Raw genomic sequence first — 56,700 nt, 5'->3', positions numbered from 1 at the left:
GACATAGGTGACCTCGATCTTCATCCGCTTCAGGATCGTGCCGAACAGGCGGAAGGCATCCGGATAGACGTGACGGACGGCGACGATCCGGTCGCCGGGTTCGACGAAGGCGAGGACCGACGATGAAATCGCCGCCATGCCGCTGGCAAAGCCGAGTGCATCTTCGCCGCCTTCCAGTCTGGCCAGCATTTCCTCGAAGATGCGGACGGTCGGGTTGAGGCCGCGCGAATAGACGGGGCGAACCTTTTCGCCGCGATAGGTCGAAACCATCTCGTCATAGCTTGAGAAGGTGAACAGCGACGTCTGGACGATCGGCGGCACGACCGCCTCGAAGGCATTGGCCTCGTCATGGGCGGTGATCAGCGAAAAGGCTTCAAACGGGTCCAGGCCGTTGTTCATCGGGACATTTCCTTGATGTCTTCCTCGACGACGTCGAGAATCTTGAGTGTTTCGCGCCGCGCCGCTTCCGTGTCCTGGGCGGCGATCGCGTTGAAAAGTGTTCGGTGATAGGGAAAGGACCGCCGGGCAAAGTCCGGCCGGTCGAAGGGCTTGGACCAGAAGCGCTCGAAAGCTTCGCGCATCTGCTCCAGAAGCTGGCGGAAAAGCGGGTTGTGCGTGGCATCGTAGATCGCGAGGTGAAAGGCCAGGTCTTCCGGGCCGGACGTGCCCTTTGACAAGTGCACGTGCTCCATCGCGTCGAGCTTCTCCTCGATGGTCTTCACATCCTCGGCGGTACGGCGGCGCGCGGCGACCGTGGCGGCTTCGACTTCGAGACCGCGCCGGACCTCCAGCGTCTGCATCAGCGCGTCGCGCAGGTCGATAGCGTTGAGCGTCAGCGGCATGTGGATGGTGCCGCTGCTGATCGGCTTCAGGAGGTAGGTGCCGCTGCCCTTGCGGGTTTCCATCACGCCGAGCGCCTGGAAGCGGCCGATGACTTCGCGGATCGTCGAGCGTCCGACGCCCAGCGCATCCATGAGTTCGCGCTCGGCGGGCAGGCGGTCGCCGGCCTTCAGGTTCTCGTCGGAAATGTAGTTGGCGAGCGCGTCGCTGACCTGCTGGCCACGGTCGATCGGGGCCAGCGGCGCCATCCGCGGTCTCTCCACCCTGTCCTCTCCCGACATTCTACCTGCCCCTGTGACCGTCTGAATTGGTCTGACATCTTACCAAAACGTGAAATGGGAAAGATGTCAAGCGTGCTTCGGGAGGATTGCGAAAGGCACTGCCGGACAGGCGTCGAAACACCGCGTCTGAAGTCGAGCGACGAGAACGATGGCGGGCAGGAATGGCAGGTGTGAAGAATTGGGCGGCACGCGGGGAACCGGTGCCAACACCGCGATACGGAGGCGCTTTATGACAGCGGGGAAGCCGCGAAACGCCGTCCCTGTTCGCTGTATCGGGCGTCGCGACTAGGCGAAGACCCGGCCGTCAAAGAGCTTGCGGGCGGTGCGGACATTGCCGGCGCCGCGGATCGCGCCATCTTCGGCAATGTCGAGGAAGACCTCCATGTCGCCGGTCGGATGTTCGACGCGGTAGCGCCCGTCGGCAGGCGGCTGGCATAGTTCGGCCGCCGGGCTTCCGGCGATCCGCGTCGCCGTCGCCACGGTGATGGCGGCGAAGACGCCGACCGAGGCATGGACGCGATGGGGGATGAAGCTACGCGTGGCAATCGCGCCGCCCTGGTACGGCGCAGACACCAGCGTCATCTTCGGGACGGAAGCCTTCTCGACATCGCCAAGGTTCATCATCGGTCCGGCCTTCAGGCGGATGGCCTCGATCCGGTCCTTGATGTCGGTCATGGCTTCAAGATCTTCGCGCGCCTCCTTGCCGGACAGGCCAAAATCGGCGGCACGCATGATCACGCATGGCATGCCATTGTCAATCAGCGTGCAGTCGACGCCGTCAATTACGTCGAAGGCGTTGCCGGTCGGCAGCAGCGAGCCGCACATGGAGCCGGCGATGTTGAGGAAGAGCAGGGGGACTGCCGCATGGGTACCGGGCACGCCGGCAATTTCGGTGCTGCCGGCATAACTGACCTTGCCGCCGGGTGTCTGGATGCGGGCGAGCGCGATCTCGCCGCTGTTGACCATGTGGATGCGCACCTGCGTTTCCTCGCCGGTGGCCGCGACAAGTCCGCGTTCGATGGCCGCCGGGCCGACGCCGGCGAGGATATTGCCGCAGCCCTGGGCATCACTGACCAGCGCCTTGTCGACGAAAACCTGAAGGAAGAGATAGTCGACATCCGCGTCCAGCCGGCTTGGCGGTGACAGGACGGCGACCTTGGAGGTGAGCGGATCGGCGCCGCCGATGCCGTCGATCTGCCGGGGGTCGGGTGAACCCATGATCTTCAGAAGAAGGTTGTTTCGCACCTCTGGATCGGATGGCAGGTCCCGGGCGAGGAAATAGGCGCCCTTGGAGGTGCCGCCCCGCATCCACAAGCAGGGGATGCCGCCGTCAGACATATTTCAGGCCCTTCTCGGCGAGCCGCGGGCGCATGTCGTAGATGTCGAGCCCGAGTTCGCCGGCCGCCAGCCGTTTGCGTTTGGCTTCTTCTGCCGCCAGCCGCTTTTCGGCGGCGGCCAGCACGGCGGCAGCTTCCTCGCGCCGAACGACGCAGACGCCGTCATCGTCGGCAACGATGATGTCGCCGGCTTCAATCTGAGCGCCGGCGCAGACGACCGGGACGTTGACCGAACCCAGCGTTTCCTTGACCGTGCCCTGCGCCGAGATCGCCTTCGACCAGACTGGAAAGCCCATCGCGGTCAGGTCGCGGATGTCGCGAACGCCGGCGTCGATGACGAGGCCACGGCAGCCGCGCGCCATGGCGGATGTTGCCAGCAGGTCGCCGAAATAGCCGTTGTCGCACGGTGAGGTCGGCGCCAGCACGAGAATATCCCCGGGCTTCAACTGTTCGATCGCCACATGCAACATCCAGTTGTCGCCCGGAGGCGCGGATATGGTGACGGCAGAACCGGCGATCTGCGCGCCGGCATAGATCGGCCGCATATAGCTCGACAGCATGCCCTTGCGGCCTTGGGCTTCATGGACGGTGGCGACGCCTGCAGCCGCTAGCCGGTCGATGATCGCCTGATCGGCGCGCGCGATGTTCTGAACGACGACGGCCATGTCAGTGTCCCTTCGTTTCAACGGGCGGCGTGCCGTGCGTATGGAATGTCTCGATGGTCTTCAGGCCCCAGGCCTGGCCCTTCTTGCGGTCCTTCTCGGTCCAGACGACCGGCTGCCAGTCGGGAGCGAGAATGAGGCGCGCGCCGGAATTGGCGAGCTCGACACGATTGCCCGCCGGCTCCCAGACGTAGAGGAAGAACGTGCCCTGAACCGCATGCTTGTGCGGACCCGTTTCGATGTGAACGCCGTTCTGCAGGAAGATGTCGGCGGCGCGCAATATGTCCTCGCGCTGGTCGGTCGCATAGGTGACATGGTGTAGCCGTCCCTGGCCGCCGCCATGCTCTTCGGTGCAGGCGAGATCATAGGTCTTGTTGTTGATCGTGAACCAGCAGCCGCCGAGACGGCCATTGTCGAGCTGGATCATTTCGGTGACACGGCTGCCGAGGCAGGTTTCCATGAAGGCGCGGAATTCGCTCACGTCCTCGCTCAGGAGATTGAGGTGGTCGATCCGGCGTGGCGCAGCCCCGGTGAAGGCGGATGCGGTGTTTTTCAGCGCCGCCTTCTCCGCGTCTTCCTGTGCCTCGTACCAGACGGTGTCCCAGTAGATCTCGAAGACATGGCCGAACGGATCCTCGAAGCGGAAAGCCTTGCCGTGGCCACGGTCGCCCTCGACCCAGCCGATCACCTTGTATCCGCTCTCCTCGATCGCCTTGACGCGGCGCATGAGGGCGGCCTCGGACGAGGCGCGATAGGCGATGTGGCCGACGCCGGTGGTGTGGTGGCGTGTGAGCTTCAGTGAATGGAATTCGTAGTCGTCCCAGGCGCGCAGATAGGCTGAGGTCTCGTCCATTCCGGACAGCTTCAGCCCGTAGATGCGTGTGAAGAAATCGAGACTGTCCTCGAAGCGGTCGGTGTACATCTCGACATGGGCGAGATGGGCAAGATCAAAGCAGGGTTCCGTCATCTCAATCCTCCCGAAGGTTCGCTCAGAGTTCGTCGACCGTACGCGGGAAGATGGACTGGAAGCCCTCGGCATACTTGCAGTCGCGCCCGCCCGACTGGCCGCCCGAATTGCGCTTGAAGTGGTTGGCGCGATTGATGGCAACGCGGGTGTAGTATTCCCACAGATGCTCCTGGCCTTCCATGCATTCGATCGCGGCCCGCTTCTTCTCCCAGACCGGGGTGATGTCGAGGAAGGTGTCCGGCTTCCACCCCATCTGCTCGGTCTGGTGCGGTTCGAACAGGTAGAGCTGTGGCGCGCCGAGTACCTTTTCCCCCGGATTGTGGCCCCAGGCCTGGGCGATCATCCGGCATTCGAGCGCCACCTGCGTGGCGTACATGTGGTCGGTGTTGTAGGGGTCGTATTGCGAATGCGACAGCATGAAGGAAGGCTGCACCTTGCGGATCACGTCGACCAAGCGGTTCTTGTCGTCGCGGGAAAGCTCCAGCGGATAGTCGCCGAGGTCGAGGCAGACGAGATCGTGGACGCCGAGCGCTTCCGCGGCCTTCTCCGCTTCCGCGCGCCGTGCCTGCTTGACGACATCCAGCGTCATGCCCGGCTGCTTCCAGAGTTTGGCGGATTCACCGCGCTCCCCGAACGACAGGCAGGCGACCGTCACCTCATAACCCATGGACGCGTGAAGGGCGATGGCGCCGCCGCAGCGCCAGACGAAATCCGCGGCATGGGCAGAAATCACGAGGGCGGTTTTCTTGGCGGACATGTATTCACTCCTTGGGTTTCGTTGCCTGAGACATTCCATGCCGCCCCCTGTCCAGACAATTCGAAAGCCTGTGCTCCTGCATAAGTTCATGCTATGACGACTGGCAAAGCCGGATACCGTTTGCCACTCTGCGGGCATGGTTGGAGATCGACATGAAAAGCAATTCCGGCAAGATTGAACAGCTCGCATTCATCGGTTTTGGTGAGGCCGCCATGGCGTTCGTCAGCGGCTGGGGAGAGCGGCGTCCCCTGAAGATCAACGCGTTCGATATCGATGCCGGCGCTGCGATGAAGGCGCGCTATCAGTCTCATGAGGTTTGCGGCTTCGACACGCGTCAGCAGGCGCTGGACGGCGTCGACGCGGTCTTCAGCGTGGTGACCGCCGATCAGGCGCTGGCCGCCGCGAGCGCGGCTGCCGCCGGCATTGCTCACGGCAGTTTCTGGTTCGATTGCAATTCCTGCGCGCCGGGCACGAAGCGCCGCGCGGCCGAGATCATCGAGATGGCCGGCGGTCGCTATGTTGACGTGGCGGTCATGGCGCCTGTTCACCCCAAGCGTCATCACGTGCCGATGCTGGTCTCCGGTCCGCATGCGCAGCAGGCGGTCGCCGCGCTGAAATCGCTCGACATGCGCCCGGAGATAGCCGGAAGCGAAGTGGGGCAGGCGTCCTCGATCAAGATGATCCGTTCGGTGATGGTCAAGGGCATTGAAGCGCTGACGGCGGAATGTTTCCTCGCCGCAAGGCGGGCCGGCGTCGAAGACAGCGTCATCGGCTCGCTCGAGGCCTCCGATCCGGCACTCGAATGGCGTCGCCGCGGCGCCTATAACCTCGAACGGATGATGGTGCACGGCCTGCGGCGCGCAGCGGAAATGCGGGAGGTGACACTGACGATCCAGGAACTCGGACTTTCCGGTGGCATGAGTGCGGCGACGGCAAAATGGCAGGATGAGATCGGCGGGCTGCACGCAGATCCGGGACCCGCCGACCTCGGCGCCCGCCTCCAGACAGTGCTGGACCGCATGTGATTTCGCGCAATCTCCGCCATCTTCGTCTCTATCTGTGGGTCGCCAGCACCGGTTCGCTGACCCAGTCCGCGGAGGCCTGCCATGTATCGCAGCCCGCAGTCACGCAGGCGATCGGCAAGCTGGAGAACGAGGCTGGCGGTCCGCTCTTCGACCGCACCCGGCAGGGGTTCTTTGTCACGCCGCGCGGAGAGGTGCTGGCCAACCGGGTGCGGCGCGCCTTCGCGCTCCTCGATCCGGCACTCTCCGATATCTCGCCCCGGCTGCGGCTGACCGCCACCACGGCGCAGCTGCAGGGACTGGTCGCGGTACACGAGACCGAGAATTTCACGCTCGCCGCACGCAGGCTGGGTCTCGCACAACCCACCGTCCATCGGGCGATCTCGCAACTCGAGCAGGAGGCCGGCCGCAACTTGTTCGAGCGGACCGCGTTCGGCCTGATTGCCGGACGCGCGACGCGGACGCTCGTCCAGGCGGTCATGCTCGCCTTCCGCGAACTGGACCAGCTGGAATCGGACCTCGCCGAACTTGACGGCGGGGAGGCGGGCCGCATCGTCATCGGCGCGTTGCCGCTGTCGCGCTCCGTGCTGTTGCCGCGCACGCTGGTCCGCTTCCGCCAGCAGCGTCCGCATCATGCGGTGCTGATCATGGATGGGCTCTACGACGAATTGCTGGGCGGGCTGCGGCGCGGCGAAATCGACATGATCGTCGGGGCGCTGCGGGTGCCGGCGCCGATCGGCGACATCGTCCAGGAGCCGTTGTTTTCCGACAAGCTCACGGTGCTGGCCGGCAATCACCATCCGCTGGCCGGCCGCGACGATGTGAGCCTCGCGGAACTGAAGGAATGCGCCTGGGTGGTTCCCCGTCAGGGCACGCCCGCCCGCGACCAGTTCGACGCCTTCTTCGCCGGGGTCGGTCAGCCGGAAAGCATCATCGAGGCTGGCTCCATCCTGTTCATGCGGGAAGTCCTCGACAACAGCGAACATCTCGGCTGCATCTCCAGCGCGCAGGCGCGTGCGGAAATATCCAAAGGGCTGGTCACGGAAGTCAAGGTCAAGGCCGACTGGCAGGCGCGGCAGATCGGTCTGACCTACCGCGCCAGCTGGGCGCCGACCAAGGCGCAGGAACTGCTCCTATCGTTGCTGCGCGAAAGCGTGGAAGACGAAACGCTATAGCGTCAACTAATCCAGGGTCGCCGCCTTTGAATTGGCTTGCCGGGCCCTTTTTCCAATAGTCTGAAATCAAGAGGACGATTGCGCTCCGTGCGCAATTTGAATGGGAGGTCGAATGACAACGGCGTTTTTGAACCTGCTGACAGAGGCATGGACCTGCCGCCTAGTTGAAGGCTCAAGCGGGCCCTTCGACCGGGGCCTTCGCGAGGCCGTCAGCGTGGGAGCTTCGCAAATCGATGCGTGACACCATTGATATCTGGTCGGCCCGGTTCGAGAGGGCAACCTTCTATCTGGCGCTGGTCGGCGCCATCTGCCTGCTGGCGATCGTCGCCATCGTCACGGTGGGCGTCGTTATGCGCTACGTCCTGGGCATTCCGATCCTCGGCGTCAACGAATTCGTGCAATTGACCGCCGTCGCCCTGATCATGGCATCGCTTCCCTACTGTACCGCAAAGCGCGACCATGTTGCCGTCGATGTCTTCGAACGCATTCTCGGCCGCTGGGGCCGGTTCATCGGCGACATCGTCGCCTACTGCCTCTCGGGCTTCGTGATGGCCATCCTGGCGCAGCGCGCGGTCCTCAAGGCGCTCGACGCCCTGGAGTGGGGCGATGCGACCAACATGCTGCGCATGCCGATCTGGCCGTTCTACGCCATCCTCGCTGCCGGGGCCGCGCTGTGCGTGCTTACCTTTGCCGTGCAGCTGGTTGTCCTTATCGTGAAGGGGGCAAAGTGATGACGCCTTTCGTCGCCGGCTTCGTGGGCATCGCCTGCCTGTTTGCGCTTCTCATCGTGCGTGTCCCGGTTGCCTTCTCCATGCTGATCGTCGGTTTCGGCGGCTACTGGGTTCTGGAAGGGTCGCGCAGCGCCGGCGGCGTCCTGCTGACGGAAAGCTACTCGGCCATATCCAACTACAATCTCATCGTCGTGCCGATGTTCGTGCTCTTGGGCAACGTTTCGTCTGCGGCGGGCTTCAGTCGCGGCCTCTACGATGCGGCCTTTGCCTGGGTCGGCCGCTTCCGGGGCGGGCTGGCGTCCGCGTCGGTGCTGGGCTGCGCCGTCTTCGCCGCCGTTTCCGGCTCTTCCGTCGCCACCGCCGTGACACTCGGCAAGGTGGCGCTGCCGGAAATGCGCCGGCTGGGCTACGCCCCCGGTCTCTCTACCGGCGCGATCGCGGCGGGCGGTACGCTCGGCTTTCTTATACCGCCTTCGACCGGATTCGTTCTCTACGCCATCCTCACCGAGGAATCGATCGGCCGCCTGTTCATGGCCGGCGTCGTGCCCGGGCTGCTGCTGACGGCGCTGTTCATGGCGGTGGTCTGGCTGATCTCGTATTTCGATCCGAAGGCGGGCCCGCGCGGCGAACCCGTGGCGCTGGCCGACCGTTTCCGGATCTTCGGGCAGGCCGCGCCGCTTCTTCTCGTTATCGTGCTCTCCATCGGCGGCATCTATGTGGGCATATTCACACCCGTCGAAGCCTCCGGTGTCGGGGCGGCGCTGGTGATCCTGCTGGCCGTCATCAAGCGGCGCCTGTCGTTCAAGGATTTCCGCGACGCGGTGATGAGTACGCTCAGCACCTCGGCCATGCTCTATGCCATCGTGATCGGCGCCAATGTGCTCAATCCGTTCTTTGCGGTCACCCGCATCCCATCAACGCTTGGCGAGGGTCTCGGTGCGCTGGGCCTCGGCGCATACGGCACGCTCTTCGTCATCATCTTCGCCTACATCGTGCTCGGCATGTTCATGGACGGGCTGTCCATGCTCGTCATCACGATCCCGATCGTCTTTCCGGTCATCACGGCGCTCGGCTTCGATCCGGTCTGGTTCGGCGTCGTCGCGGTGATCGTCATCGAAATGGGCATGATCACGCCGCCCGTCGGGCTCAACGTCTTCGTCGTCCGCGCCGTCGCCGGGGACGTGCCGCTGACAACCATCTTCCGCGGCGTCGCGCCGTTCCTTCTCGCCATGATCGTCGGCCTGCTGCTGATCATCGCGATACCCGGGATTGCGCTGTTCCTGCCCAACACGATGTTCGGGTGAGCGGCATGTCAGGCAGTTCGATCATGTTTTCGCATGCTGACAGGGCGGAAACGCCAGGTCAAAGACCAGACCCCGCAGTGCCGGTCTGGCAGCATTCAATCATCCACAAACGGAGGAATACGGGATGAAACTGAAGACACTCACGGCTGCCCTTGCAGCGACGTTCACGCTGGCTGCATCCTTTGCATCCGCCGAAGATCTCAAGCTGGCCGACTTCCAGCCGCCGACCCATTTCGTGGTCGATTCCACCTACAAGCCCTTTGCGGCCACCATAGCCGACAAGACCGGCGGCGCGGTGACGGTGACGCTCTACATGGGCGGCGAGATCGGTCCCGGTCCGGCCGAGCAGTACAACCGGGCGCTTGAGGGCGTCGCCGACATCGCCTTCGGTCTGCCGGGCTATACGGCTGCCAACTTCCCCAAGACGCTGCTGGCCGAACTGCCGGGCGTCATCACCGCCGAAAACGGGACGGAGCGTATACTTGCCAATCTCGACAAGCTGTCGGCCGAGTACAAGCGCGTGGTCCTGCTGGGCCTCTGGAACAATGCACCGAACCTCTTGTTTACGGCCGAAAAGCCGATCCGCAGCCTGGACGACCTGAAGGGCCTGAAGATTCGCGTGCCGTCGCGCAATGCCGGTCTGGTCGTCGAGGCCTGGGGGGCGACGCCTGTTTCGATGCCGGCGCCGGAAATCTACAATGCGATGCAGACCGGCGTCATCGACGGGGCGATGATCGATGCGACGACGCTGAAGGCGTTCAAGCTGGCCGAAGTCACGAAGTACATCACACAAGGGATGGACACCACGATGTCCGATTTCTTCCTGGTCATGAACCGCGACAGCTTCGGTGAGCTGAGCGACGATCAGCAGAAGATCGTGCTGGATGCCGGCCGCACGGCGGCTGTCAACGGCAACAAGGCATGGCTTGCCGTCGCCGACAAGGCGCTTGCCGATTTCTCCGCCACGGATGGCAAGGAAGTCATCACGCTGGCGCCGGATGAAGCCGCCAAGTTCAATGCCGCGAGCAGTGCCGCCGTCGAAAAGATCATCGCCGACGCCGATGCGCAGGGGCTTGAGGCCAGCGCCTTCGTCAAGGCCCTGAAGGGGAATTGATCGACGGCTTAGCAGCTGACATTTGCCAGACGGCCCGTCCGGTCCCCCCGGGCGGGCCATTGGCGTTTCGTCGATCGTCAGCCTTCGTCCGCCGGTGTGGCCGACCACGCGGCCTTTGCCGCGAGTGCGATGAACTGGCGGTATTCCTCCTCGTTCAGGCCGCCGAGGATTTCCTTCTGAAGGTCGGTGACAATAGGCATCAGCGCCTTAAGCGCCTCGCGCCCTTCGTCGGTCAGTGTCAGCTCGCGGGCGCGCTTGTCCTGATCGCTGACGACGCGCGTCAGGAGCCCTTTCTGCTCCATGCGGTCGACAACGGCGCCGACGGTCGCGCGGTCCTTGGCGATGGAATGCGCAAGGCTCGCCTGATCGACGCCCGGCTGTTGGTGAATGGCATCGAGCGCGGCGAACTGGACGGGCGTCAGGTCCGACCCCGCTTCCCGAATTCTCCTGGCGAACACCTGGGTCGATATCTGGTGCAGGCGGCGGATCAGGTGCCCGGGCATCATGGCGCTCAAGGCGCCTTCGCTCTCTTCGTTCATCGCACTTCCTCGTGGCTTTCCCTCTTCATAGCAAAAAATGATAAGTCGACATACTTTTTTAATTGACCTTTGGCGGGTGTTGATAAATGGTAAGTCAACTTACTAATTGGCGTCATAGGGAGGACTATGGATGCAGTATCACCTCAATGGATTTCGACCCGGCGACCCGGAACTTCAGGCCGCTGCGGCCGGAAGGGATGGTGCGCAGGCAGACCTGCCCGAGACGGTCGATGTTCTCATCGTCGGGACAGGCCCTGCCGGTTTGACGCTTGCAGCCCAGCTGTCCGCCTTTCCCGACATTTCAACGCGCATCGTCGAGCGTCGGGCCGGCCCGATGGAAAAGGGACAGGCAGACGGCATTTCCTGCCGCTCCATGGAAATGTTCAACGCGTTCGGGTTTGCCGAGAAGATCCTCAAGCAGGGGTACTGGGTGAACGAGACCACGTTCTGGAAGCCTGACGCCGCTAATCCTGGGCACATCACCCGCAACGGCCGCATCCAGGATGTCGAGGACGGTCTCTCCGAGATGCCGCACATGATCCTCAATCAGGCACGGGTGCATGACATGTATCTCGAGATCATGCGCAAGTCGCCGTCGCGGCTGGAGCCGGATTATGCCTGGCAGCTCGTCGATCTGACGGTCGATCCGGGGGCCGCCGACTATCCCGTCACCGTGTCGCTCGAGCGGGCGGAGGGTGAGGCCGAGGGGCAGCGCCGCACGGTCAGGGCCCGCTACGTGGTGGGGTGCGACGGGGCGAGAAGCGCAGTGCGCCGCGCCATCGGCCGCGAACTCGTGGGCGATTCCGCAAACCAGGCCTGGGGCGTCATGGACGTTCTCGTCGTCACCGATTTCCCTGATATTCGCTGCAAGACACTGATCCAGTCGGCAAAAGAGGGCAATATCATCATCATTCCGCGCGAGGGCGGCTATCTCGTGCGCCTTTACATCGAGCTCGACAAGCTCAATGCGGGCGAGCGGGTCGCCGGCCGCAACATCACGATCGATCACCTGATCGCGGCGGCGCAGCGCATCTTCAAGCCGTTCTCCTTCGATGTCAGGGACGTGGTCTGGTGGTCGGTCTACGAGATCGGCCAGCGGCTTACCGACAAGTTCGACGACGTCCCGCAAGACGCCGTCGGCACCCGCCTGCCGCATGTCTTCATCTGCGGCGACGCCTGCCATACCCACAGTCCGAAGGCGGGGCAGGGCATGAACGTCTCCATGGGCGACGCCTTCAATCTTGGCTGGAAGCTTGTCTCCGTCCTTGAGGGCCGCTCGCCGCCGGGCATCCTGCACAGCTATTCAGCCGAGCGCCAGGCCGTAGCCCGGGACCTGATCGAGTTCGACCGCGAATGGTCGCGGATCATGAGCGAACGGCCGGAGCCCGGTGCGGGCGGCGACGCGCCGCGGTTCCAGCGCTACTTCATCCAGCACGGGCGCTATACGGCGGGCATGTCGGTCGTCTACACGCCGTCGCTGCTGACCGGGGAGAAGACCTGGCAGGCGCTGGCGCCCGGCTTCGAGATCGGCGCGCGCTTTCATTCCGCGCCGGTCGTCCGGCTCGCCGATGCCAAGCCGATCGAACTCGGCCATGTGGTCAAGGCGGATGCGCGCTGGCGGCTGTTTGCCTTCAGTCCGTCGGGCGATCCCGCCGCAGAGGGCTCGGCTGTTCGCCGGCTGTGCGCATTCCTCGACACTTCCGCCAATTCGCCGATCCGCAAATACACGTCGTCCGGCGCCGACATCGACTCGGCAATCGACCTGCGGGTCGTCTTCCAGCAGCACAGCCGCGACCTGGTGCTGGAAACTCTGCCGACCTTCCTCCTGCCGCGAAAGGGCAGGCTCGGTCTGGTCGACTACGAGAAGATCTTCTGCGCTTGCCCCGGAGACGGACGCGACATCTTCGACCTGCGGTCCATCGATCGCGAACAGGGATGCCTCGTGCTTGTCCGTCCCGATCAGCATGTCGCCCATGTCCTGCCCTTCGATGCGCATGAAGAACTGGCGCGGTTCTTCGACGGCTTCCTTCTGCCGGTTTCGAAGTGAGGTGCGGCGGGGGCGGCATACCGCCCCGTCCGTAACGTCTCAGGCGGCTTCGGCACGCTCGACGGTTGCCCTGATGGATTCCCGCAGCCAGCGATGGGCCGGGTCCTCGTCGAGATAGCGTGGCCACACCATGAACTCGCGAAGAGGTTGCATCTCGAAAGGCGCGGGCAACAGCTTGACGGGATGCATCGCCGCCATTTTCTCCGCAAGACGACGGTGAATGGTGACGACGCGCCGGGTACCTGTAACCAGTAACGGTGCGACATTGAACTGGTCGATCGTGCACTCGACGCGGCGCTGGCGGCCAAAGCGGGGCAGGAACCACTCCTCGAAGGCGAGGCTCGCGTCATCGCCCAGCTTGATGGCCACGTGCCCGCGATCGAGATAGTCGTCCATCGTCAGGACATCGATATCGCGGGCTTCCTCCGCGCACATCATGCAGACATGCTCGTCCTGCAAGAGTTCCGCCTGCGGATGCTTCATATGGGAAGCGTATTGCTCCGGCACGATCAGCAGATCGATTGCACCGCGCTCGAACATGGCCTGTATGTCTTCCGGCACGCTTCCCATGTTGAGGCACATGCCCGGCGTCGTGCGGGCCAGATTGCAGGCGGTTTCGGCCAGCACGAGGTCGATCATGTAGTCCGACGCGGCAATCGTAAAATTGCATTCGATTTCCGCCGGATCGAAGACGGGTCGCATGGAGACTGCAACCCGGGCACGCATCAGAACGTCCCGGATCGGCGCGGCCAGGCTCTGGGCCAGCGGGGTCGGTTCCATTCGGCGACCCACCTGAACGAGAAGCGCATCCCCGAAATAGTCGCGTAGCCGTGAGAGTGCCGCGCTGGTGGCGGACTGGCCGATGCAAAGGCGTTCACTCGCGCGCGTGACATTGCGCTCTTCCAGGAGGACATCGAGAACAACCAGAAGATTTAAATCGAAACGGTCCAGCCGCATGCGTCTCTCAACTCCCAATAGGTATCGATCAAATTGATAGATATCATGAATATTATCTGATTTTCATTTCTTTGACAGACGTTAATTTTTCCCTGTCGCCACCGGCACTGGAGGAACGTGCCGTGACATCGAGAAGACCCGTCAACCGGCTCTTCGGGATCTACCATTGGGAGGGGATATGAGAATTTCGCACTGGGCGGCCGTTGCCGCCGTTTCATTCGTCGCAACCGATGCCTTGGGCGCCGATGCAATCGAAGGGGGCTTCCAGCCGCCCGCATCCGCCATCGCGTTGTCCAATCTGGGGAAGGCAGGTCTTCTTCGCTCGTATTTCGATAGCGACCAGTTCGGTTCCACGCAATGGCGGGTCGGTCAGGCCCGCGTCACGATCGGCGCCGCCGAGTCTTCCGGGCTGCCGAACAGCCATTACAAGGATGGCACCACGGACACGGTCATTCCGCTGAATTTCTTGTTCGGCCTGCCGGACGGCCAGTCAGCGCTCCGCCTCGGCGTGCGCGGCACTTTTTCGAACGGGGCCAATTATCCCGTCGAGCTCGACGGCGGTACCGGCCGTGTCGATCTGCAGTATCTGCGCTTTCCCAACCCCGACACGATGTGGGCGCTGGGAGGCTTCTTTGAGTACACCGACCTCGATATCGAGGGGTCAGGATCGATCAAGCGCCCGGCTGGCGGTGTGCGTGCCGACTTCCTCAACGAGTTCAGCGAGCATTGGGGCGTTGCCGCGCGCGCCGAATATTCCTGGGGCGAGTCCGACCTCAAGATCAATGTCGGGCCCGGCCTGGTCATGGAGCACAAGCAGGGGGACGACCACCTCTACACACAGGCCGAGCTGATCGGTCAATATCGCCACGACGACTTCGTGTTCATCCCCGAAGACTGGGTTTTCCACCCGGTGCTCGGCGTTCAGTTCCAGCGCAGCTTCATCGAGGCGACTGCCAACAGCTTCGGTGCCGTTTCGTCCGGCGTGGTCGGCTCGACCGAGGACTACGGCACGGTCTGGGCGCATATGCGGCTGGAAAAGGAGGTCCCGCCCGGCGGCTGGTCGCCCAATCTCCTTCTCGGCATCGAGCAGGAATTCGTCAACGATCTCGACGGCGTTGTCGACGATCCGACCTATGCGGTTTTCGGCGCCGGCATATCCAGGACCTTCGGCCACGGCAACCGGTTCGAGATTTCCTACACGCGCCATCAGGGGCTGGAGGGACGCCGCTGGAACCAGGCCATCGTCGGCACGCTGACGATGAACTTCTGACGCTGTGACACGGCCGCGGGTCCCGGGAGCCGCGGCCACCATCGCAAGACATCCGCGCCGTGGGAACAGGAGACGGCGCGATGACAACGGGAACGATGAGCGTTCCGGGAGGAAGCAATGACGAAACTGAACAGTTGGGGCGGGCAAGCGACCCTGAGCATCGGCCACATGGCCGGCATGATCGATCTGGCGGCCTTGCCGCTGTGGATCGGCAGCCTGATGAAATTTTACGGCCTTGCCGCCCCTGAAGCCGGGCTGACGGTGACCGCCTTTCTCGCCTCCGTGGTCATTTCGAGCGTTATATTCGCGCCGATGTTCACGCGGCTCAAACACCGCGTCTTCGCCTTCTTGGGCTATTGTGTGGCCGGCTGTGCTTTCCTGACCGCTTCCTGGCTGCCGGTGTCGCCGGACAGTCTCGTGAATTTCATGCTGCTGCATGCCGTGGCCGGTCTCGGCGTTGGCGCGGCGCTTTCGGTAACCCACGGCGCCATGGGACGATCGGCCAACCCGCACCGTCTGTTCGGCATTGCCAATGTGGCGATGGGCGTTCTGGCTGTCATCATGTTTGCCGTCTTGCCGGGCATCATTGCCGCTTACGGCGGACCAAGCATCTTCGTCGCCTTCACCATCACGATGGCCTTTGGTGCGGTCGTCGCCGTTCTCTTCTTCCCGGAGGTTCCGCAGGCAAATGTCGCCGCCGCCGCTCAGCGGGCTGCCGCCGTGAAGAAGCCGCTTCCGAAGGCCGCGTGGCTGACGATCGGCACAATCGTCTGCATCGCCCTCAATCAGGCCATGGTCTTTGCCTTTGTGGAGCGGATCGGTGACATGCGCAATTTCGGCGGGAACGCAATCCAGAGCGTCCTGATCGTCACCGGTTTCGTCAACCTGTTGCCGGGCATTCTCGCCGCCGTGCTGCAGAAGAAGTTTGCGCCGGTCAATGTCGGCATCGCCGGCCCGATCCTCCAGGCGCTATTCGCCCTCTCCGTGACGGGCGCCACGACATTCGCCTTCTTCGCCGTCCCTGCGACGCTCTACGTGCCACTGGTGATCTTCACCCACACCTTCATGTTCGGCCTTCTTAGCCGGGTTGACGAGACGGGACGTGCCGTCGCCGCGACGCCGGCAATGATGATGCTCGGATCGGCGGCAGGCCCTGCACTCGGCGGTTTCGTTGTCGCCACCGTCGGTTATCCGGCTCTCGGCTGGGCGGTCAGCTGTTTTGCCCTCGTGGCGGTGACGTTCATGCTCATGACCCGTCGCGAATTGGCGCGTCAACCCGAACAGGCGGCGGTGGTCGCCGCCTGATTTCAAGTCCTCCCAAGACTGTACGATTTTCAAATATTGGAGTTTCAGATGAACCAGCATACCAACTTGAGGCCCGGCCTGCAGTTTCCTGACGACATCGTCTTCAACGGCTACGCGGCCCCCGTCCGGATCGAAGGCGAAGTGCATGACCTCGAGGTGATCGGCCGTATTCCGGCCGAACTGGAAGGCATCTATATCCGCAACAGCGCCGACCACGCCTATCCGCCGCTGCACGGCAAGGACATCTTCCTCAACGGCGACGGCATGGTCCACATGGTGCGCTTCCAGAACGGGCATGCGGACCTGACGATGAAATATGTCCGCACCCGCAAGTTCGAGCTGGAACGCTCGGCGCGCCGCGCGTTGTTCGGCGCTTACCGCAACCCCTTCACGGACAGCCCGGAAGTCGAGGGCGAGGATGCCAACACCGCGAACACGTCCGTCCTGTGGCACCACGGCAAGCTCTATGCCCTGAAAGAAGCGGGACGTCCCTACGAGCTCGATCCGAATGACCTGACGACCCGCGGCGAAACGGATTTCGGCGGACAGCTGAAAAGCCGCACCTTCACCGCCCATCCGAAGATCGATCCGGTGACCGGCGAATGTGTGGCTTTCGCCTATAACTGCGAAGGCGTCGCCAGCGACGAGATCGAGGTCTACTCCATCGACAAGGAAGGCCAGTTCACCCGCACCGAGCGCTTCAAGGCGCCGTATTGCTCGATGGTCCACGACTTCATGGTCTCGCGAAACTACATCGCCTTCGTCATCTGCCCGATGGTCTGCGAATGGGACCGGGTGGAAAAGGGCGAGGCCTACTGGCACTGGGACAGCCACAAGAGCACATACATCGCGGTTATTCCGCGCGATCAGGGGGTGAAGGCGATCCGCTGGTTCACGGCCCCGAAGATCGCCATGCAGACCCACACCTTCAACGCCTGGGACGACGGAAGCCGTCTGGTTCTCGACCACTTCGTGACGGAATCGGGCTGGCTCAGCCAGTTTCCCGACATTCACAATCCCCATGCCCACGAGATGCCGCCGTTCGGCGAGCGCTGGATCGTCGACCTTTCCAGCGAAGGGAGCGACGTCAAGATCGAGCGCTTCATCAACCACATCGGTGAAATGCCCGTGGTCGACAACCGCTTCTCGATGCGGCGCACGCGCCACTACTGGTTCGGCACCAACCATCCGGCAAAATGGCCGATGCTCGAACCCGGACCGAAAGGCCCTCCCTTCACCTGCCTCGGCCATTTCGACGAGCAGACCGGCAAGATCGAACTCTTCTATGCCGGCCCCGATGCGTCACCGGAAGAGCCGTGCTTCGTGCCGCGCAGCCCGGATGCGGAAGAGGGCGACGGCTTCCTGATGACCATGGTCGGACGACGGAAGGAAAACCGCACCGACCTCGTCATTCTCGATGCACGCAGGCTGTCGCAGGGTCCCCTTGCTGTGGTCAAGTTCCCCTGCCGTGTGCATGAGGGCTTCCACGGCATCTGGGTGCCGGGCAGCGCGCTCGGATCAGACCGCGGCTTCTAGCCCCCGCGGCGGTCTGCGGCTTGCTGCAGACCGCCATCGTCTATCCTCCCGCGGTTCGTGTGCCGGGCAGGGCCGGTCAGACCTCCGGACCCTGGCCGGCACCGACTGCCGCCGTGACATGCTTCGCTGTCCGGTGCCGAAACCCGTTCCAAAGGTACGACCCTGATGATCACGCTTTATGGCGACGTGACGAAAACACGCGCAAATCGCTGCAGCTGGATGCTCAACGAGATCGGCATCGAGCATGCCCGGGAGCCGCTGGCCTTCCGGCCGGGCGATGCCAAGCCCCCGGAATTCCTCGCTCTCAATCCGAACGGCAAATGCCCGACACTCGTCGACGGCGATTTCGTGCTGTTTGAATCGCTGGCCATCAATCTCTACCTGGCACGTCGTTACGGCGATCTGCTCGGACCGCAAACGCCGAAGGAAGACGCTTTGATGACGCAGTGGTCGCTGTGGGTGGCGACCGAGGTCGAAAAGCCGCTTCTGTTGACGTCCGCGGTCCGATATCTTTTCGATCCATGCGCGCCGGACGGAGAGGAAGAGGCGATCACCATGAAGAAGCTGGCCCGGCCATTCTCGGTTCTGGATGGGCATCTCGAAGACCGGGAGTTCATCGTCGGCGACCGCTTGACGGTGGCTGACATCAATGTCGCCGCCGTCATGCACTTCATTCCGATCGCCGGCGTCGACATCTCGCCCTGGCCGGCGATGAAGCGCTGGCTTGAAAGCTGCCTCGCGCGGCCCGGCGCGATCGACCTCGCCAGTGTCCAGTTCCGCGTTCCCAGACCGCCAAGTTCGCGGGATATCTTCGCAATGTTTCTCTGACCGGCTTGCCTGCGCCGGTCGAATGCCCATTTCAGTTCATGGAGTTTGAAAAGATCATGTTGTCCCTGTCCAAAGCCACCACCATCATTGACGCAGCGCTTGAAAAGGCGCGGGCGGAAAATTTCGCGCCATTGGCCGTCGCTGTGCTCGACGCCGGCGGTCATCTGGTTGCCTACAAGCGCGAGGACGGCGCCGGCATCGTCCGTTTCGATATCGCCTTCGGCAAGGCCTGGGGATCGCTCGGCATGGGCTTCGGTTCGCGTGAACTGACGGAGCGGGCGGAAAAGAACCCGACATTCATCAGCGTGCTTTCGACCGTCAGCGGCGGACGGGTGGTACCATCTCCGGGCGGCGTGCTGATCCTGGATGACAGCAGTACCGTCGTCGGCGCTGTCGGCATATCCGGCGACATCGGCGGCAATGACGAAATCTGCGCGATTGCCGGCATCGAGGCCGCGGGCTTTGCGGCAGTGACCGGCGTTCCGAAATAACGATAACAGAATGGAGGATTGTGGCATGAAGATCGAATTGCTGATCGACGGTAAGGGGTCGCCAGCCGAGGGCGGCCGGAGCTATGACCGGCTGGACCCGGTCACCGGTGAAGTCGCGACCACGGCGGCGGCGGCCAGCGTTGCCGACGTTGGGCGCGCCGTCGCTTCGGCCGCCAAGGCCTTCGAGACCTGGTCGAAAACGGGGCCGGGCGAACGACGGACGCTGCTGATGAAGGCCGCCGACGTGATGGATGCGAAGGCCGGCGACTTTATCGCCGCCATGATTGCCGAGACGGGAGCGACCGGGCTCTGGGCCGGCTTCAACGTCAAGCTCGCCGCCGGCATGATCCGGGAAGCGGCGTCACTCGTCACCCAGATCGGCGGCGAGATCATACCGTCCGACAAGCCGAACACGCTGGCCATGGGCGTGCTGAAGCCTAAGGGCGTTTGCCTGGGCATCGCGCCGTGGAACGCGCCTGTCATTCTCGGAACCCGCGCCGTTGCGGTGCCGATCGCCTGCGGCAACACGGTGGTCCTCAAGGCTTCCGAACTGTGCCCGGCGACGCATCGGCTGATCGGCGAGTGCTTCGCCGAGGCCGGCATTCCGGAAGGTGTCCTCAATGTCGTCAGCAACAGGCCGGAAGAGGCGGCGGAGATCGTCGAAGCGCTGATCGCCGATCCGCGCGTGCGCCACGTCAATTTCACCGGCTCCTCGCGCGTCGGGCGGATCATCGGCCGGCTTGCCGGCGAGCACCTCAAGCCGTCGCTGCTCGAACTCGGCGGCAAGGCACCGCTCGTCGTCCTCGATGACGCCGACATCGACGGTGCCGTCAATGCGGCGATCTTCGGCGCCTTCATGAACCAGGGGCAGATCTGCATGTCGACCGAGCGGATCATCGTCGACGAGACGATCGCCGACGAATTCGTCGAAAAGCTGGCCGCGCGCGCTGCGGCACTTCCGGCCGGCAACCCGCGCGAGCATGTGGTGCTCGGCGCGCTGGTGACGCCGGAAGCCGCCGCCAAGATGGAGGCGATCATGGCCGATGCGACGGCCAAGGGTGCGCGGATCGTTGCCGGCGGCAAGCGCGATGGCGCGATCGTCGAGGCGACCGTGATCGATAATGTCGGCCCCGGCATGACCATCTATTCCGACGAATCCTTCGGGCCTGTGAAACCGGTCATCCGGGTCAAGGGCGAGGCGGAGGCGATCCGCGTCGCAAACGACACCGAATACGGCCTGTCGTCGGCGGTCTTCAGCCGCGACATCCAGCGGGCGATGCGTGTGGCCGACCAGATCCAGTCCGGTATCTGCCATATCAACGGGCCGACCGTCTCGGACGAGCCGCAGATGCCGTTCGGCGGCGTCAAGGCGTCCGGCTATGGCCGTTTCGGCGGCAGGGCGGGCATTGCGGAATTCACTGACCTGCGCTGGGTGACGATCGAGGATTCCGGGCAGCACTACCCGTTCTGATCAACAGGGCCGGCGGCGAACCCCGCCGGCCTTATTCGCCGAGGTCGGCGCGAATGATGTCGGCCGTCCGGCGATAGTGGTTCTGCAGGAGGGCGACCGCGTCTTCCGTCCGCCTCTCGATGGCGGCCTTGAAGATCTGGACATGTTCGTCGCTGACCTTGCGGACCCTGAACGCCTTGCGGATCGACAGGGCGCGGTAGCGGTAAAGACGGTCCGCCAGCTGTTCGCAAAATCCGATCAACGGCTTGGAGCCGCAGTTGCCGATGAGCAGCGCATGGAAGCGGCGATGATGCCGCTCCCATTCGGGATTGTCCTTGAAATTTTCCGGATCGAGTGAGCGCGGCGTCCGGTCGAGCCGGTGATGGGCGATCAGCAGCGCCTCTTCCCAGTCCGCCGTTGCCCGCTGGATCGATTCACTCAGCGCAATCCCTTCGACCCAGCAACGCGTCTTCGTCAGTTCCTGCAATTCATCAAGGCTGATCGGCTTGACGAAGAAGCCGCGCTGCTCCTTGCCGATCACCAGTTCCTCGCTCGCCAGTCGGTTCAGCGCCTCGCGGATCGGCGTCTGGCCGGACCCGTAGTGCTCGGTGAGGAACCGCAGTTGCAATTTGCGGCCGGGCTCGAGCTCCGCGGACAGGATGTCGGCCTTCAGGCGTTCATAGATGCCCGTCGCCCGGGTGGCCGGGGCTTCCGCGGATTTCTCGATCGTGTCCTGGCGCATGTTCGTCTCGTGCAGTTGATCTCAATTTCATATACATCAATCGCTAGAAATAGAAAATTTATAAATTTCATATTTACAGAACTTATTTTGTATTTTATTCCAAGCATAGAAAGGGAGGATCGGCCGTGGACGGCAATGCGCGTCAAAACAGGAAATTTGCCTTCGGTCGCAGCTGCGTATGCTGCGGCCTGGACGTTCATGCGCATGTCGTTCCCTTTGACTTTCCCCGCTTCGCCGGAGACGCTGTCCCGAAATCGTGGCCCTCGATGCAACCGGCCGATGGCTGCCACCGCACCATGGTCGTCGATGGAAAGAACTACCGGACCGTCAGCGACGCCTGCTGGTCGGTCGAGCGCCGGATCGCCGACATGGATAAGGCCGGCATCGGCGTGCAGGCGCTTTCGCCGATGCCGGAACTGTTCAGCTACTGGATGGACCCGCGGCCGGCCGATGACCTGCTTCGCTATATCAATGACGTGATCGCCGGCATGGTGGAGGAGGGCAGGGGCCGCTTTGCGGGCCTCGCCGCCGTTCCCCTCCAGTCGCTCGACCTCGCCATCGCCGAACTGTGGCGCGCCGTCGAAACGCTCGGATTTGCAGGCGTCGAGATCGGCAGCAATGTCAACGGCGTGCCGATCGGCGATCCGCGTTTCCTGCCCTTCTTCGAGGAAGCCGAGAAGCTCGGCGCGGCCGTCTTCGTGCATGCCGTGCGCCCGGCCGGCATGGATCGCCTCGTCGGCCCCGGTCAGTTGCAGCAGGTGCTTGCCTATCCGACCGATATCGGACTGGCAGCGGCATCCTGCATCACAGCCAATCTCCTGATGAAGCTGCCGAAGCTGCGCATCGCCTTCAGCCATGGCGGCGGAACGCTGGCGAGCCTCTTGCCGCGTCTGAGGGAGGGCTGGAAGATCTTCCCGGCGCTCGCCGATGCCCTGCAGGCGGACCCCTATGATCAGGCCCGGCGCTTCTATGTCGATTCACTCGTCTATGACGAGCCGACCCTGCGTCATCTTTCGACGATCTTCGGCGACAACCGGATTTTGATCGGGACGGATTACCCATTCAATTTCCATGAGCGTGCGCCGCTTGCCCGCATCGAGGCCGCATTCGAGGATGCGGGCTCACGCGATCGGCTGGCCTTCGCCAACGCCGCCGCATTTCTGAACCTTGAGGAGGCCGCGTGATGTCCGACTTTCCGCTCGCCGGACTGAGAAGCGTGGAACTGTCCACGCCGGATCTGGAAGGATCCGTCGATTTCTACACCCGCGTCTGGGGCCTCGAAGAGGTCGCCCGGGAGCAGGGCAAGGTCTTTCTGGCAGCCACCGGCAGCGATTTTCACGTGCTGGAACTGAAGCCGGGTGACGCGCCCCTCTTGCGCAAGGTAACCTTCCGTGCCCGGTCGCGCGAGGCGCTGGCAACACTCGAAGAGACCCTGGTCGCCGCCGGCTGCACGCTGTTGCGCGCCCTGGGTCCGGCCGATTCTCCGGCCGGCGGCGAGCGTTTCGTGGTGCGGGAGCCGCAGGGCTCGACGCTCGAATTCGTCTTCGGCGACAAGACGAAAGCGGAACGGATCGTGCCAAACGTCCCGCTGCGGCTGGCGCATGTGAACATCAATTCCAGCGATATCGAAGCGCTGACTGCCCTTTATCGCTCGGCTCTCGGCTTCCGCCTCACCGACCGGTCGAAGATGATGGCCTTCCTGTGCTGCAACAGCGACCATCATTCGGTGGTGCTTGCCGAGGCCGACGTCAACGGCCTGAACCATATCGCGTTCCAGATGCCGGACCTTGAATCCGTCATGCGCGGTTCGGGTCGCGTGAAGGATGCCGGTTATCCGATCGGCTGGGGCGTTGGCCGGCATGGCCCGGGCGACAATGTCTTCGCCTATTTCGTCGATCCGACCGGCGTCGTCATCGAATACACCGCCGAGGTTCTGCAGGTCGACGACAGCTACCGCTTCCGCGGGCCGTCCGAATGGGTCTGGCCGCCCGGACGCACCGATCACTGGGGCATCGCCCCGCCCAAGAGCGACGACTGCAAGAAGGCGCAGGTGTCCGTCTCTTTCGCCGGTCCATGAACCAATCACCACGACAGTTTTGAGCAGGCAGTTTTCCGTGACGAACGACAAAGCAAAAACCGATCATTACACAGTCCTGGTTGTGGGCTTCGGCCCCGCCGGTGCCGTTGCCGCAGGCCTTCTGGGCAAGCTCGGCCATCGCACGCTGGTCATCGACCGGCTGGCCGACATCTACGACAAGCCGCGCGCCATCGCGCTCGATCACGAAATTCTCCGTCACCTGGACAATATGGGGATCGCCGAGGAGGTCATGCCCCATGTCGCGCCGTTCACCGCCTCGCAGCACTTTGGCGCCAAGGGTCAGCTGATCCGTCGCATCGACATGGTGCCGGAGCCCTATCCGCTCGGTTACACGCCGAGCATGGTCTTCACCCAGCCGCCGGTCGAAGCGGCCATGCGGCATCACGCGGAGAGCTTCGATTGCGTCGACGTCGAGCTTGGCGTGGAGCTGATCGGCCTGACGCACGATGCCGACGGTGTCTCGGCCGAGCTCAAGTTTGCCGATGGCCGGGTTCGGTCGGTGACGGCCGATTATCTGATTGGCTGTGACGGCGCCTCCAGCACGGTTCGCCAGCTCGTCGACTTCCGCCTGGAAGACCTGATCTTCGACGAGCCGTGGCTGGTCATCGACGTCAAGGTCAATGAAGCCGGTCTCGCCAAGCTGCCTCAGACCTCCGCGCAGTTCTGCGATCCGGCCCGCCCGACGAGCTTCGTGATGGGGCCGAAGAATCACCGCCGCTGGGAAATCATGCTGCTGCCGGGTGAAAACCCGCGCGAGATGGAGAAGCCGGAGAATGTCTGGTCGCTTCTGTCCCCGTGGCTGACGCCGGATGACGGTACGCTCTGGCGCGCCGCAGCCTATCGTTTCCACGCCCTTGTCGCCGAGAAATGGCGCGACGGCCGTGTCTTCATCGCCGGCGATGCCGCGCACCAGCAGCCGCCCTTCATCGGCCAGGGCATGTGCCAGGGCCTGCGCGATGTCACCAACCTCATCTGGAAGCTCGACCGTGTGATCAACGGCACGTCGTCCGACGGCCTGCTCGACACCTACGGGGTCGAACGCAAGCGCCACGTCATCGAACTGACCGGCAAGATCAAGGCGATCGGCGAGATGATCTGCATCCGCGACCCGGCCGAGGCGGATGCGCGCGACGCCCGCATTCTGGCCGAGGGCGGCGGCACCCCGCCGACCATCACTCGGCAGGAGATCGTTCCGCCGTTGCAGGAGGGGCTGCTTGCGGCAGCAGCCTGTCCGGCACGGGGAACGCTGTTTCCCCAACCCGTCATTCGACAGGCGGACGGCGAGCGGCTTCTGGACAAGCTCATCGGTACCGGCTGGCGGCTGATCGTTGACGGCAGGGGCGACATTGCGATGCGGGATGTCGCGGCGCTCGCCAATGAAATCGGCCTCGCTGTCGTGACCATCGTTCCACCCGGCTCCGACGGCGCGTCGCCCGGCACCCTGGCAGAGAAGGACGATGTGATTGCCGGATGGTTCGATCGCCATGGAACGCATGCCGCACTGGTGCGGCCGGACCACTACGTCTTCGCCACCGCCCGTACGCAGGCGGATCTGGTGGCGGAGCTCGGCGAGCTGAAGCGCAAGCTCGCCTGAAGAAGGATTTGCGTCGAAGCCGCGACCCGCGGCTTGGCGACAGGAACAAGACCGCGGGTTCAACAGACGGCCCGCATGCAAGGAGAGACAGAGCATGAAACTTTCCACCGTCAAGATCGCGGGACGCGTGACCTGGGGCATCGTCGAAGGCGAGACCTTCCACGACGTCGGCGAGGCGATGAAGGCAACCTATACGGACCTCAAGCAGGCCGTTGCCGCCGGCCTCGCAGGCGTCGGCGAGGCGAAGACCGGTGCTGCGACTTACCCGACATCCAACGTCGAGTGGCTGGCCGTCATTCCGAACCCGGACAAGATCCTCTGTGTCGGCCTGAACTATGAGATGCACCGCCAGGAGACGGGCCGGAGCGTCGTTGAGAATCCGACCATCTTCGCCCGCTACGCCAACAGCCAGATCGGCCACATGGCGCCGATCGTGCGGCCGAAGGTATCGAGCGATCTCGATTACGAAGGCGAACTGGCGGTCATCATTTCCAAGCCAGGCCGCTATATCAGCCGCGAGAACGCGCTGGAGCATGTTGCCGGCTACTCGATCTACAATGACGGCAGCGTCCGGGATTTCCAGCGCCATACCCATCAGTTCACGCCGGGCAAGAACTTTCCCGATACGGGTGCCTTCGGCCCCTGGATGATGACGCCGGACGAGCTCGGCGAGCTTGATCCGCTGCGGATCCAGACCCGCCTCAATGGCGAGGTCGTGCAGGACGCCACCTTCGGCATGATGATCTTCGACGTCGCCCGCATCATCGAATACTGCTCGTCGTTCACCCGGCTGGAAGCCGGCGACGTGATCGCCACGGGCACGCCCGGCGGTGTCGGCGCCAAGCGCAATCCGCCGCTGTGGATGAAGCCCGGCGATATCGTCGAGGTCGAAATCGACAAGCTCGGCATCTTGAGGAATCCGATCGGCCAGGAGGCCTGACCGGCAGACGCGACCGGCCCGATGTGGCCGGTTCGCGAAGACGGAAGACAAGTTCAAGCGACTGAATGCAACCCCGGCCGTCGATCGGCGGCCATTCATGACCATCGGGAGGATGAAATGAACAGATATCTCGCAGGCGGCGTTGCCGCGATCACGCTCCTACTCGCCGGCATGGCGCCGGCGTCGGCCCAGACGACGCTCAAGGTGTCGAGCTTCCTGCCGCCGAACAACGCCTGGCAGAAGGAGCTCGAGGCCTGGGGCGAAGAGCTCAAGGAGAAGTCCAAGGGCGAACTCACGCTTCAGATCTTCCCGGCCGCGCAGCTCGGCCCGCCGAACCGCCAGTATCAGCTCGTCACGAATGGTGTCGCCGACATCGCCGTCATCCTGCACAGCGCGACGCCCGGCCGCTTTCCTATGACGGAGCTTGCCGGCCAGCCGCTGACATTTCCTTCGAGCGGCAAGACCAGCGAGATCATGTCTCGGCGCCTGACGGAACTGGCACCGGAATATCTGGCTGCCGAGCATCCGGAGACGAAGATCCTCTGGATGGCGGTCACGCCGCCCTTGAAGCTGCACACCACCAAGACGGATGTGACGACGGTCGCAGACGTCAAGGGCCTGCGCGTGCGCTATGCCGGCAAGGTGTTCCAGGAAATGCTGGAAGCCTTCGGCGCCGCACCGCTGCCGATCCCGCCGGGTGAAACGGTCGACGCGCTCTCGAAGGGTGTCGCCGATGGCGCGATGTTCCCCTATGAAGCGACGAAATCCTTCAACCTTGGCTCGGTCGTGAAGTATTCGCTCGAACCGGGTCTGGCGTCAGCCACCTTCGCTCTGGTCATCAACCAGTCGGTCTTCGACGGCTTGAGCGCCGACGACCAGAAGCTGATCGAGGAAACGACAGGCCCCGCCCGCGCCGAGGCTTTCGGTCGCCGGTGGGATGCGAGCGAGGCGGACGGTCGCCAGTACATGGTCGACAACAACGTCAAGATCGAAACCCTGACGGACGAGCAGCTGACGCCGTTCAAGCAGGCCGTCGAGCCGATCGTGAAGAAGGCCGTCGACGCTCTGGATGCGGACGGAAAGCCCGGCAGCGCTTTCATCGAAGCCTATACGAAGTAACATGACACACCGCGTCGCCCTGATCGGGCGGCGCGGTTCGATACTGCGCGAGGAGGCTCAGCTAATGTCACTGTCGTCAGCCGGATTTTCCCGGCTTCTGGAGCGGTATTTTCGCCTGCTGCTCGTCATCCCCATCCTTGCGCTTGTGGCGATGATGCTCACCACCGTTGCCGATGTCTTCATGCGCTACGTGTTCAACGCGCCGATCCGCGGCTCCTATGACACCGTCGAGATCTGCCTGCTGGTCAGCATCTATTTCGCACTGCCCGCAGTGATCCTGGAGGGCCACCAGATCGTCATCGACCTGATCGACGGTCTCGTGCCCGCAAGGCTCGTCAAGGTCATGAAGTCGGTTGCGGCGATTGCCGCCGTCGTCGTGCTCTGCTTCATCTTCTGGTCGATGCTGAAACCGGCGCGCGACGCCTATGACTTCGGCGACATGAAGCTCGAGTTGAACTTCCCGGTGTGGATCATCTGGGTCATGGCGCTGTTCGGCCTCTTCAACAGCATCATTGCAGCGATTGCGGTCCTCTTCGGGGCAGGAACCCCGGACACTGGATCGGTGGAAGCCGAGGGTGCCCTATGAGTGCGTCGCTGATCGGTCTGTTCGTCGTCATCTTCATGTTCGGCATCCTGTTCTTGAGGATGCCGGTCTGGCTTGCCCTGCTGATCTGCGGCATCGTCGGCAACACCTTGCTCTCGCGCCTGTCGGTCGCGGCTGCCGTCACCGGAACCAACGCTTTCGACACGGCCTCCAATTACGGCCTGTCGGTCATTCCTCTCTTCATCCTGATGGGTGAGGTGGCAACGAACAGTCGTCTCTCGGCCGAACTCTTCAAGGCGGCTCGCGTCATCCTTTCCGGCATTCCCGGCGGTCTGGCCGTAGCCACGATCGGCGCGTCCGGCGCGTTTGGCGCCGTGTGCGGATCGTCGGTCGCGACCGCCGCGACCATGACGCGGATCTCGCTGCCGGAAATGCGCGAAGCCGGCTATGACGACGGCCTTGCCACCGCATCGGTTGCCGCCGGCGGCAGCCTCGGCATCCTGATCCCGCCGTCGATCATCCTGGTGATCTATGCGGCGATTTCCGAGCAGCCCCTGCCGCAACTGTTTGCCGCCGCGCTGCTGCCGGGCATTCTGTTGATGCTGCTCTACATTCTCGTTGCCCTGATCGTCGCCAGACGGAAGAAGGACAATGTGCCGGTCGATCCGCCGGCCAGCCTCAAGGCCCGCTTGCTGGCGCTGAAGGACCCGTGGCAGTTCCTCGCACTGTTCATCGCGACGATCGGTGGAATCTATGCCGGCGTCTTCTCTCCGAACGAGGCCGCGGCCGTCGGCGCCTTCGGCGCGATCCTGCTTGGTTTTCTCGGCCGCCGGCTGACCTGGCAGGGGCTGACCCATGCGCTGAAGGTGACGGTGATAACCAGTTGCGTGCTATTCACGATCATCATCGGCGCCACGATCTTCGCAAACTTCATCGTCCAGACGAAGCTGCCGGATCTGCTGCTTGCCGGCGCCCAGGCGCTGCATCTGGCACCATGGGCCGTCATGGCGCTGATCATTCTCATCTACATCCTCATGGGCTGCTTCCTCGAAGGTATCGGTATGGTGCTGATCACGGTGCCGGTTTTCCTGCCGGTCGTCATGAGCTTCGGCTATGACCCGATCTGGTTTGCGATCATCGTCGTCATCGTCGTGGAACTGGGCCTCATTCATCCGCCGGTCGGCATGAACCTGTTCATCATCCAGGCGCAGGCGCCCGACATCAAGATCAAGCAGCTTTACGTCGCGATCCTGCCCTTCCTGCTGGCGCCGTTCGCGCTGATCCTGCTGCTGTTCGCCTTCCCCCAGATCGCCCTCTGGCTGCCTCGGCTGCTCTATTGACGTTCGGCTCTCTGCCGTGACCGTTGGAATGGAAGGCCCTCGTGTTTGCGAGGGCCTTTCTCGTCAGACTTCTTCGGGTTGGCTGCGGTCTACGCGGTGAAAATCTGCGTGTTTATACTTGATAAAAATAATCATCTTTAGTAGGTGCCATCCATCAATGCCGCTGAGGCGACAAGGAGCGCACGCATGCCAGCTATCGACGATCCCGCCCGGTCCGGGGCGAAGGCCCCCATCGCCTTCGAGGTCGAGGGGCTCGGCTACGAGGTCGAGGGACGCGCAGTCCTGGCAGATGTCTCGATCGCCTTTCAGCCGGGCATGATCTCGGCGCTGGTCGGACACAACGGATCGGGAAAGTCGACGCTCCTGAAGCTGATGGCACGCCAGATCGTCGCGTCCCGCGGCCAGATCCGCATTGACGGCTGCAGCGCCGCCGACGTCGGAGCCCGCGCATTTGCCCGCTCCGTCGCCTATCTGCCGCAGGACCTGTCGACCGCCGCCGGCATGACGGTGAAGGAGCTCGTCGGATGCGGACGCTATCCCTGGCACGGAGCGATCGGACGCTTCACCGAGACCGACCGGCAGAAGGTCGCCGAGGCGATGGAACTCACCGACGTGGTGGACATGGCCGACCGGCTGATCGAGACGCTTTCCGGCGGCGAACGACAGCGCGCCTGGATTGCCATGCTGATCGCCCAGGACAGCCGCTGCCTTCTTCTGGATGAGCCGACCTCGGCGCTGGATATCGCCCATCAGGTCGAGGTGCTGTCGCTCATCCGCCGGCTAGCGCATGAGAAAGGCCTTTCGGTCGTCATCGTCCTGCACGACATCAACATGGCGGCGCGCTATTGCGACGCGATCTATGCGCTGAAGCGCGGCAGGCTGGTCGCGGCCGGCAAACCCGTCGACCTGATGACCGGCGGCACGCTCGAAGACATCTACAATATCCGCATGGATGTCATCAGCCATCCGACGCAGTCCATTCCGCTTGCCTATGTTTATTGAACGCGGCATGCCTCACATGCACCGGCGGACCTTCATGGCCGGGCTGGCCGCCGGTCTCTTGCAGGGGGCATGCCCTCTTTTCGCGGCAGAGGCGCCGCGCATCGTCAGCCTCGACTACGGGCTGTCCTCGACGCTTCTGTCGCTGGGCGTCGTTCCGGCCGGCATTGCCGATCTCGCCGACTGGCATATCTGGGTGGTCGAGCCGGAGATGCCGCCGAGCGTCGTCGATCTCGGCGCCGCGATGCAGGTCAATTTCGAGGTGCTGGCGGCGCTGAAGCCGGACCTCATCCTGACGACCCCCTATCTCGAACAGCTCAAGCCGAAACTCGAGACGGTCGCGACGGTACTGCAGCTCGACATCTACGCGCCGGATGGTGGCGACATCCTGCCAAAGGCAATTGCCGCGACCCGGAAGCTCGGGGCGGCGATCGGCAGGACGGCGGAAGCCGAAGATTTCATCGGCAAGGCGGAAGCGACGTTCGACGCCTGCAGCGCGCGCGTCAATCGCGCCGGACCGCGCCCGCTTGCGCTCGTCAATCTTCTCGATGCCCGCCACGCACGCATCTATTCCTCCCCCGGCCTCTACGACAACGTGCTCGCCCGCATCGGCATTCCCAATGCCTGGACGGACAAGTCGAACTATTGGGGTTTCGACACGATCGGGATCGAAGACCTCTCGAAGGTCCGTGATCCCGAGGCGCGGCTGATCATCTTCGAGCCGGTGCCGCCGGACGCCTTGCCCACGCTGGCTGAAAGCCCGCTGTGGAATACGCTGCCATTTTCCCGGCCGGGCGGCTACGCGATCCTTCCCGGTGCCCTGATGTTCGGCATGGTCAACGAGGCCGTCCGCTTTGCCGGGCTCGTGACGGACTATCTGGAAACCGTATCATGACGATCAGGAGCAGTTTCGGGCCGGCGATGGTCACGGCGCTCAGCAGTGTTGCGGCGCTGCTCGTAGCCTGGCTCTTGACCCGGGCGGATATGTCGAGCGCCGGCGGCGGCTATGACATCGGCCATATGGTTCTTCTCTATTCCACGCTGCCGCGCATGGCGACGGCGTTGATATGCGGGGCGGCGCTGGCGCTTTCCGGGGCGCTCTTCCAGCAGGTGCTGCGCAATCCGCTTGCCTCTCCCACCACGCTTGGGATTTCCTCCGGCGCCAATCTCGCTTTGGTGCTCGCCATGCTCTACATGCCGGGCCTGTTAGGTTTCGGACGGGACCTTGTTGCCCTCGTCGGCTCGGCCGTCGCGGCGGGGCTCGTCTTCCTGCTTGGCGCCCGGCGCGGTTTCTCGCCCTTTGCCCTGGTCATGGCGGGACTTGTCATCAGCCTGTGGTGCGGCGCGCTTGCCGCCGTCCTGACGCTCCTCAACGAGCGTTACCTCGTCAGCCTGTTCATATGGGGCTCGGGCTCCCTGTCGCAGCAGAGCTGGGTCATCCCGCTGTCGCTTTTGCCGAAGGTCGGCGTCATCGCGCTTCTGGCCGCCCTGCTTGTGCGCCCCTTGACGCTGATCGAACTGGGGGAGGCGGGCGCGACGGCGCTCGGCCTCAGGATCGGAACCTTGCGTTTCGCCGCGGTCCTCTTGGCCGTGGCGCTCGCCGCCTTCGTCACCAGCGCCGTCGGCGTCATCGGCTTCATTGGCCTGGTCGCGCCGACGATTGCAAGGCTCTCTGGCGCGCGGCGACCGGTCGAGATTCTCGTGTGGTCGACGCTGATCGGAGCCAGCCTGCTGTTCCTGACCGATGTCTCGGTCATGTATCTCGCCGGCGCGATGTCCGATTTCCTGCCGACGGGCGCGGTGACGGCCGTCTTCGGGTCACCGCTCCTTCTTCTGCTGCTGCCGCGGCTGAAGAGCCGTCACAGGCCAGCGGAAAGCGGCGTGCGACAGGCGCAGCGCCGTTCAAGACCGCGGACCATCATCGTGGTCGCAGCAGCGATGACGCTGCTGATTGCCGGCGCGGCGCTTGTCGTCGGTCGCCTGCCGGGTGGCGACTGGGCGCTTCTGTCCCACGACCTGTTTTCCACGCTTGGCGGCCTGCGCCTGCCGCGCATTGCCGCTGCCTTCCTCGCCGGCGTCATGCTCGCGGTGGCTGGCGTCATCCTGCAGCGCCTGACCGGCAACGAGATGGCGAGCCCTGAAGTGCTGGGCATTGGTGCCGGCGCGACGCTTGGCGTGGCCGCCGGCCTCTTCGTCGTCATGGAGCCGAGCGTCGGTCTGCAGCTTGCCCTGGCGTCCGCGGGCGCGCTGACCGTGCTTGCCGCCATCTTCCTGATCACGCTACGGTCGGGGCTGGCGCCGGAGCGCGTCCTGCTCGGCGGCATCGCGCTATCGGCGATGGTCGATGCCATCGTCGGCGTGCTGGGTGCTACCGGCGATCCGCGCGCCATGTTCCTCCTACGCTGGATGAGCGGCTCGACCTACGCCGTGGAGGTTCCGACCGTGTGGGTCGTCACGCTTTGCGCGGTGCTCCTGCTGACCGCGGCCCTAGTCTTCCATCGCTGGCTCGATCTTCTGCCGCTTGGTCCCGCCGCCGCCTCTTCGCTCGGCGTTTCATTGCCGACCGCACGCCTGACGCTTCTTGCGATCGCCGGTCTCTTGAGCGCGGCCGGTACATTGTGCGTCGGGCCGCTGAGCTTTATCGGGCTGATGGCGCCGCATGCCGCCCGGGAAATCGGCCTCAAGGGCGCGCGGGCGACGACCGCCGGCGCTGCGATCATCGGCGGCGGATTGATGGTGCTGGCCGACTGGGCCGGCCGCACGATCGTGTTTCCGTATGAAATACCGGCCGGACTGGTCTCGGCCCTGATCGGCGCACCGTTCCTGATCCTCCTCATCCGCCGGCGCGGCTAGAGGAGCATCGGTCCGGGGTTCAGCCGTTCGCCGCCGCCTTGCCCTCGGGCACGGGGCAGATTTCACCGCAGCCGCCGACGCAGGGCACGGCATAGCGCAGGCAGCAGATGCGGCGGAAGCCGAGGAGATCGCCGCTTTCCGCCGTCTCCATGCGGATGGTGCGGACCATCGGGTTCTTCCAGCCGTCCGGCCACTGCGGCTCCTCCAGCAAGGCAAGGCCCTCCGTCGTCAAGGCCGGAGCGGCGCCATAGGAACGGCTCATTTCCCGGACGATCCATTGCATGTAGGCGTTGGCGTTGGTCCAAAGAACCTTGCGGCCAAGCCCTGACTGGGCGGCGATCTGCGGAATGATCTCGTCCAGATGATCGCGGATCGGCGCCCGCATCGCCGCGTATATGTCGGCTTCGGGACGATGACGCCCGGCATCCGGCAGCAGAAATCCCTTGGGAACGCCGCTGGACGGGTCGAGCAGGACGTCGACCTCACCGGCGCCGAGCGGCAGCATGCGCCTGAGCTCCAGCCAGAACAGAAGTGCGCCGATGCCAAGCGCGCTGAAATAGAAGTGGGTCCAGAGCGAGACAAGCGCGCGCCGGTCGGAGCCCGGGTAGGAGGCAGCGAAGCGATCGATGACGGAGGTGAACCGGTCAGCGGAAAACAGCGCGCGGCAGGGTACCCGATCCGCGTCGCCGGGGTCGTCCAGCAGAAACGCTTCTCCCATATCAGGGTAACGCCCGGCGGTTTCCGCCCGTAACATCTCCGAAAGGCCGTGACGGGCGGCCGCCTGAAGAGGTAAGGCCGCCCTGTCATACCCCGGGTTGTGGTCTCCCTGAGGCATCTCCGCTTCTACCACGTGTACTTCAGGGAGCCGTAGATCTCACGGCGATCGCCATAATAGCATGTGCCGTAATAGCAGGTTGAGGCGTACTTCTCGTCGAAGAGATTGGTGACGCTGACCTTCAGGCTGACATTCTCGGTGACCTTGTAGTCCGCCCACATGTCGAAGACGACATGTCCGTCAACCTTCACGGTGTTTGCATCGTCGCCATAGGTGCTGCCGATGTAGCGCACGCCGCCGCCGAGCGTCAGGTCGCCACGCCGGTTCTCGCCGGGAATGGTGTAATCGAACCAGGCGGAAGCGATGTTCTTGGGAACGCGCGACGGCCGGTTGCCGACATTGCCGCCGGTACCGTCTTCCAGGATCTCCGCGTCCCAGTAGGAATAGGCGACCGAGAGGTTCATCCGGTCGGTCAGCGCGGCCTTGCCTTCAAATTCGACGCCCCGCACGCCAACCTTGCCGATCTGGCGCTGCACCGACGGGCTGACATAGCTCGGCACGTTGGTCTGTGTGAGGTCGAAATAGGCAAGCGTGAACAGCCCGTCGAAGGAGTCCGGCCGGTACTTCACGCCGGCCTCATATTGCCGGCCCTCCTGGGGCTTCAGGGAGCCGTCGACGGCATAGCCGTTGGCAGTCGCCGAGACGAGCGGCTGGAAGGATTCCGAATAGTTGGCATAGAGCGACAGGCCGTCGGTGACCTTGTAGGTCAGGCCGACCCTCTTGGTGAAGGCGCTGGCGGTGTCATGATCGCTGGTTCCATCCAGCAGATAGTCGGCCTTGGTGTCGATATGGTCGTAGCGCCCGCCGAGCGTCAGGATCCAGCGGTCGTCGAAGGTCAGCTCTTCCTGGCCGTAGATGCCGACGGCCTTCTGGTCGACGATCCAGTTCACATAAGGAGCTGGATGGACGCAGGATCGTCCGCAATAGACCGGGTTGAAGATGTCGATTCCGTCAGCCGTTCCGTAGAAGATATTCTCGTGGGTGCGGTCATAGGTGAAGTCGATACCCGCCAGCGTCTTGCTGTCGACTGCGTTCCAGGACGCGTCATATTCCAGCTGGTTGTCGATGGCGAAGCGGTTGGACTGGCCGTAAACGGCAAAGGACGTGCGATCGTCCGACGGATTGGTCGTTCCGCCGTAGACCTCTTCATAATTGAGCCCGACATGGGTGAAGCGGGCGTTCTGGCGGAATGTCAGACCGTCGGTGATTTCGTGCGTGAACTGGTAGCCGATATCGGCCTGCTCGGTGTTGAACTTGTTGTAATCCGGCTCTCCGAGGAAGGACGTGGTGTCGATGTCGACGCCCATCGGATAGCCGCGCGCGCCCGTTCCGTTCCGCTTCGAATAATCGGTCAGGATCGTCAGCGACGTGCCCTCTTCGGGACTGATGGTCAGGGCCGGCGCGATATAGAGGCGGTCGTCGTTGGAATAGTCGGTTCCCTGGTCGCCATCCTGGGCGAGGGCCGTGAAGCGGTATTTCCAGACACCCTCATCGTCGATCGGTCCGCCGACATCGACGCCGGCTTCGGCATGGTTCTTCCCGAAGGTCGTATAGGCCTCGGCCTGGAACTCGTCCGGCGGACGCTTGGTGATCGCGTTGACGAGGCCGCCCGGACCGTTGAGCCCGAACAGGGTCGAGGTGGAGCCCTTCAGAATGTCGACGCGCTCCAGGCCGTAGGGTTCGACGCGGCTTGCCGTAAACCAGGCCGGGATGCGCGCCGAAAGGCCGTCGCGATAGGTTCCGAGCGCCGTCTGGTCGAAACCACGGATGCGATAATAGTCGTAGCGATCGTCCGAGCCGAACTCGTCGGTGGAGACGCTGGACGTATAGGCGAGGACGTCCTGCAGGTTCTGGACGCCGCGCTCCTGCATTTCCTTCTCGGTCACCACGGATACGGAAGCCGGGACGTCGGCAATATCCGCACTGGTCTTGCTGCCGGTCGTGGTTTTCCTCACGACGACCGTCTTTGCCGGATTGTCGTCGTTGCCCTGGATCGTAATCTGCTCCAGCACGGTCGTGTCGTCGGCATGGGCGACCAGCGGCGAGACCGAGAGGGCCAGCAGCGCCATGCCGGCCTTCACCATCGCCGCCGAGGCTGCCGGCCGCTGGTTCGTAAAATCAATCTGTCGAGAGAAATATCTGAAATACATTCGTCACCCCATTACGCAGAAGTCGGTTGCCAGGACGAACCGTCCGCCACCCTGGCGGGCGCACGTTTATAAACTTAACAAAAGGAGTCAAGTTTATTTGGTCGCTTTCCCGCGAAAATGTTCTGTCAATATCAAGTGCGACCTGGGGGTGACGAAGATCTCCCGGCGATCGGCGAATTGCCGAAATCCACCGCAAGGCGGATCGCAACCACGGAGCTTTGCGCTGATGAGCGCTGCTATTTTGGCGTCTGGGTCTGCGGGGCGCGAATGGAACCGCGCCAGATGAGCTCGGCATTCAACCTGAGCGGTTTCGACGGTTCGTTGGGGCTGCCTTCCAGCCATTCGACGGCTGCATCCGCGATCCTTGCGATGGGCTGTTCGAATGTGGTGAGGCTGTAGGATCCCCATCCGGCCTGCTCGATATTGTCGAAGCCGGCAATGCAGAGATCCTGCGGCACTGACAGCGAGAATTGCTGGCGCGCGGCATCCATGAAGCCGCAGGCCACGAGGTCGGTGACGCAGAAGACGGCGTCCGGCGGCGCGTCGAGCGTCATGAGGCGCTGCGCCAGAACCCGGCCGGACTCGTAGCTTGTCGGTCCATGCCGCATGACCGACACCTCGACGCCGGCCCGTTGGGCTGCCGCCAGGAAGCCGTTCTCGCGGGCCATCAGGCTGGGCGTGCCGGCTTCGGAATTTGCAAAGGCCAGCCTCTTGCAGCCGGCTCTCAGGAAGGCCGTCAGAATGCGCTGCGCCGCCTCCGCGTCGTCGAGATTGATGCGCAGCGGTCCCGGCTGGTCATCATCGCGGTTGATCAGCACCAGCCTTTGGCCGCTGCGCAGGCACAGCTGGGTGATCGATTTGTCAGGCATGCCGGACAGGATGATGGAAGCGTCGGCACGGTAACGGATCGCCTGCCTGAGCGCGAGGTCAACGCTGCCGTCGGAGCGGTCGGTGTTGATCAGCATGGCGACCTTGCCGGCGTCCTGCAGGCGTTGCGTGAGGCTGCTGATCAGCGCCGAGCGATAGGGCGTGGCGATTTCCGAAACGATCAGGCAGACGATGCCGCTCTCGTTGCGCATCAGGCCGCGTGCCAGCTGGTTGACGTGGTAGCCGAGCGCATCGGCCGCAGCCAGCACCTTGCGCCGCGTATCATCCGAGACGCTGGCGCCCGGCGTGAAGGTGCGCGACACCGCCGAGCGCGACACGCCCGCCTTTTTCGCCACATCCAGCGCGCTGACAAATTCCTTCCGCGTCACCGCGATCTCCCCCTGACTGTGACAAAGTCTGTACGTCTTTGCACGAGAGTGCAATCGTCTGGAAGTGGTATGAGTGTGAATTTTTTATGACAACGCATTGACAGGCATTTTTATCTCATGCAGCATTTGCACACGCTTGCAAAGAGGCGGGCAGCGTGGAGGCGCTGCACTTACAAGGAGGAAATCATGGGTTCGCTTAAACTGGCTGCGGCAAGCTTTGCCGCGGGGGTAACTTTCTATGCCTACGCCGCCCAGGCGGAGGGTACGCTCAACCTCATCTGCTCGGCCGACGTGGTCATCTGCGAGATGATGACGAACAGCTTCGAGAAGGAAACCGGCATCGACGTGAACATGGTTCGCATGTCGTCCGGCGAATCCTACGCCAAGGTGCGCGCCGAGGCCCGCAATCCCAAGACCGATATCTGGTGGGCCGGCACGGGCGACCCGCACCTGCAGGCCGCATCCGAAGGACTGACGCTCGAATACAAGTCGCCGATGCTCGATCAGCTGCAGGACTGGGCGCAGAAACAGGCGGAAAGCTCCGGCTATCGCACGGTCGGCGTCTATGCCGGCGCGCTCGGCTGGGGCTACAACACGGACATCTTCAAGCGGAAGGGCCTGAAGGCGCCGAAATGCTGGTCGGACCTGACCGATCCGTCGCTCAAGGGCGAGATCCAGGTGGCCAATCCCAACTCGTCCGGCACCGCCTACACGGCGCTCGCCACGCTCGTCCAGATCATGGGCGAAGATCAGGCATTCGACTATCTGAAGAAGCTCAACGACAACGTCTCGCAGTATACGAAGTCCGGCTCGGCGCCGGTCAAGGCTGCGGCACGCGGTGAAGCGGGCCTCGGCATCGTCTTCATGCATGACGCCGTCGCACAGGCCGTCGAAGGCTTCCCGATCACGGTCGGCGCACCCTGCGAGGGGACGGGTTACGAGATCGGCTCGATGTCGATCGTCAAGGGCGCCCGCAACCTCGACAATGCCAAGAAATGGTACGACTGGGCGCTGTCGGCAGACGTGCAGTCGCACATGAAGGACGCCAAGTCCTTCCAGCTGCCGTCCAACAAGAATGCCGAGGTGCCGAAGGAGGCCCCGAAGTTCGAGGACATCAAGCTGATCGACTACGATTTCAAGACCTATGGCGATCCGGCCAAGCGCAAGGCGCTGCTGGAACGCTGGGACAAGGAAATCGGCGCCATCGCCAACTGATGTCGGCTTGAAACATTGCGGCACACCGCGTCACGGGCGCGGTGTGCCCGAACTGGAATATCGACGGCCTGGGACGAGATTGACATGACGCAACAGAACCGCCGACTGGACTTTGTCATCGCGCTCGCGGCCATCGGTTTCCTTCTTCTTCCCTGGTACAGGATCGAGAACGGCTTCTTCGGTTTCGGCTGGATTGCCCGGTACCCGGGTGACAGCGCGGTTGCTCCCGCCATCCTGCAGGTTTTCTCTTTCGGCCGGCCGTGGCTTGCCATTGCCGCTGTCATCGCGCTCTGCGGGCTGTCCGCCCGCCTTCTGAAGGATCCGCTGGTCCGCAGTTCGCTGATGGTCTGGAGCGGCGTTATCGGAATCGCTTATCTCACCTTCGAGGGGCTGGCGATCAGCTTTGGCGGTTGGAGCTGGACCTTTCTCGAAGCCATGTTCGGCGCAATGGCCGACGGCCAGCCGTCAATGGGGGCGGGGGCCGTGGTGCTCGGCATCGCCTTTGTGCTGATGTTTGCCTTCGGCCTTGCGGAGCGCGGCGTGATGAAGGGCGACGCCTTCGTGGTCGGCGCGATCAGCATGCTGGTCTTCCTGGTGGCGATCTTCGTCTTCTATCCGATCGGCAGCATGTTCGTCGGCGCCTTCCAGGATTTCGACGGCTCCTTCAATCCCGACGGCTTCATCGCGAATATCCAGGACACCTCGATCTGGTCGCTCGACTGCCTGGTCGGAGGCAACCGCTGCGGTATCGCCTGGCGCACGCTCTGGCTGGCGATCATGACGGCCGGCGGCTCCACCCTGCTCGGCCTCGCTTTCGCACTCGTCGCCACGCGGACGAATTTTCCCTTCAAGAAGGGACTTCGTCTTTTGACCATCCTGCCGATCATCACGCCGCCCTTCGTCGTCGGGCTGGCTTTGACGCTGCTTCTCGGACGCTCTGGCGTCGTGACGCAGGTGGTTGCCGACATTCTCGGCATCGAGGGGAGCCGTTGGCTCTACGGCCTGACCGGCATCTGGATCGCGCAGGTCCTGTCCTTCACGCCGATTTCCTTCCTGGTGTTGATTGGTGTCGTCGAGGGTGTCTCGCCATCGATGGAAGAGGCTTCGCAGACGTTGCGGGCCGATCGCTGGCGGACCTTCTGGAAGATATCCCTGCCGCTGATGAAACCGGGGCTCGCCAACGCCTTCCTGATCGGCTTCATCGAGAGCATGGCCGATTTTGGCAATCCGCTGGTGCTCGGCGGCAGCCATGGCGTGCTGTCGACCGAGATCTTCTTCGCCGTCGTCGGCGCCCAGAACGATCCGTCGCGCGCCGCGGTGCTCGCCCTGATCCTGCTCTGCTTCACGCTGACCGCGTTCCTGGCACAGCGGCTGTGGCTGACCGGCCGCAACTATGCGACCGTGACCGGCAAGGGCGATTCCGGCCAGCATGCCAGCCTGCCGAAATCGATTTCGATCATCGCCCATGTCATCGTCATCGGCTGGGGCATCTTCACGCTGGTCGTCTATGCTATGATCCTGTTCGGAGGCTTCGTCAAAACCTGGGGTCTCGACAACTCGCTGACCGTCGAACATTACGTCCGGGCCTTCTCGGTCGCCATCCGCGACGGTGGCATTGCCTGGACCGGAGTTGCATGGAACTCCTTCTGGACGACGATGGAAATCGCCCTCATCTCGGCGCCGCTGACGGCGGCGGTGGGCCTGCTGACGGCCTATATCATTGTCCGCCAGCGCTTTGCCGGGCGCAACCTGTTCGAATTCGCGCTGATGATGAGCTTTGCCATTCCCGGCACGGTCATCGGCATCAGCTACATCATGGCGTTCAACCTGCCGCCGCTGGAGATGACCGGTACGGCGTTGATCCTCGTCGCCTGCTTCGTGTTCCGCAACATGCCGGTCGGCGTGCGCGGCGGCATTGCGGCGATGAGCCAGCTCGACAAGAGCCTCGACGAGGCGTCGCTGACGCTGCGCGCCAACAGCTTCCGCACCATTCGCAAGGTCATCCTGCCGCTGCTGCGCCCGGCGATCACCGCAGCACTCGTCTATTCCTTCGTGCGGGCGATCACCTCCATCAGCGCCGTCATCTTCCTCGTTTCCGCCCAGTACAACATGGCGACCGCCTATATCGTCGGCCTGGTCGAGAACGGCGAATACGGCGTCGCCATCGCCTATTCCTCGACGCTGATCGTCGTCATGGTCGCCATTATCGCCGGCTTCCAGTTCCTCGTCGGCGAACGCCGGCTGAGACGCGAGAACCGCGTCCTCGCCGTGACAAAGAGCCGGCCATTCAATCAGGAGAAGTCCGCATGAGCGCCGACAAGACGCCACTCGACAAGCCCGGTTCCGTCGTCTTCGAGAACATCAGGAAGACATTCGGCGCGTTCACCGCGATTCCGGATCTTTCGATCGCAATCGAGCCGGGCCAGCTCGTGACGCTGCTCGGGCCCTCCGGCTGCGGCAAGACGACGACGTTGCGCATGCTGGCCGGCCTCGAACATCCGACGGCGGGACGCATCCTGATCGGCGGGCGCGACGTGACCATGCTGCCGGCCAACGAGCGCGACGTCTCGATGGTGTTTCAGTCCTACGCGCTGTTTCCGCATATGAGCGCGCTCGACAACGTCGCCTACGGCCTGGAATCGTCCGGCATGAAGAAGCGCGAGGCGCGCGAGCGGGCCGAAGAAGGCATGCAGCTCGTCGGCCTCGGCGGGCTCGGCCAACGCCTGCCGGCCGAACTTTCGGGCGGTCAGCAGCAGCGCGTCGCCGTCGCTCGTGCGCTGGTTCTCGAGCCGCAGGTGCTGCTGCTCGACGAGCCGCTGTCTAATCTCGACGCGCGGCTGCGGCGCAAGGTGAGGACGGAGATCCGTGATCTGCAGCAGCGGCTCGGCTTTACCGCCGTCTATGTCACCCACGATCAGGACGAGGCGCTCGCCGTCTCCGACCGGATCATCGTCATGAAGGACGGCCGCATCGCACAGGAAGGCGCGCCGCGCGATCTCTATGAGGCACCGGCCTCGTCCTTCGTCGCCGATTTCATGGGCGAGGCGAATGTGATTGCGTGCAACATCGTTTCGATCGACGACGGCAAGGCGACGGTCGAGGTCGAGGGCTCTCGTTCGCTGCTGCCGGCGCGAAGCGCGGTACCGGGACCTGCCAAGCTGGCGGTTCGCCCGGGCGCGATCCGGCTCGAAGCGGGGGCCGCCAGCGGCGGTTTCAGGGGCATGATCACGTCATCCGCCTATCTCGGCAACCATGTGGAATACGAGGTGGAGACCAGCCAGGGGCGGCTCTTCGTCGTCGACAATTCCGCCGTCATTCCCATGCCGACCTCGACCGAAGTCGCCATCCATCTCGCCGACCGGGGCATCGCCCTAATCAACGACTCGCAATAGCATTCATTCCATCAGGACCGTGACAATCATGACGACTACGACCATTTCCGGCATTGCCGCCCGGCACACGCTGGCCGAAAGCATCGGCCAATCCGCCGGCGCGCTGGCACTCGACTATTTTGAGCGCCGCGACACGCTCACGATCGAAACCAAGCGCGACCCGCAGGACGTGGTCTCGATTGCCGACCGCGACGTCGAGACGCTGATCCGCGCACGTATTTCCGAAGCTTTCCCTGAAGATGGCATCCTCGGCGAAGAATACGGCCTTGAGGCCGGCAGTTCCGGCTTCACCTGGGTTATCGACCCGATCGACGGCACCAGCCCCTTCGTCAACGGCATGCCGTCATGGTGCGTGTCGATCGCCGTTCTTTACGAGGAGCGGCCGGTGGTTGGTGTGATCGTCGCGCCGGTCATGCGGGAGGTCTATTCCGCTGCCGAAGGACGGGGCGCGACGCTCAACGGGCGGCGGATGGTGCTCGACGGCGCGAAGACGATCCGCAACGGCGTCACCGGCATTGGCGCCAACAACTACGTCTCTCCCGCAACCGTCGCCGGCATCATCGAGAGACTGCTGGAGCAGAACGGCACCTTCATCCGCAACGGTTCCGGCGCGCTGATGCTCGCCTACGTCGCCGCCGGCCGTCTCGTCGGCTACTACGAGCCCTACATGCATGCCTGGGATTGCCTGGCAGGCTACTGCCTCGTGCGCGAAGCCGGAGGCGATTTCCTGCCATTTCCGACGGCTGGCGAAAGGCTGACGAAGGGCGCCCCCGTGCTTGCCGCCGGTCCGGGAACCATGGACGACCTGACCTTCATCGCCGGTCTTCCCCGCGAAAGCGCAAGTCGCGCGTCCTGATCGCCATGCCTACCCGCAATGGACGCGGGTTCGCTTTTCTATTGCGCCGGGAACTCCAGCTTGCTGACGTCGTAGCCGAGTGATTTCGCCTTTGCGACCATGACCGCGAGCTGCCGTTTGGAGGGGACGTGGCGGGCGTATATCCAGAGGTCCTTCATGTCGGGATCGGCGCTGATGAACCATGACCGGTCGGGCGACTGGTAGCGAACCCAGTATTTGAAGGTGATGAAGAAGGGATAGTTGACCGTAAGCCTGGCGTTCGTGCTGCCGAAATCCTCGATCCGGCCATAGGCATGGACGTTGCGCAAGGGACCGTCCGGCGTGCCCTTGTGGCAGCCGTCCTCGACGGCGATCACTGACCTGTTCGACGTCGGCTTGTAGGTGGTGTAACCGGCCACGCACCCGTCGGTGATGAACATCGGCCGGCGGGCGATTTCCAGCCACGTGCCGCGATAGTGGCTGATACCGACGCGAACGACCTTGCCCCCCGCCTCTGTCGCGGCGGCAGGCAATGCCGGCACCATCAGAAAGCTGCACAGCAGTGCGGCCCATGCTCTTGTCGTGCTCATCCTGGCACCTCCCGTTGTTTCAGGGACATACGTGGCGGGGAAGGGATCGGATCAGGCGCGGCAGTGGCGGACCCCGGCATGTCGACCTGCCGGAGATTTTTTCTTTAGGTCCAGAATTTTTCTTATATGAAAAAATTTAGTTGCGAGAAATAAAATTTGCCTCTACGGTCTCCTCAACCAACAAGGGGAGTAACGCAGATGCAGAAGACACTTTGGGCCACAGCCTTGATCGCAGCGGTGGGTTTCGCCGGTGCCGCAAAGGCCGATAAACTGGATGACATCATTGCCTCGGGCACGCTTCGCTGCGCCGTGGTTCTCGACTTCCCGCCGATGGGACAGCGCAATGCCAACAACGAGCCGGAAGGCTTCGACGTTGATTATTGCAACGACCTCGCCAAGGTGCTGGGCGTCAAGGCCGAGATCGTCGAAACGCCGTTCCCGGAACGCATTCCCGCCCTGATGTCGGGCCGCGTCGATGTCGGCGTCGCCTCGACCTCCGATACGCTGGAGCGCGCCAAGACCGTCGGCTTCACCATTCCCTACTTCGCATTCGAAATGGCTGTTACCGCCAACGACAAGTCGGGCATCAAGTCCTATGAGGACATGAAGGGTCACACCGTCGGCGCCGTGGCCGGCACCTATGAGGCGATCGCGCTCGAAAAGCAGATCAACGAATGGGGCTCCGGCACCTTCCGTCCGTACCAGACCCAGGCCGACGTCTTCCTGGCGCTCAGCCAGGGACAGCTCGAAGCAACCGTGTCGACCTCGACTGTGGCGCAGGCCAACGTCAAGACCGGCAACTATCCGGGCATCTCGGTCGTCGGCAAGGCGCCGTTCGATACCGACTACGTTGCGCTGTTCACCAACCGCAACGAATACGGCCTGATCAACTACCTCAACCTGTTCGTCAACCAGCAGATTCGTACCGGCCGTTACAAGGAACTGTATGAAAAGTGGGTTGGCGGCGAAGTTCCCTCCCTGCTCGTTCCGAACGCCTATCGCTAATCGGACGCACGACGTATGATCGGCGCGGATACGTCCGCGCCGATTTGCGTCCGCATCCCTTCTGGTAGGAAACGCTCATGTTCGGATACACCTTCCAATGGAACCAGGCCTTCGCCCGGCTTCCGAAAATGCTGGACGGCGCGGTGGTCACGATCGAGGTGGCGGTGCTGTCGATGCTGATCGGCATTGCTTTCGCCATTCTCCTGACCGTGTTTCGCCTGTCCGGATCCCGCCCGCTCAAGGCCGTCGCCACCAGCTGGGTCGAAATTGCCCGCAACACGCCGGCGCTTTTCCAGATTTACATGGCGCATTTCGGCATTGCCAGTTTCGGCATTCATTTCAGCCCATTCGTGTCGCTGCTGATCGGCATCACCTTCAACAATGCCGGTTATCTGGCTGAGAATTTCCGCGGCGCGTTGAAAGCGATCCCGGACACACAGACACGGGCCGGGCGGTCGCTTGGCATGTCGCAGCTGCAGGCCTTCCGCTACATTATCCTGCCGCAGATGCTGCGCATTTCCTTCCTGCCGATGACCAACCAGATGGTCTGGGCGGTGCTGATGACTTCGCTCGGCGTCACCGTCGGCATGAATTCCGACCTTTACGGCGTCACACAGGACCTGAACGCACTGACCTTCCGGACCTTCGAGCTTTTCGCCATCGCCGGTGTGATGTTCTACATCATCACCAAGATCATCACGCTGAGCGCCCGCCTGATCGCCGCGCGCCTGTTCCGCTACTAAGGGGCGGCGCGACCATGTTCGATACCGCTCTGTCCTCCTCCGATCTCGTCTTCCTCGCCAAGGGCGCCGGCATGACGCTGATCGTCACCGCGATCTCGGTCGTCATCGGAACCCTGCTCGGCATCCTGTTCGGCATTCTGCGCGTGCAACTCGGTGCCGTCGCTTCGGCGCCGCTGACGTTCTTCCTTGATATCTTCCGCTCCGTCCCGCTCTTGATCCAGCTGGTGCTCGCCAATGCCTTCATGGGCGTGGTGTTGCGCCTGCAGCTTTCGGGATTTGCGGTGGCCTGCATGGTGCTGTCGCTCTACACCGCCGCCTATTGCGCAGAAATCGTGCGCGGCGGCATCGACGCCGTGCCGTCCACCACGCGCCGTGCGGCGCGCTCGCTCGGCATGAGCTGGGGGCAGGACATGCGCTATATCGTGCTGCCGCTCGCCACCCGCGTGGCGCTGCCGTCATGGATCGGTCTGGCGCTCGGCGTCATGAAGGATTCGGCACTCGTCTACGTGGTTCAGGTCACCGAACTGCTGAAGTCGACCCAGATCCTGATCACCCGCCTGCAGGAGCCGCTGTTCCTGCTCATGATCTGCGGCGCCTTCTACTTCATCATCAGCTTCCCGCTTGCCCGTTTCGGCGGCTATCTCGAAAAAAGGTGGTCCAATGATTGAGATCCAGAACGTCCACAAGTCCTTTGGTCCACTGGAGGTTCTCAAGGGCATCAACCTGACCGTCGAGAAGGGCGAGGTCGTCACGGTCATCGGCGGCTCCGGATCGGGCAAGTCGACGTTGCTCACCTGCATCAACGGGCTCGAGCCGATCGACTCCGGCAAAATCCTCGTCGACGGCACCGAGGTGCATGCGAAATCGACCAATCTCAACAAGCTTCGCCAGAAGATCGGCATCGTGTTTCAGCAGTGGAACGCCTTTCCGCATCTGACGGTGCTGGAAAATGTCACGCTGGCGCCGCGTAAGGTGCTCGGTATGGGCAAGGCGGAAGCGGAAGCCATTGCCGAGGAGCAGTTGAAGCATGTCGGTCTCGCCGACAAGCTGACGACCTATCCATCGCGCCTGTCAGGCGGCCAGCAGCAGCGCATGGCGATTGCCCGCGCGCTCGCCATGTCGCCCGACTACATGCTGTTCGACGAAGTGACCTCGGCGCTCGACCCGCAGCTCGTCGGCGAAGTGCTGGAAACGCTGAAAATGCTCGCCGAGGAAGGCATGACGATGATCTGCGTCACGCATGAAATGGCCTTTGCCCGCGACGTGTCCAACCGCGTCGCCTATTTCCACAAGGGCGTGATGGCCGAGATCGGCACGCCCGACCAGATCTTCGGCGACCCCCAGCATCCGGAAACGAAGACGTTCCTCGCTAGCGTGCGCTGAGGCGAGAAATAAGGCGTTCCGTGCTGTGAATGGCGTGCGCCTGTTGCGTGGCAGGCCGGTCGAGAGCGGAGTGTGCGGTGCCAAGCGTCAGTTTCGTTTCGCCGGGCGTTCGGAGGTCTAGCTCTCCGGCACCTGGTGGCATCCTTCGAGCCATACGTCGCCATGGCCCGCAGGTTTGCATTCGCCTGACACCAGGCGTTCGATCCGGCCGATACGTTCTTCAAGAGCGGGATCGGCCTCGGTCAGCGTATACGAGCCGGGGGCAATCAGCACGGCCACCAGCCTGATGAAGTCGGCGTCGCTGAGCTTGACGGGTTGTTGCCGATAGATGGCGAGACTCGCAGAATAGAAGCCTTTCATCCATCCGTCCGGGCCTTTTCCCATCTCCAGTGTATCGAGCCAAAGGGCTAGGATCTGCTCCTTCGACAGACGGCTCTCGAGGCCGAGTGCATAGCCCGTCTGCCGAATTTTTCCGACACCCGGACGGAATTCCTTGAAAGCGAGGCGTTTGGAAAGCGACTGCGTTATCGTCGTCGCACCTGCACCGGGAGTGGAAAAATCGACGCCGTGATGGTTGGCAAAATCGGGGTCCTGAACGGCCAGCAATATTGCGAGATGATCCGCTCCAAGCGCGTTTCCTCCCATTCCCCGGCCTATCAATGCATCCGCTTGCTGACGCAAGCGGGGAGCGTCAGCGAGGGCGTCCCAGTACCCCTTCGCGCCATAAAGGGTGGCGGCAACAAGCACGCAGCCCAACAAGAGGCCGGCGATTTTCAAGATGCGCTTCATCAAATCCCAATCTGAATCACTCGTCTCATGGTTGCGCCAATAAGACACCTTTGATTGCAGCGGAAATTTGACCTTCTCGATCGAGGCAATCCGAAATCGTTCGCGTCGACCTGACTGGGCGTGCGACGTCGCCGGATACGGCTACACCGTCACCCCGCGACGGCAGCGAGGCCGAGGCTCTCGAAGCGATCGAGCTGCGCCATTTCGGCGTCGCTGAGCGTGATCCCGTCCTGCATGGCCTTGCGGCGGGCCTCGAAGCGGCGCTGCGAGGGCAGGCGGGCGCCTTGCGCGCCGATCGCCGTCAGGAGCTTTTCGCCTTCGGTGATCGGATCGCGGCCGCTGCGGGCGGCAAAGGTTTGCGGATCGAGGGCCAGCACCAGTGCGCCGTGGCGCGGCAGAAGGGCCGTGCCACCCATGAAGTCGAGCGCTTCCTTGCTCATGAACTCGCCCAGCATCGCTCCCGACAGAAGCTCGACCATGGTCGAGATTGCGGAGCCTTTGTGCCCGCCAAAGGTCAGCATGGCGCCGTCGAGGGCCGCTTCCGGATCGGTGGTCGGGTTGCCGTCGCGATCGACGGCCCAGCCTTCGGGGATCGGCGTGCCGGCTCGGCGGTGCAGTTCGATCTCGCCGCGGGCGGCGACGCTGGTGGCAAAATCGAAGACATAGGGGTGTTCGCCGGGACGCGGCCAGCCGAAGGCGATCGGATTGGTGCCGAGAAGCGGCTCCTTGCCGCCGGCAGGTGCGACGAAGGAATAGCTTGGGCACATCGACAGCGACGCGAGCCCGTCTTCGGCCAGGGCCTCGACATCGTGCCAGAGCGCGGAGAAATGCAGGCAGTCCCGGATGACCAGCGCGGCAAGGCCATTGGCGCGGGCGCGCTCGACCAGCGCATCCCTGGCGGCGTAGAAGGCCGGATTGGAGAAGCCGCCCCTGGCATCGACCTCGATGATGGATTTGCCGGTATCATGGATCTCGGGGACGGCCAGCGGCTCGACCTTTCCGGCGGCGATCACGCGCAGGCAGCCCTCGATGCGATAGATGCCGTGCGACTTGCAATGATCACGCTCGCCGGCCGCAATGACACGGGCCACCGCCTCGGCGCTTTCACGCCGTACGCCGGCGCGCTCGAAGATCGTCTCGATACGCGAAAGCAGGGCATCGTAGGAAATGATATTCGGCTCGGCCATGCTTGGGCGGTCTCCTTGTTCGGGGCTTTGACGGGCGGGCGAGGGGCTATTTGTCGACGTCGATATAGGTGCAGGCCCAGAAGACCTTGGCCTCTGCATCGTCCACCGAGCGCAGGCCGTGTTTCAGCGTGCTGTCGAAATAGGCGCAGTCGCCGGGCTCCAGGATCACGGGCTTGTAGTGCTCGACGACCAGTTCGATGCGGCCGCTCAGAACGTAGAGCGTTTCCTCGCCGTCGTGCGATTCGAGCTGTTCGGGCTTCAGTGGCGCGCGCTGTTCGACGCGGGTGACGAGCGGAATGATCTTCTTTTCGGCGAGCGCATTGCAGAGCACTTCGTATTCGAAGCGCTTGGAGCGCACCTTGCGGCCCTGGCCGGCCCTGGTCACCGTCATGCGCGTCGTCTGATGCGGCTCGTGGTCGGAGGAAAACAGCCGTTCCATGCCGATGTCATAGGCGCGGGCAATCCGCACGAGATTCTCATAGCTTGGCGATACGCGGCCGTTCTCGATCTTGTGGATCGTCGACAGCGCCAGCCCGGTCCGCTGGGCGGCAACCTCGAGCGTGAAGCCACAGGACTGGCGGACGGCTTTCATGCGGCTGCCGAGATCGGAGCGCAGCTGGAGGCGCTCTGTCTCCCAGTCGTCATTGGCCACATCGGCGTCTTCATGGGCGAATGAAGATTTTTCCATTTGTGTCATATTTTTCTTTTCTTACCAATCGTGATCGTTTATGCATATTTTTGTGCGATGGCGCAACATTAGCAATCGCATAACAGCAAAGATAATCAAAAAGTCACACATTTCACCGCCAATCCCCCGGCAAAACAAGGCGAAATGATCGGCTTTCGACAGGCGAGAGTGAAACATGGCGACGGCGATCGTGCCAGCTTGCGCGCAGGGCGACCTTCTTGTCTGCGAGGAGGGGCTGAGCGTATGGGGCGGCGTCAACCCATCCACGGGCGCCATCATCGACGCACACCACCCGCAATATGGACGCTCGCTCGCAGGCCATATCGTCATGATGCCGACCAGCCGCGGATCCTGCACCGGAAGCGGCGTGCTTCTCGGTCTTGCCTTTGCCGGAAACGCGCCGCGCGCACTGATCTTTCGGGAGAGCGAAGATATCCTGACACTCGGCGCGCTGGTTGCCGGCCGGCTCTTCGGCCACGAGATTGCCGTCCTGCGCCTGAGTGCCGTCGAATATGATGCACTGGCCCGCGAGACGTCCGCCGAGATCACCGCCACCGCGATCAATGCCGGCGGCAAGACCTGGCCGCTCGCACCGGTCTCCTCGGGCGAGACGCTGGACCTCAACGCGTCCGACCGCACGTTCCTGGCGGGCGAGCACGGCGAAGCGGCACGGCTTGCCATGGATATCATCGTCACGATGGCGGCGGCGCAGGGCGCGCCCCGCCTGATCGATGTCAGCCGCGTTCACATCGACGGCTGCATCTATGCGAGCCCCGCCTTCCTGACTTTCGCCCGCGCGATGGCCGACAAGGGCGGGCGGGTGCGCGTCCCCACCACGATGAACGCGATTTCCGTGGATCATGCCAACTGGCGCGCCCAGGACGTCGACGAGGCGTTCGGTGCTCCGGCGGCCCAGCTTGCCGACGCCTATGTCGAAATGGGCGCGCGACCGAGCTTCACCTGCGCGCCATACCTGCTGCCCGATGGTCCCAAAACGGGCGAGGACATCGCCTGGGCCGAAAGCAACGCCGTCATCTATGCCAACAGCATTCTCGGAGCGCGCACTGCAAAGCACGCCGATTTCATGGATCTCTGCATCGCCTTGACGGGCAGGGCGGCTGAGGCCGGCGTCTATCTTCCCGAAAACCGGGCTCCCCGCCGCATCATCGACGTCGCGATGCCGGCAGATGCCGACGACACCTTCTGGCCGATGCTCGGCTGGCTGGTCGGCCAGAAGGCTCCGGATCGCATCCCGCTCATTCGCGGGCTGGAAACGACGAAGCCGTCGCAGGACGACCTAAAGGCGCTCTGCGCGGCCTATGGCACCACCTCTGCCTCACCTATGCTGCATATTGCCGGCATCACGCCCGAAGCGGACCTGGCGCCGACGCCGGATGCCGACCATGTGACGATCGAGCCGAAGGATTTCGCCGGGCTCTGGCGCGAATTCAACCGCGGTGCCGACGACGTCGATCTCGTGGCGCTCGGTAGTCCGCATTTCTCCGCCGCAGAATGCGCGGCCTTCGCACGGCTCATGGATGGCAGGCATGTGGCCGGCGGCGTGACCGCCATCGCCACGATCGGCCGGGGCACGCTGGCGGAGATCGACGCCAACGGCGTGAAGGCCCGGCTCGAAGCCGCCGGCGTGAAGATCATCCCCGATCTCTGCTGGTGCTCGATTTCCGAACCGGTCTTCCCGCCCGAGACGAAAGTGCTGATGACCAATTCCGGCAAATACGCCCACTACGCGCCTGGCCTGAGCAACCGCGCCGTCCGCTTCGGCTCGCTTGCGCAATGCGCCGACACGGCCTGCAGCGGCAAGGCGCCGGTCGAGCCTCCCGCCTGGATCGCGGCGCTGGCGACCTGAACGATTGACGGGGCGGCGTCTCGCGACCCCTGACACAAGAACAACGAACGGAGCTACCCAATGAAGAAAGACGTGTATCTCGGCACAATCCCGGCACTCCTGACCCCGTGCACCGCCGACCGCCAGCCCGACTTTGATGCGCTGGTGCGCAAGGGCAAGGAAATGATTGCCGCCGGCATGAGCGGCGTCGTCTATTGCGGCTCCTGCGGCGACTGGCCGCTCCTGACGGACGAACAGCGCATGGAAGGCGTCGAGCGCCTGACCAAGGCCGGCGTGCCGGTAGTCGTCGGAACGGGTGCGATCAACACGAAATCGGCCGTCGCTCACGCCGCCCACGCCCAGAAGGTCGGTGCGGCCGGCCTGATGGTCATCCCCCGCGTATTGTCGCGCGGCCTCTCGGTCGATGCGCAGCGCAATCACTTCAAGGCGATCCTCTCCGCCGCTCCGGACGTGCCGGCGATCATCTACAACAGCCCCTATTACGGCTATTCCACCAAGGCGGACCTGTTCTTCGCCCTGCGCGCCGAACACAAGAACCTCGTAGGCTTCAAGGAATTCGGCGGCAAGGCCGATCTCAGCTACGCGGCCGAGCACATCACCTCGCAGGACGATGACGTCATCCTGATGGTCGGCGTCGACACTGAGGTCTATCACGGCTTCGTCAAGTGCGGTGCCGTCGGCACGATCACCGGCATCGGCACGATCTTCCCGAAGGAATCGCTGCTGCAGGTGGCGCTGTCGAAGCGCGCTGCGGAAGGCGATGTCGAGGCGGACCTGCGCGCCCGCGAGCTGGCCGATGCCTTCTCGGTGCTCGCCAAGTTCGACGAAGGCGTCGATCTCGTGCTTTACTTCAAGCACATGATGACGCTGAAGGGCGAAAAGGAATACGAACTCAACATCAACGAGACCGACAAGCTCTCGCCGTCGCAGGCCGGCTTCTGCGAGGCGCAGTTCCACCAGTTCAACCGGTGGTTCGCAAACTGGTCCAAGCAGGGCGGAGTGATCGCTGAATGCATGTGATCGACAGCCATACCGGCGGAGAGCCCACCCGGGTGATCCTCGATGGCGGCCCGGATCTGGGATCCGGGCCATTGGCCGAGCGTGCCGCACGGCTGGCGGGCGAATATCGCGATTTCTACCGCTCGGTCATCCTTGAGCCGCGCGGGCAGGTCGCCATGGTCTGCGCCCTGCTGGTGCCGCCGGTCGATCCCACCTGCGTGACGGGTGTCATCTACTTTGATGCCGAGGCGGTGCTCGGTATGTGTGGCCACGGCACCATCGGGCTTGCCGCAACGCTCTTCTACATGGGGCGCATCGGCACCGGCCAGCACCGGATCGAAACACCGGTCGGCATCGTCACGGTCGAGGTTCACGACGCCAACACGGTGACGGTCACCAATATCGAAAGCCGCCGCACCCATCAGGGCGTTTCGGTCGAGATCGAGGGCATCGGCACGGTCACCGGCGACATCGCCTATGGCGGCAACTGCTTCTTTCTTGTCGATCCGAGCCCGATCCCGGTGACGTCGTCGAATATCCGTCAGCTGACCGACGTGACGGTCGCCGTGCGCGAGGCGTTGATCGCCAAGGGTCTCGGCTGCCAGCCGGGCATGCCGGTCGACCATGTGATCTTCTATGGTGCGGCCGAGACGAGCGACGGTCACAGCCGCAACTTCGTGCTCTGCCCCGACGATGCCTATGACCGCTCGCCCTGCGGCACGGGCTGCTCGGCGCGCCTTGCCTGCCTTGCCGCCGACGGCAAGCTGGCCGAGGGCGAGGAGATCATTCAGGAAAGCATCATCGGAAGCACCTATCGGCTCTCCTATCGCAAGGGCCCGACCGGCGGCGTCATTCCGTCGATCACCGGCGAGGCCTATGTGATGGCGGAAAGCAAGCTGATCTTCCTGCCGCAGGATCCCTTTCGGGAAGGGATCGTCCTGTAGCATCATCCTTCTCCCCGCGCGTCCTGTGCGGGGATTTTCACATTCAAGACAGACCGAGATCCGTCATGGCACATTCGACCCAACCAGACATCCTCGTCATCGGCGCAGGCATTATCGGCGTGACCGCCGCGCTTGCACTTCAGGGCGAGGGGCATCGGGTGCGTCTTCTCGATCGCAAGGGTATCGCCGCCGAAACGTCGCGCGGCAATGCGGGTGCCTTCGCCTTTGCCGAGGTGGAGCCGCTTGCGACGCCGGGGATCATGCGCAAGGCGCCGAAATGGCTTCTCGATCCGCTCGGGCCGCTGTCGCTCCGCCCGGCCTATGCGGCGAAGATCATGCCCTGGATGTTCCATTTCTGGCGTGCCACATCGAAGTCTCGTTACGAGGCGGGTGTCAGCGCGCAGTCGAGCCTGATGAAGCTGTCGCAACAGGCGCTGGAGCGCCTGATCGTCAGGGTCAACGGCGAGCCCCTGATGCGCCGCGAGGGTCAGCTTCAGGTGTATGAAAGCCAGGCCCAGTTCGAAGCCTCAAAGCCGGCCTGGGCGCAGCGCCGCCGCCATGGCGTCAATTTCGAGCTTCTCCAGAGCCCGGAGGCGATTGCCGAGATCCAGCCTGGGCTCAGCCCGCGTTTCACCCATGCCGGCTTTACGCCGGACTGGCTGAACACGGTCGATCCGGCGCTCTGGACGCAGCACCTGGCGGACAGTTTCGTCAGCATGGGCGGCGATATCGAAATTGCCGACGTGCGGTCGATCGTGCCGCGTGAATACGCGGTCGAGGTCGTCACCGCCAACGGCACGATCCGGGCCGGCCAGGTGGTGATCGCGGCAGGCGCCTGGTCGCATCAGCTTGCGCGGATGCTCGGCGATCGGATCCCGCTCGAAACCGAGCGCGGCTACAACACGACCTTCCCGACGGCGAGCGTCGACGTGCGCACGCATATCACCTTCAGTAACCACGGCTTCGTTATCAGCCGGATCGGCGAGGGGCTGCGGGTTGGCGGCGCCGTCGAGCTTGGCGGGCTGGACCTCCCACCGAACTACAAGCGCGCCGAAATTCTTGTGCGCAAGGCGTGTGAATTCCTGCCGGGGTTCGATCCGGAAGGCGGGACGCAGTGGATGGGCTTCCGTCCGTCGCTGCCGGACAGCCTTCCGGTCATCGCCCGCGCACCGAAGGCCGACCGGGTGATCTATGCCTTCGGGCACGGCCATCTCGGCCTGACACAGGCAGCCGGCACCGCCGAGCTCGTCGCCGCGCTCGCCGCACGGCGGCAGCCCGGCATTTCGCTGGCTCCCTTCGATCCGGGCCGTTTCCGAGAAATCCGCCGCCGTCCGTTCAGCCGAACAGACGCGGCCAGGTGTCCGATATCCGGTAGCCCTCCGGCCATGGGTCGGAAGGGTCGAGCATGTGCTGGTGCGTGCCGGTGATCCAGGCGCGGCCGCTGATCTCGGGACGGATGGCTTGCCTGCCGCCGACCTCGACCGTGCCCAAAATCCGTCCATGAAATTCCGAACCGATGATCGAGATGCCGGTGAAGCGGTCGTCCGGGCCCATTTCGCCGCGCGCATGCAAGATGGCCATGCGCGCCGAAACCGCCGTGCCGGTCGGTGAACGGTCGAGCTTGCCCGGCTGGATCGCGACGACGGACTGGGCGGTGAGCCGATTGCCCTCACGCGTGATCGGACCGGCAAACAGGCAGAAGGAATGATGCGTCCAGTCCGGCTTGTCGGGATGCTCGAAACGGTACTTGGCATTGGCGGCGTTGGTGATGCGGATGCCGAGCTCGGCGATCTCGCGGGCCTTGTCGGCCACCAGATCGACGCCGAGCGCCACAGGGTCGACGACGACGAAGCTGTCGCCGCCGAAGGCGGTATCGACGGTGATGGTTCCGAGGCTAGGCACGTCGAGCGGCACGCCAAGCCGCGTGGCGAATGAGGGCAGGTTTTCGACATAGATGCGCTCGGCCTTGCCGTTGGCGCATTCCGCCCGCACCCGCACCAGTCCGCCCGGCGCTTCCAGCACCATTTCGGTCACCGGCTCCTGCATCGGGATGATGCCGCTGTCGAGCAGAACGGTGGAAACGCAGATCGAATTCGATCCGGACATCGGCGGCGTATCCTCCGGCTCCATGATGATCCAGGCGGCCTGCGCGTCCGGATGCTTCGGCGGCACCAGCAGATTGACGTGGCGAAACACGCCGCCGCGCGGCTCGTTCAGGACGAAGTTGCGCAGCACCTCGTCCTTGGCGATCCAGTTGCGCTGCTCCCAGATCGTCTCGCCCGGCGGCGGCGCGACGCCGCCGACGATCACATCGCCGACCTCGCCTTCGGCATGGCAGGAAACGACGTGAATGACCTTTGTGCTGCGCATCTGACGCACCTTTCGCTGTCTGTTGCCGTGGTGGACTCCATGGCCGCCTGCTCACGTGTTGTGACACGGACTCGTAGTCCATTTTCACTCTGGAGTTCGGCCCAGGCATTGGCAAGCGGGCAGACGGTTTTGGATCGGCCCGCCGGTGGAATATCCGGTGCTTTCCGGCATGCCGTTTCGGCAAGTGTATCCCAAGGGTTGCGGCGCATGCCTACCGGTCTCGCTGACTGATTGTGGCAATACATGTCTAAGGGGCGCGGCTTCCCGTCGCATCAATCGGGATGAGTGGTTGGCGTAGGCTACCGAAGCCCGCGTTCGTGCGGGAAAATTTCATTTGCCGGAAAGCAGAGGGATTTCTGAATTTATAGAAATATTATCAGCTATTTAATCATGTTTTCCGGTGCTGTGGATCTGTCCGGTCTCGAGTGGGCATTCGCTACGGGATTCGAATGGATCATGAAAAAATTATCATACAAGTTTTGAAAATTTGCGTTGAAATGATCATATAAGTGTGATTGCCTGTGCTCGCGAAATTGCACGTCATACAAGAACTTCGCGGGAGGGACGCACGGGATGCATCCGTTGCTGGCGCAGAAAGACCATCTGATTGAGCGGGACGCCGTCTGCGGCCTGATCGAGCGGCTGATCGACAATCTGGTCGGTATCGAGGATGAAACCGGGGAGTTTCTGCTGCGGCTGGACGATGGCCGCGTGATCGACACCAAGGGCTGGGGCGGCTGGGAATGGACCCACGGCGTCGGCCTCTACGGCCTTTACAAATATTGGCAGATCACCGGCAGCCAGAAGGCAATGACGACCATCCTCGACTGGTTCGAAGCCCGTTTCGAGGAAGGGGCGCCAACCAAGAACATCAACACCGTGGCGCCCTTCCTGACACTCGCGCATCTCTACGAGAAGACGCCCGACCCGCGCTGGTTTGTCTATCTGGACACCTGGGCCGAATGGGTGATGCATGAGATGCCGAGAACCCGGCATGGCGGCCTGCAGCATATCGTCTACAACAGCGTCAACGACCAGCAGATGTGGGACGACTCACTGATGATGTGTGTCCTGCCGCTCGCCAAGATCGGTCTCGTGCTCGGGCGCCCGGACTATGTCGAGGAAGCCAAGTACCAGTTCCTGATCCATGCCCAGTATCTCTGCGACGGTCCCACCGGACTGTGGTTCCATGGCTGGACGTTCGGCGGCGATCACAATTTCGCCCGTGCCCGCTGGGCCCGCGGCAACAGCTGGATCACCATCGCCATTCCCGAGTTCATCGAGCTTCTCGACCTGAAGGAGCGCGATCCGTTGCGCCGGCATTTGCTGGCACTGCTGGCGCGCCAGGCGGCAAGTCTCAGGCGGCATCAGGACGATAGCGGCCTGTGGCACACGCTGGTCGACGACCCGGGAAGCTATCTGGAAGCCTCGGCGACGGCCGGGTTTGCCTACGGGCTCATGAAGGGCGTTCGCAAGCGCTACCTCGGCTCGGAATACGGGGCGGTGGCTGAGCGCGCGATGAAGGGCGTCATCGACAATATCAGCCCCGCCGGCGAACTCATGCAGGTCTCGTTCGGCACAGCGATGGGACACGATCTTGATTTTTACAG

General features: G+C 63.4%; 52 protein-coding genes (2 of these 52 only partly in view). 35 read left to right on the top strand and 17 right to left on the bottom strand.

Annotated features, from left to right (window positions below; all coding sequences use genetic code 11):
• The 6 genes from NN662_RS20050 to NN662_RS20025 all read right to left on the bottom strand — a co-directional run.
• Positions 1 to 399, bottom strand: the 5' end (the start) of a protein-coding gene (locus NN662_RS20050) for a PLP-dependent transferase (protein ID WP_261932188.1). It extends 771 nt beyond the left edge of the window; only the first 399 of its 1,170 coding nucleotides appear in the window; the start codon lies at positions 397 to 399; its stop codon lies off the left edge, out of view.
• A complete protein-coding gene (locus NN662_RS20045; protein WP_410010995.1) occupies positions 396 to 1,088 on the bottom strand; it encodes a FadR/GntR family transcriptional regulator in 693 nt (230 codons plus the stop codon). Before NN662_RS20045 ends, NN662_RS20050 begins: the two co-directional genes overlap by 4 nt.
• Before the next feature lie 318 nt (positions 1,089 to 1,406).
• A complete protein-coding gene (locus tag NN662_RS20040) occupies positions 1,407 to 2,459 on the bottom strand; it encodes a 4-oxalomesaconate tautomerase (RefSeq protein ID WP_261932186.1) in 1,053 nt (350 codons plus the stop codon).
• Complete coding sequence (locus NN662_RS20035; protein WP_261932185.1) at positions 2,452 to 3,123, bottom strand: 4-carboxy-4-hydroxy-2-oxoadipate aldolase/oxaloacetate decarboxylase; 672 nt, start codon at positions 3,121 to 3,123, stop codon at positions 2,452 to 2,454. Before NN662_RS20035 ends, NN662_RS20040 begins: the two co-directional genes overlap by 8 nt.
• 1 nt (position 3,124) lies before the next feature.
• A complete protein-coding gene (locus NN662_RS20030; protein WP_261932184.1) occupies positions 3,125 to 4,087 on the bottom strand; it encodes a VOC family protein in 963 nt (320 codons plus the stop codon).
• A 22-nt stretch (positions 4,088 to 4,109) separates the two neighbouring features.
• Entirely contained in the window at positions 4,110 to 4,844 is a 735-nt protein-coding gene (locus NN662_RS20025) for a PIG-L deacetylase family protein (protein ID WP_261932183.1), read from the bottom strand.
• 152 nt (positions 4,845 to 4,996) lie between these two features.
• Between NN662_RS20025 and NN662_RS20020 the strand changes: the two genes are divergently transcribed.
• The 5 genes from NN662_RS20020 to NN662_RS20000 all read left to right on the top strand — a co-directional run bounded on the left by NN662_RS20020 (position 4,997) and on the right by NN662_RS20000 (position 10,190).
• Positions 4,997 to 5,869, top strand: coding sequence for an NAD(P)-dependent oxidoreductase (locus NN662_RS20020; RefSeq protein ID WP_261932182.1), 873 nt, complete (start codon positions 4,997 to 4,999; stop codon positions 5,867 to 5,869).
• Positions 5,866 to 7,041 (top strand): LysR family transcriptional regulator, encoded by a 1,176-nt coding sequence (locus tag NN662_RS20015; RefSeq protein WP_261932181.1) that lies wholly within the window; start codon positions 5,866 to 5,868, stop codon positions 7,039 to 7,041. The genes NN662_RS20020 and NN662_RS20015 overlap by 4 nt, the downstream gene beginning before the upstream one ends.
• 233 nt (positions 7,042 to 7,274) lie before the next feature.
• Positions 7,275 to 7,772, top strand: a complete 498-nt coding sequence (locus tag NN662_RS20010) for a TRAP transporter small permease (RefSeq protein WP_261932180.1) — start codon at positions 7,275 to 7,277, stop codon at positions 7,770 to 7,772.
• Complete coding sequence (locus NN662_RS20005; RefSeq protein ID WP_261932179.1) at positions 7,772 to 9,076, top strand: TRAP transporter large permease; 1,305 nt, start codon at positions 7,772 to 7,774, stop codon at positions 9,074 to 9,076. The genes NN662_RS20010 and NN662_RS20005 overlap by 1 nt, the downstream gene beginning before the upstream one ends.
• 124 nt (positions 9,077 to 9,200) lie before the next feature.
• Entirely contained in the window at positions 9,201 to 10,190 is a 990-nt protein-coding gene (locus NN662_RS20000; protein WP_261932178.1) for a TRAP transporter substrate-binding protein, read from the top strand.
• Between the two features lie 77 nt (positions 10,191 to 10,267).
• Here the strand turns inward: NN662_RS20000 and NN662_RS19995 are convergent, their stop codons facing one another.
• The gene (locus NN662_RS19995) at positions 10,268 to 10,729 is read right to left on the bottom strand and encodes a MarR family winged helix-turn-helix transcriptional regulator (RefSeq protein ID WP_261932177.1); all 462 of its coding nucleotides are present in this window, start codon (positions 10,727 to 10,729) and stop codon (positions 10,268 to 10,270) included.
• Between the two features lie 130 nt (positions 10,730 to 10,859).
• Between NN662_RS19995 and NN662_RS19990 the strand changes: the two genes are divergently transcribed.
• Positions 10,860 to 12,776, top strand: coding sequence for an FAD-binding monooxygenase (locus tag NN662_RS19990; RefSeq protein WP_261932176.1), 1,917 nt, complete (start codon positions 10,860 to 10,862; stop codon positions 12,774 to 12,776).
• A gap of 39 nt (positions 12,777 to 12,815) precedes the next feature.
• On the opposite strand, the gene NN662_RS19985 is transcribed toward NN662_RS19990, so the two are convergent.
• Positions 12,816 to 13,733, bottom strand: coding sequence for a LysR family transcriptional regulator (locus NN662_RS19985; protein WP_261932175.1), 918 nt, complete (start codon positions 13,731 to 13,733; stop codon positions 12,816 to 12,818).
• 178 nt (positions 13,734 to 13,911) lie between these two features.
• Here NN662_RS19985 and NN662_RS19980 point away from each other — a divergent pair, with 178 nt between their 5' ends.
• The 6 genes from NN662_RS19980 (at position 13,912) to NN662_RS19955 (ending at position 20,634) form a co-directional block, all read left to right on the top strand.
• A complete protein-coding gene (locus NN662_RS19980) occupies positions 13,912 to 15,003 on the top strand; it encodes an autotransporter domain-containing protein (protein ID WP_261932174.1) in 1,092 nt (363 codons plus the stop codon).
• A 117-nt stretch (positions 15,004 to 15,120) separates the two neighbouring features.
• Positions 15,121 to 16,308: an MFS transporter gene (locus NN662_RS19975; protein ID WP_261932173.1), complete on the top strand. Its 1,188-nt coding sequence runs from the start codon at positions 15,121 to 15,123 to the stop codon at positions 16,306 to 16,308.
• A 48-nt stretch (positions 16,309 to 16,356) separates the two neighbouring features.
• Positions 16,357 to 17,844, top strand: coding sequence for a carotenoid oxygenase family protein (locus tag NN662_RS19970; RefSeq protein WP_261932172.1), 1,488 nt, complete (start codon positions 16,357 to 16,359; stop codon positions 17,842 to 17,844).
• Positions 17,845 to 18,009: 165 nt separating this feature from the next.
• Positions 18,010 to 18,672 (top strand): glutathione S-transferase family protein, encoded by a 663-nt coding sequence (locus tag NN662_RS19965; RefSeq protein ID WP_261932171.1) that lies wholly within the window; start codon positions 18,010 to 18,012, stop codon positions 18,670 to 18,672.
• Positions 18,673 to 18,728: 56 nt separating this feature from the next.
• A complete protein-coding gene (locus NN662_RS19960; protein WP_261932170.1) occupies positions 18,729 to 19,163 on the top strand; it encodes a GlcG/HbpS family heme-binding protein in 435 nt (144 codons plus the stop codon).
• Positions 19,164 to 19,188: 25 nt separating this feature from the next.
• Positions 19,189 to 20,634 (top strand): aldehyde dehydrogenase, encoded by a 1,446-nt coding sequence (locus NN662_RS19955; protein ID WP_261932169.1) that lies wholly within the window; start codon positions 19,189 to 19,191, stop codon positions 20,632 to 20,634.
• Between the two features lie 31 nt (positions 20,635 to 20,665).
• Here NN662_RS19955 and NN662_RS19950 read toward each other — a convergent pair whose 3' ends face one another.
• Positions 20,666 to 21,355 (bottom strand): GntR family transcriptional regulator, encoded by a 690-nt coding sequence (locus tag NN662_RS19950; protein WP_261932168.1) that lies wholly within the window; start codon positions 21,353 to 21,355, stop codon positions 20,666 to 20,668.
• 125 nt (positions 21,356 to 21,480) lie between these two features.
• Between NN662_RS19950 and NN662_RS19945 the strand changes: the two genes are divergently transcribed.
• The 10 genes from NN662_RS19945 (at position 21,481) to fhuB (ending at position 32,842) form a co-directional block, all read left to right on the top strand.
• Complete coding sequence (locus NN662_RS19945) at positions 21,481 to 22,539, top strand: amidohydrolase family protein (RefSeq protein WP_261932167.1); 1,059 nt, start codon at positions 21,481 to 21,483, stop codon at positions 22,537 to 22,539.
• Positions 22,539 to 23,432 (top strand): VOC family protein, encoded by an 894-nt coding sequence (locus NN662_RS19940; protein ID WP_261932166.1) that lies wholly within the window; start codon positions 22,539 to 22,541, stop codon positions 23,430 to 23,432. The genes NN662_RS19945 and NN662_RS19940 overlap by 1 nt, the downstream gene beginning before the upstream one ends.
• Before the next feature lie 37 nt (positions 23,433 to 23,469).
• The gene (locus tag NN662_RS19935; protein WP_261932165.1) at positions 23,470 to 25,047 is read left to right on the top strand and encodes a bifunctional 3-(3-hydroxy-phenyl)propionate/3-hydroxycinnamic acid hydroxylase; all 1,578 of its coding nucleotides are present in this window, start codon (positions 23,470 to 23,472) and stop codon (positions 25,045 to 25,047) included.
• A 94-nt stretch (positions 25,048 to 25,141) separates the two neighbouring features.
• Positions 25,142 to 25,987, top strand: coding sequence for a fumarylacetoacetate hydrolase family protein (locus tag NN662_RS19930; RefSeq protein ID WP_261932164.1), 846 nt, complete (start codon positions 25,142 to 25,144; stop codon positions 25,985 to 25,987).
• A gap of 117 nt (positions 25,988 to 26,104) precedes the next feature.
• The gene (locus NN662_RS19925) at positions 26,105 to 27,106 is read left to right on the top strand and encodes a TRAP transporter substrate-binding protein (protein ID WP_261932163.1); all 1,002 of its coding nucleotides are present in this window, start codon (positions 26,105 to 26,107) and stop codon (positions 27,104 to 27,106) included.
• A 1-nt stretch (position 27,107) separates the two neighbouring features.
• Positions 27,108 to 27,692 (top strand): TRAP transporter small permease, encoded by a 585-nt coding sequence (locus NN662_RS19920; protein ID WP_261932162.1) that lies wholly within the window; start codon positions 27,108 to 27,110, stop codon positions 27,690 to 27,692.
• Positions 27,689 to 28,990 (top strand): TRAP transporter large permease, encoded by a 1,302-nt coding sequence (locus NN662_RS19915; protein WP_261932161.1) that lies wholly within the window; start codon positions 27,689 to 27,691, stop codon positions 28,988 to 28,990. Before NN662_RS19920 ends, NN662_RS19915 begins: the two co-directional genes overlap by 4 nt.
• A 186-nt stretch (positions 28,991 to 29,176) precedes the next feature.
• The gene (locus NN662_RS19910; protein WP_261932160.1) at positions 29,177 to 29,992 is read left to right on the top strand and encodes an ABC transporter ATP-binding protein; all 816 of its coding nucleotides are present in this window, start codon (positions 29,177 to 29,179) and stop codon (positions 29,990 to 29,992) included.
• Positions 29,993 to 29,999: 7 nt separating this feature from the next.
• On the top strand, positions 30,000 to 30,884 hold the full coding sequence (locus NN662_RS19905) for an ABC transporter substrate-binding protein (protein WP_410010994.1): 885 nt from the start codon (positions 30,000 to 30,002) through the stop codon (positions 30,882 to 30,884).
• Positions 30,881 to 32,842, top strand: coding sequence for a Fe(3+)-hydroxamate ABC transporter permease FhuB (gene fhuB / locus NN662_RS19900; RefSeq protein WP_261932159.1), 1,962 nt, complete (start codon positions 30,881 to 30,883; stop codon positions 32,840 to 32,842). The genes NN662_RS19905 and fhuB overlap by 4 nt, the downstream gene beginning before the upstream one ends.
• A gap of 19 nt (positions 32,843 to 32,861) precedes the next feature.
• Here the strand turns inward: fhuB and fhuF are convergent, their stop codons facing one another.
• From fhuF to NN662_RS19885, 3 genes are all read right to left on the bottom strand, one after another.
• On the bottom strand, positions 32,862 to 33,560 hold the full coding sequence (fhuF, locus tag NN662_RS19895) for a siderophore-iron reductase FhuF (protein ID WP_261932158.1): 699 nt from the start codon (positions 33,558 to 33,560) through the stop codon (positions 32,862 to 32,864).
• A gap of 125 nt (positions 33,561 to 33,685) precedes the next feature.
• A complete protein-coding gene (locus tag NN662_RS19890) occupies positions 33,686 to 35,761 on the bottom strand; it encodes a TonB-dependent siderophore receptor (protein ID WP_410010999.1) in 2,076 nt (691 codons plus the stop codon).
• A gap of 302 nt (positions 35,762 to 36,063) precedes the next feature.
• A complete protein-coding gene (locus NN662_RS19885; protein ID WP_261932156.1) occupies positions 36,064 to 37,083 on the bottom strand; it encodes a LacI family DNA-binding transcriptional regulator in 1,020 nt (339 codons plus the stop codon).
• Between the two features lie 186 nt (positions 37,084 to 37,269).
• On the opposite strand from NN662_RS19885, the gene NN662_RS19880 reads away from it, so the two are divergent.
• From NN662_RS19880 to NN662_RS19865, 4 genes are all read left to right on the top strand, one after another.
• On the top strand, positions 37,270 to 38,298 hold the full coding sequence (locus NN662_RS19880; RefSeq protein ID WP_261932155.1) for an ABC transporter substrate-binding protein: 1,029 nt from the start codon (positions 37,270 to 37,272) through the stop codon (positions 38,296 to 38,298).
• Between the two features lie 84 nt (positions 38,299 to 38,382).
• Positions 38,383 to 40,608: an ABC transporter permease gene (locus NN662_RS19875; protein WP_261932154.1), complete on the top strand. Its 2,226-nt coding sequence runs from the start codon at positions 38,383 to 38,385 to the stop codon at positions 40,606 to 40,608.
• The gene (locus NN662_RS19870) at positions 40,605 to 41,690 is read left to right on the top strand and encodes an ABC transporter ATP-binding protein (protein ID WP_261932153.1); all 1,086 of its coding nucleotides are present in this window, start codon (positions 40,605 to 40,607) and stop codon (positions 41,688 to 41,690) included. Before NN662_RS19875 ends, NN662_RS19870 begins: the two co-directional genes overlap by 4 nt.
• Before the next feature lie 28 nt (positions 41,691 to 41,718).
• Positions 41,719 to 42,546, top strand: coding sequence for an inositol monophosphatase family protein (locus tag NN662_RS19865; RefSeq protein WP_261932152.1), 828 nt, complete (start codon positions 41,719 to 41,721; stop codon positions 42,544 to 42,546).
• Positions 42,547 to 42,584: 38 nt separating this feature from the next.
• On the opposite strand, the gene NN662_RS19860 is transcribed toward NN662_RS19865, so the two are convergent.
• Positions 42,585 to 43,115, bottom strand: a complete 531-nt coding sequence (locus tag NN662_RS19860) for a lipocalin family protein (protein ID WP_315972617.1) — start codon at positions 43,113 to 43,115, stop codon at positions 42,585 to 42,587.
• A 198-nt stretch (positions 43,116 to 43,313) separates the two neighbouring features.
• On the opposite strand from NN662_RS19860, the gene NN662_RS19855 reads away from it, so the two are divergent.
• From NN662_RS19855 to NN662_RS19840, 4 genes are all read left to right on the top strand, one after another.
• Positions 43,314 to 44,120 (top strand): transporter substrate-binding domain-containing protein, encoded by an 807-nt coding sequence (locus NN662_RS19855; RefSeq protein WP_261932151.1) that lies wholly within the window; start codon positions 43,314 to 43,316, stop codon positions 44,118 to 44,120.
• Positions 44,121 to 44,197: 77 nt separating this feature from the next.
• Positions 44,198 to 44,863 (top strand): amino acid ABC transporter permease, encoded by a 666-nt coding sequence (locus tag NN662_RS19850; RefSeq protein ID WP_261932150.1) that lies wholly within the window; start codon positions 44,198 to 44,200, stop codon positions 44,861 to 44,863.
• Between the two features lie 14 nt (positions 44,864 to 44,877).
• A complete protein-coding gene (locus NN662_RS19845) occupies positions 44,878 to 45,531 on the top strand; it encodes an amino acid ABC transporter permease (protein ID WP_261932149.1) in 654 nt (217 codons plus the stop codon).
• Entirely contained in the window at positions 45,524 to 46,246 is a 723-nt protein-coding gene (locus NN662_RS19840; RefSeq protein ID WP_261932148.1) for an amino acid ABC transporter ATP-binding protein, read from the top strand. The genes NN662_RS19845 and NN662_RS19840 overlap by 8 nt, the downstream gene beginning before the upstream one ends.
• A gap of 117 nt (positions 46,247 to 46,363) precedes the next feature.
• On the opposite strand, the gene NN662_RS19835 is transcribed toward NN662_RS19840, so the two are convergent.
• The 3 genes from NN662_RS19835 to NN662_RS19825 all read right to left on the bottom strand — a co-directional run bounded on the left by NN662_RS19835 (position 46,364) and on the right by NN662_RS19825 (position 48,910).
• The gene (locus tag NN662_RS19835; protein WP_261932147.1) at positions 46,364 to 47,035 is read right to left on the bottom strand and encodes a transglycosylase domain-containing protein; all 672 of its coding nucleotides are present in this window, start codon (positions 47,033 to 47,035) and stop codon (positions 46,364 to 46,366) included.
• A gap of 149 nt (positions 47,036 to 47,184) precedes the next feature.
• Positions 47,185 to 48,222, bottom strand: coding sequence for an Ldh family oxidoreductase (locus NN662_RS19830; RefSeq protein ID WP_261932146.1), 1,038 nt, complete (start codon positions 48,220 to 48,222; stop codon positions 47,185 to 47,187).
• A gap of 46 nt (positions 48,223 to 48,268) precedes the next feature.
• Positions 48,269 to 48,910, bottom strand: coding sequence for a helix-turn-helix domain-containing protein (locus tag NN662_RS19825; RefSeq protein WP_261932145.1), 642 nt, complete (start codon positions 48,908 to 48,910; stop codon positions 48,269 to 48,271).
• A 175-nt stretch (positions 48,911 to 49,085) separates the two neighbouring features.
• On the opposite strand from NN662_RS19825, the gene NN662_RS19820 reads away from it, so the two are divergent.
• From NN662_RS19820 to NN662_RS19805, 4 genes are all read left to right on the top strand, one after another.
• Entirely contained in the window at positions 49,086 to 50,777 is a 1,692-nt protein-coding gene (locus NN662_RS19820; protein ID WP_261932144.1) for an aconitase X, read from the top strand.
• Positions 50,778 to 50,837: 60 nt separating this feature from the next.
• Positions 50,838 to 51,797, top strand: a complete 960-nt coding sequence (locus NN662_RS19815) for a dihydrodipicolinate synthase family protein (RefSeq protein ID WP_261932143.1) — start codon at positions 50,838 to 50,840, stop codon at positions 51,795 to 51,797.
• The gene (locus NN662_RS19810) at positions 51,788 to 52,720 is read left to right on the top strand and encodes a proline racemase family protein (RefSeq protein WP_261932142.1); all 933 of its coding nucleotides are present in this window, start codon (positions 51,788 to 51,790) and stop codon (positions 52,718 to 52,720) included. The genes NN662_RS19815 and NN662_RS19810 overlap by 10 nt, the downstream gene beginning before the upstream one ends.
• Positions 52,721 to 52,785: 65 nt before the next feature.
• Positions 52,786 to 54,147, top strand: a complete 1,362-nt coding sequence (locus tag NN662_RS19805) for an NAD(P)/FAD-dependent oxidoreductase (protein ID WP_261932141.1) — start codon at positions 52,786 to 52,788, stop codon at positions 54,145 to 54,147.
• On the opposite strand, the gene NN662_RS19800 is transcribed toward NN662_RS19805, so the two are convergent.
• On the bottom strand, positions 54,056 to 55,090 hold the full coding sequence (locus NN662_RS19800) for a trans-3-hydroxy-L-proline dehydratase (RefSeq protein ID WP_261932140.1): 1,035 nt from the start codon (positions 55,088 to 55,090) through the stop codon (positions 54,056 to 54,058). The two genes, NN662_RS19805 and NN662_RS19800, sit on opposite strands and share 92 nt — an antisense overlap.
• A gap of 573 nt (positions 55,091 to 55,663) precedes the next feature.
• Between NN662_RS19800 and NN662_RS19795 the strand changes: the two genes are divergently transcribed.
• Positions 55,664 to 56,700, top strand: partial view of a glycoside hydrolase family 105 protein gene (locus NN662_RS19795; RefSeq protein ID WP_261932139.1) — the 5' portion only. Its footprint extends 82 nt past the window's final position; only the first 1,037 of its 1,119 coding nucleotides appear in the window; it begins with the start codon at positions 55,664 to 55,666; the stop codon falls past the right edge of the window.

It is taken from the genome of Rhizobium sp. NRK18 (genome assembly GCF_024385575.1).
Classification (GTDB): Bacteria; Pseudomonadota; Alphaproteobacteria; order Rhizobiales; family Rhizobiaceae; genus JANFMV01.
This window is presented reverse-complemented; position numbering and strand designations above follow the sequence as displayed.

Excerpts from the sequence above, each read along its gene's own strand:
- fhuB (WP_261932159.1), top strand. The coding sequence starts at position 30,881 with ATGACGATCAGGAGCAGTTTCGGGCCGGCGATGGTCACGGCGCTCAGC.
- NN662_RS19855 (WP_261932151.1), top strand. The coding sequence starts at position 43,314 with ATGCAGAAGACACTTTGGGCCACAGCCTTGATCGCAGCGGTGGGTTTC.
- NN662_RS19860 (WP_315972617.1), bottom strand. The coding sequence starts at position 43,115 with ATGAGCACGACAAGAGCATGGGCCGCACTGCTGTGCAGCTTTCTGATG.
- NN662_RS19830 (WP_261932146.1), bottom strand. The coding sequence starts at position 48,222 with ATGGCCGAGCCGAATATCATTTCCTACGATGCCCTGCTTTCGCGTATC.
- NN662_RS19940 (WP_261932166.1), top strand. The coding sequence starts at position 22,539 with ATGTCCGACTTTCCGCTCGCCGGACTGAGAAGCGTGGAACTGTCCACG.
- NN662_RS19910 (WP_261932160.1), top strand. The coding sequence starts at position 29,177 with ATGCCAGCTATCGACGATCCCGCCCGGTCCGGGGCGAAGGCCCCCATC.
- NN662_RS19815 (WP_261932143.1), top strand. The coding sequence starts at position 50,838 with ATGAAGAAAGACGTGTATCTCGGCACAATCCCGGCACTCCTGACCCCG.
- NN662_RS20020 (WP_261932182.1), top strand. The coding sequence starts at position 4,997 with ATGAAAAGCAATTCCGGCAAGATTGAACAGCTCGCATTCATCGGTTTT.
- NN662_RS19865 (WP_261932152.1), top strand. The coding sequence starts at position 41,719 with ATGACGACTACGACCATTTCCGGCATTGCCGCCCGGCACACGCTGGCC.
- NN662_RS19870 (WP_261932153.1), top strand. The coding sequence starts at position 40,605 with ATGAGCGCCGACAAGACGCCACTCGACAAGCCCGGTTCCGTCGTCTTC.
- NN662_RS19825 (WP_261932145.1), bottom strand. The coding sequence starts at position 48,910 with ATGGAAAAATCTTCATTCGCCCATGAAGACGCCGATGTGGCCAATGAC.
- NN662_RS19970 (WP_261932172.1), top strand. The coding sequence starts at position 16,357 with ATGAACCAGCATACCAACTTGAGGCCCGGCCTGCAGTTTCCTGACGAC.
- NN662_RS19995 (WP_261932177.1), bottom strand. The coding sequence starts at position 10,729 with ATGAACGAAGAGAGCGAAGGCGCCTTGAGCGCCATGATGCCCGGGCAC.
- NN662_RS20025 (WP_261932183.1), bottom strand. The coding sequence starts at position 4,844 with ATGTCCGCCAAGAAAACCGCCCTCGTGATTTCTGCCCATGCCGCGGAT.
- NN662_RS20000 (WP_261932178.1), top strand. The coding sequence starts at position 9,201 with ATGAAACTGAAGACACTCACGGCTGCCCTTGCAGCGACGTTCACGCTG.
- NN662_RS19980 (WP_261932174.1), top strand. The coding sequence starts at position 13,912 with ATGAGAATTTCGCACTGGGCGGCCGTTGCCGCCGTTTCATTCGTCGCA.
- NN662_RS19850 (WP_261932150.1), top strand. The coding sequence starts at position 44,198 with ATGTTCGGATACACCTTCCAATGGAACCAGGCCTTCGCCCGGCTTCCG.
- NN662_RS19890 (WP_410010999.1), bottom strand. The coding sequence starts at position 35,761 with ATGGTGAAGGCCGGCATGGCGCTGCTGGCCCTCTCGGTCTCGCCGCTG.
- NN662_RS19835 (WP_261932147.1), bottom strand. The coding sequence starts at position 47,035 with ATGAAGCGCATCTTGAAAATCGCCGGCCTCTTGTTGGGCTGCGTGCTT.
- NN662_RS20005 (WP_261932179.1), top strand. The coding sequence starts at position 7,772 with ATGACGCCTTTCGTCGCCGGCTTCGTGGGCATCGCCTGCCTGTTTGCG.
- NN662_RS19960 (WP_261932170.1), top strand. The coding sequence starts at position 18,729 with ATGTTGTCCCTGTCCAAAGCCACCACCATCATTGACGCAGCGCTTGAA.
- NN662_RS19915 (WP_261932161.1), top strand. The coding sequence starts at position 27,689 with ATGAGTGCGTCGCTGATCGGTCTGTTCGTCGTCATCTTCATGTTCGGC.
- NN662_RS19800 (WP_261932140.1), bottom strand. The coding sequence starts at position 55,090 with ATGCGCAGCACAAAGGTCATTCACGTCGTTTCCTGCCATGCCGAAGGC.
- NN662_RS19905 (WP_410010994.1), top strand. The coding sequence starts at position 30,000 with ATGCCTCACATGCACCGGCGGACCTTCATGGCCGGGCTGGCCGCCGGT.
- NN662_RS20045 (WP_410010995.1), bottom strand. The coding sequence starts at position 1,088 with ATGGCGCCGCTGGCCCCGATCGACCGTGGCCAGCAGGTCAGCGACGCG.
- NN662_RS19950 (WP_261932168.1), bottom strand. The coding sequence starts at position 21,355 with ATGCGCCAGGACACGATCGAGAAATCCGCGGAAGCCCCGGCCACCCGG.
- NN662_RS19955 (WP_261932169.1), top strand. The coding sequence starts at position 19,189 with ATGAAGATCGAATTGCTGATCGACGGTAAGGGGTCGCCAGCCGAGGGC.
- NN662_RS19845 (WP_261932149.1), top strand. The coding sequence starts at position 44,878 with ATGTTCGATACCGCTCTGTCCTCCTCCGATCTCGTCTTCCTCGCCAAG.
- NN662_RS19840 (WP_261932148.1), top strand. The coding sequence starts at position 45,524 with ATGATTGAGATCCAGAACGTCCACAAGTCCTTTGGTCCACTGGAGGTT.
- NN662_RS19925 (WP_261932163.1), top strand. The coding sequence starts at position 26,105 with ATGAACAGATATCTCGCAGGCGGCGTTGCCGCGATCACGCTCCTACTC.
- NN662_RS19810 (WP_261932142.1), top strand. The coding sequence starts at position 51,788 with ATGCATGTGATCGACAGCCATACCGGCGGAGAGCCCACCCGGGTGATC.
- NN662_RS19875 (WP_261932154.1), top strand. The coding sequence starts at position 38,383 with ATGACGCAACAGAACCGCCGACTGGACTTTGTCATCGCGCTCGCGGCC.
- NN662_RS19930 (WP_261932164.1), top strand. The coding sequence starts at position 25,142 with ATGAAACTTTCCACCGTCAAGATCGCGGGACGCGTGACCTGGGGCATC.
- fhuF (WP_261932158.1), bottom strand. The coding sequence starts at position 33,560 with ATGGGAGAAGCGTTTCTGCTGGACGACCCCGGCGACGCGGATCGGGTA.
- NN662_RS19820 (WP_261932144.1), top strand. The coding sequence starts at position 49,086 with ATGGCGACGGCGATCGTGCCAGCTTGCGCGCAGGGCGACCTTCTTGTC.
- NN662_RS19880 (WP_261932155.1), top strand. The coding sequence starts at position 37,270 with ATGGGTTCGCTTAAACTGGCTGCGGCAAGCTTTGCCGCGGGGGTAACT.
- NN662_RS19920 (WP_261932162.1), top strand. The coding sequence starts at position 27,108 with ATGACACACCGCGTCGCCCTGATCGGGCGGCGCGGTTCGATACTGCGC.
- NN662_RS19805 (WP_261932141.1), top strand. The coding sequence starts at position 52,786 with ATGGCACATTCGACCCAACCAGACATCCTCGTCATCGGCGCAGGCATT.
- NN662_RS20035 (WP_261932185.1), bottom strand. The coding sequence starts at position 3,123 with ATGGCCGTCGTCGTTCAGAACATCGCGCGCGCCGATCAGGCGATCATC.
- NN662_RS20040 (WP_261932186.1), bottom strand. The coding sequence starts at position 2,459 with ATGTCTGACGGCGGCATCCCCTGCTTGTGGATGCGGGGCGGCACCTCC.
- NN662_RS19985 (WP_261932175.1), bottom strand. The coding sequence starts at position 13,733 with ATGCGGCTGGACCGTTTCGATTTAAATCTTCTGGTTGTTCTCGATGTC.
- NN662_RS20030 (WP_261932184.1), bottom strand. The coding sequence starts at position 4,087 with ATGACGGAACCCTGCTTTGATCTTGCCCATCTCGCCCATGTCGAGATG.
- NN662_RS20010 (WP_261932180.1), top strand. The coding sequence starts at position 7,275 with ATGCGTGACACCATTGATATCTGGTCGGCCCGGTTCGAGAGGGCAACC.
- NN662_RS19990 (WP_261932176.1), top strand. The coding sequence starts at position 10,860 with ATGCAGTATCACCTCAATGGATTTCGACCCGGCGACCCGGAACTTCAG.
- NN662_RS19975 (WP_261932173.1), top strand. The coding sequence starts at position 15,121 with ATGACGAAACTGAACAGTTGGGGCGGGCAAGCGACCCTGAGCATCGGC.
- NN662_RS19965 (WP_261932171.1), top strand. The coding sequence starts at position 18,010 with ATGATCACGCTTTATGGCGACGTGACGAAAACACGCGCAAATCGCTGC.